Origin of the sequence: Enterobacter cloacae complex sp. ESBL7 (assembly GCF_041679625.1) — a bacterium.
In the GTDB taxonomy this organism is placed as follows: domain Bacteria; phylum Pseudomonadota; class Gammaproteobacteria; order Enterobacterales; family Enterobacteriaceae; genus Enterobacter; species Enterobacter asburiae_B.
In genome coordinates this window covers 1-57,671 of record NZ_JBGORN010000008.1, presented here as the reverse complement: position 1 = coordinate 57,671, position 57,671 = coordinate 1, and the positions used below count along the sequence as shown (strand labels likewise).

The 57,671-nt window shown below is 55.2% G+C and carries 50 protein-coding genes, 1 tRNA gene and 2 rRNA genes (1 of these 53 running past the window's edge); 30 read left to right on the top strand and 23 right to left on the bottom strand.

Going from position 1 to position 57,671, the window contains the following annotated elements; all coding sequences use genetic code 11:
• Together gltB and ACERY3_RS20140 are read left to right on the top strand one after the other, a co-directional pair.
• Window positions 1–3,840, top strand: the 3' portion of a protein-coding gene (gltB, locus tag ACERY3_RS20145) for a glutamate synthase large subunit (RefSeq protein WP_048981173.1). 621 nt of this gene lie to the left of the window's left edge; only the last 3,840 of its 4,461 coding nucleotides appear in the window; its start codon lies off the left edge, out of view; the stop codon is at window positions 3,838–3,840.
• Window positions 3,841–3,849: 9 nt separating this feature from the next.
• Window positions 3,850–5,268, top strand: coding sequence for a glutamate synthase small subunit (locus ACERY3_RS20140; protein WP_373226371.1), 1,419 nt, complete (start codon window positions 3,850–3,852; stop codon window positions 5,266–5,268).
• Window positions 5,269–5,295: 27 nt separating this feature from the next.
• Here ACERY3_RS20140 and sspB read toward each other — a convergent pair whose 3' ends face one another.
• The 5 genes from sspB to zapE all read right to left on the bottom strand — a co-directional run bounded on the left by sspB (window position 5,296) and on the right by zapE (window position 8,999).
• Window positions 5,296–5,793: a ClpXP protease specificity-enhancing factor gene (gene sspB, locus ACERY3_RS20135; protein ID WP_029740078.1), complete on the bottom strand. Its 498-nt coding sequence runs from the start codon at window positions 5,791–5,793 to the stop codon at window positions 5,296–5,298.
• A 5-nt stretch (window positions 5,794–5,798) separates the two neighbouring features.
• Window positions 5,799–6,437, bottom strand: a complete 639-nt coding sequence (gene sspA / locus ACERY3_RS20130; RefSeq protein WP_014885418.1) for a stringent starvation protein SspA — start codon at window positions 6,435–6,437, stop codon at window positions 5,799–5,801.
• Between the two features lie 308 nt (window positions 6,438–6,745).
• The gene (gene rpsI, locus ACERY3_RS20125) at window positions 6,746–7,138 is read right to left on the bottom strand and encodes a 30S ribosomal protein S9 (protein ID WP_003860436.1); all 393 of its coding nucleotides are present in this window, start codon (window positions 7,136–7,138) and stop codon (window positions 6,746–6,748) included.
• A 15-nt stretch (window positions 7,139–7,153) separates the two neighbouring features.
• Window positions 7,154–7,582, bottom strand: coding sequence for a 50S ribosomal protein L13 (gene rplM, locus ACERY3_RS20120; protein WP_006178824.1), 429 nt, complete (start codon window positions 7,580–7,582; stop codon window positions 7,154–7,156).
• A 292-nt stretch (window positions 7,583–7,874) separates the two neighbouring features.
• A complete protein-coding gene (zapE, locus tag ACERY3_RS20115) occupies window positions 7,875–8,999 on the bottom strand; it encodes a cell division protein ZapE (RefSeq protein WP_373226369.1) in 1,125 nt (374 codons plus the stop codon).
• A gap of 189 nt (window positions 9,000–9,188) precedes the next feature.
• On the opposite strand from zapE, the gene zapG reads away from it, so the two are divergent.
• The 3 genes from zapG (at window position 9,189) to degS (ending at window position 12,285) form a co-directional block, all read left to right on the top strand.
• Window positions 9,189–9,587, top strand: coding sequence for a Z-ring associated protein ZapG (zapG, locus tag ACERY3_RS20110; protein ID WP_008502832.1), 399 nt, complete (start codon window positions 9,189–9,191; stop codon window positions 9,585–9,587).
• Between the two features lie 171 nt (window positions 9,588–9,758).
• Window positions 9,759–11,126, top strand: coding sequence for a serine endoprotease DegQ (gene degQ / locus ACERY3_RS20105; protein WP_023309385.1), 1,368 nt, complete (start codon window positions 9,759–9,761; stop codon window positions 11,124–11,126).
• A gap of 91 nt (window positions 11,127–11,217) precedes the next feature.
• Window positions 11,218–12,285 (top strand): outer membrane-stress sensor serine endopeptidase DegS, encoded by a 1,068-nt coding sequence (gene degS, locus ACERY3_RS20100; RefSeq protein ID WP_023309386.1) that lies wholly within the window; start codon window positions 11,218–11,220, stop codon window positions 12,283–12,285.
• A 57-nt stretch (window positions 12,286–12,342) separates the two neighbouring features.
• On the opposite strand, the gene mdh is transcribed toward degS, so the two are convergent.
• Window positions 12,343–13,281, bottom strand: coding sequence for a malate dehydrogenase (gene mdh / locus ACERY3_RS20095; RefSeq protein WP_023309387.1), 939 nt, complete (start codon window positions 13,279–13,281; stop codon window positions 12,343–12,345).
• A gap of 397 nt (window positions 13,282–13,678) precedes the next feature.
• On the opposite strand from mdh, the gene argR reads away from it, so the two are divergent.
• The 3 genes from argR (at window position 13,679) to yhcN (ACERY3_RS20080) (ending at window position 15,165) form a co-directional block, all read left to right on the top strand.
• Window positions 13,679–14,149: a transcriptional regulator ArgR gene (argR, locus tag ACERY3_RS20090; protein WP_023309388.1), complete on the top strand. Its 471-nt coding sequence runs from the start codon at window positions 13,679–13,681 to the stop codon at window positions 14,147–14,149.
• A gap of 375 nt (window positions 14,150–14,524) precedes the next feature.
• Entirely contained in the window at window positions 14,525–14,788 is a 264-nt protein-coding gene (gene yhcN / locus ACERY3_RS20085) for a peroxide/acid stress response protein YhcN (RefSeq protein ID WP_023309389.1), read from the top strand.
• Between the two features lie 110 nt (window positions 14,789–14,898).
• Window positions 14,899–15,165 (top strand): peroxide/acid stress response protein YhcN, encoded by a 267-nt coding sequence (yhcN, locus tag ACERY3_RS20080; protein WP_373226366.1) that lies wholly within the window; start codon window positions 14,899–14,901, stop codon window positions 15,163–15,165.
• A 61-nt stretch (window positions 15,166–15,226) separates the two neighbouring features.
• Here the strand turns inward: yhcN (ACERY3_RS20080) and ACERY3_RS20075 are convergent, their stop codons facing one another.
• The 5 genes from ACERY3_RS20075 to aaeX form a co-directional block, all read right to left on the bottom strand.
• The gene (locus ACERY3_RS20075; RefSeq protein ID WP_023309391.1) at window positions 15,227–15,499 is read right to left on the bottom strand and encodes a barstar family protein; all 273 of its coding nucleotides are present in this window, start codon (window positions 15,497–15,499) and stop codon (window positions 15,227–15,229) included.
• 45 nt (window positions 15,500–15,544) lie between these two features.
• Window positions 15,545–16,999: an NAD-dependent succinate-semialdehyde dehydrogenase gene (locus ACERY3_RS20070; RefSeq protein WP_058841648.1), complete on the bottom strand. Its 1,455-nt coding sequence runs from the start codon at window positions 16,997–16,999 to the stop codon at window positions 15,545–15,547.
• A gap of 90 nt (window positions 17,000–17,089) precedes the next feature.
• The gene (gene aaeB, locus ACERY3_RS20065) at window positions 17,090–19,057 is read right to left on the bottom strand and encodes a p-hydroxybenzoic acid efflux pump subunit AaeB (protein ID WP_033146764.1); all 1,968 of its coding nucleotides are present in this window, start codon (window positions 19,055–19,057) and stop codon (window positions 17,090–17,092) included.
• A gap of 5 nt (window positions 19,058–19,062) precedes the next feature.
• Window positions 19,063–19,995, bottom strand: coding sequence for a p-hydroxybenzoic acid efflux pump subunit AaeA (aaeA, locus tag ACERY3_RS20060; protein WP_023309394.1), 933 nt, complete (start codon window positions 19,993–19,995; stop codon window positions 19,063–19,065).
• A 7-nt stretch (window positions 19,996–20,002) separates the two neighbouring features.
• Window positions 20,003–20,206 (bottom strand): p-hydroxybenzoic acid efflux pump operon protein AaeX, encoded by a 204-nt coding sequence (gene aaeX, locus ACERY3_RS20055; RefSeq protein WP_003860416.1) that lies wholly within the window; start codon window positions 20,204–20,206, stop codon window positions 20,003–20,005.
• A gap of 179 nt (window positions 20,207–20,385) precedes the next feature.
• Between aaeX and aaeR the strand changes: the two genes are divergently transcribed.
• Entirely contained in the window at window positions 20,386–21,312 is a 927-nt protein-coding gene (gene aaeR / locus ACERY3_RS20050) for an HTH-type transcriptional activator AaeR (protein WP_023616809.1), read from the top strand.
• A 77-nt stretch (window positions 21,313–21,389) separates the two neighbouring features.
• Here the strand turns inward: aaeR and tldD are convergent, their stop codons facing one another.
• From tldD to csrD, 8 genes are all read right to left on the bottom strand, one after another.
• Window positions 21,390–22,835, bottom strand: coding sequence for a metalloprotease TldD (gene tldD / locus ACERY3_RS20045; protein WP_029740073.1), 1,446 nt, complete (start codon window positions 22,833–22,835; stop codon window positions 21,390–21,392).
• An 84-nt stretch (window positions 22,836–22,919) separates the two neighbouring features.
• Entirely contained in the window at window positions 22,920–26,723 is a 3,804-nt protein-coding gene (gene yhdP / locus ACERY3_RS20040; RefSeq protein WP_373226364.1) for an AsmA2 domain-containing protein YhdP, read from the bottom strand.
• A 42-nt stretch (window positions 26,724–26,765) separates the two neighbouring features.
• Window positions 26,766–28,235: a ribonuclease G gene (gene rng / locus ACERY3_RS20035; protein ID WP_010436156.1), complete on the bottom strand. Its 1,470-nt coding sequence runs from the start codon at window positions 28,233–28,235 to the stop codon at window positions 26,766–26,768.
• Window positions 28,225–28,818, bottom strand: a complete 594-nt coding sequence (locus ACERY3_RS20030) for a nucleoside triphosphate pyrophosphatase (protein ID WP_023309398.1) — start codon at window positions 28,816–28,818, stop codon at window positions 28,225–28,227. Before ACERY3_RS20030 ends, rng begins: the two co-directional genes overlap by 11 nt.
• 9 nt (window positions 28,819–28,827) lie before the next feature.
• Window positions 28,828–29,316 (bottom strand): rod shape-determining protein MreD, encoded by a 489-nt coding sequence (gene mreD, locus ACERY3_RS20025; protein ID WP_023309399.1) that lies wholly within the window; start codon window positions 29,314–29,316, stop codon window positions 28,828–28,830.
• The gene (mreC, locus tag ACERY3_RS20020; RefSeq protein ID WP_033146767.1) at window positions 29,316–30,332 is read right to left on the bottom strand and encodes a rod shape-determining protein MreC; all 1,017 of its coding nucleotides are present in this window, start codon (window positions 30,330–30,332) and stop codon (window positions 29,316–29,318) included. Before mreC ends, mreD begins: the two co-directional genes overlap by 1 nt.
• A 62-nt stretch (window positions 30,333–30,394) precedes the next feature.
• The gene (mreB, locus tag ACERY3_RS20015) at window positions 30,395–31,438 is read right to left on the bottom strand and encodes a rod shape-determining protein MreB (RefSeq protein ID WP_000913396.1); all 1,044 of its coding nucleotides are present in this window, start codon (window positions 31,436–31,438) and stop codon (window positions 30,395–30,397) included.
• A gap of 282 nt (window positions 31,439–31,720) precedes the next feature.
• A complete protein-coding gene (gene csrD, locus ACERY3_RS20010) occupies window positions 31,721–33,661 on the bottom strand; it encodes an RNase E specificity factor CsrD (RefSeq protein ID WP_373226361.1) in 1,941 nt (646 codons plus the stop codon).
• Window positions 33,662–33,843: 182 nt separating this feature from the next.
• On the opposite strand from csrD, the gene ACERY3_RS20005 reads away from it, so the two are divergent.
• From ACERY3_RS20005 to ACERY3_RS19940, 14 genes are all read left to right on the top strand, one after another.
• The gene (locus ACERY3_RS20005) at window positions 33,844–34,818 is read left to right on the top strand and encodes an MDR family oxidoreductase (RefSeq protein ID WP_032659658.1); all 975 of its coding nucleotides are present in this window, start codon (window positions 33,844–33,846) and stop codon (window positions 34,816–34,818) included.
• A gap of 77 nt (window positions 34,819–34,895) precedes the next feature.
• Entirely contained in the window at window positions 34,896–35,897 is a 1,002-nt protein-coding gene (gene msrP, locus ACERY3_RS20000) for a protein-methionine-sulfoxide reductase catalytic subunit MsrP (RefSeq protein ID WP_032659657.1), read from the top strand.
• The gene (gene msrQ / locus ACERY3_RS19995) at window positions 35,898–36,497 is read left to right on the top strand and encodes a protein-methionine-sulfoxide reductase heme-binding subunit MsrQ (RefSeq protein WP_032659655.1); all 600 of its coding nucleotides are present in this window, start codon (window positions 35,898–35,900) and stop codon (window positions 36,495–36,497) included.
• A gap of 234 nt (window positions 36,498–36,731) precedes the next feature.
• Entirely contained in the window at window positions 36,732–37,184 is a 453-nt protein-coding gene (aroQ, locus tag ACERY3_RS19990; protein ID WP_023309405.1) for a type II 3-dehydroquinate dehydratase, read from the top strand.
• A 21-nt stretch (window positions 37,185–37,205) separates the two neighbouring features.
• Complete coding sequence (gene accB, locus ACERY3_RS19985; RefSeq protein WP_010436174.1) at window positions 37,206–37,667, top strand: acetyl-CoA carboxylase biotin carboxyl carrier protein; 462 nt, start codon at window positions 37,206–37,208, stop codon at window positions 37,665–37,667.
• Between the two features lie 10 nt (window positions 37,668–37,677).
• Window positions 37,678–39,027 (top strand): acetyl-CoA carboxylase biotin carboxylase subunit, encoded by a 1,350-nt coding sequence (accC, locus tag ACERY3_RS19980; RefSeq protein WP_023333644.1) that lies wholly within the window; start codon window positions 37,678–37,680, stop codon window positions 39,025–39,027.
• A 108-nt stretch (window positions 39,028–39,135) separates the two neighbouring features.
• Window positions 39,136–39,378: a YhdT family protein gene (locus tag ACERY3_RS19975; RefSeq protein ID WP_006178860.1), complete on the top strand. Its 243-nt coding sequence runs from the start codon at window positions 39,136–39,138 to the stop codon at window positions 39,376–39,378.
• Window positions 39,368–40,819 (top strand): sodium/pantothenate symporter, encoded by a 1,452-nt coding sequence (gene panF / locus ACERY3_RS19970; protein ID WP_033146770.1) that lies wholly within the window; start codon window positions 39,368–39,370, stop codon window positions 40,817–40,819. The genes ACERY3_RS19975 and panF overlap by 11 nt, the downstream gene beginning before the upstream one ends.
• 11 nt (window positions 40,820–40,830) lie before the next feature.
• Window positions 40,831–41,712, top strand: a complete 882-nt coding sequence (prmA, locus tag ACERY3_RS19965) for a 50S ribosomal protein L11 methyltransferase (protein WP_039260393.1) — start codon at window positions 40,831–40,833, stop codon at window positions 41,710–41,712.
• 128 nt (window positions 41,713–41,840) lie between these two features.
• Complete coding sequence (locus ACERY3_RS19960) at window positions 41,841–42,581, top strand: carbonic anhydrase (protein WP_058841651.1); 741 nt, start codon at window positions 41,841–41,843, stop codon at window positions 42,579–42,581.
• A 330-nt stretch (window positions 42,582–42,911) separates the two neighbouring features.
• A complete protein-coding gene (gene dusB / locus ACERY3_RS19955) occupies window positions 42,912–43,877 on the top strand; it encodes a tRNA dihydrouridine synthase DusB (RefSeq protein ID WP_023309409.1) in 966 nt (321 codons plus the stop codon).
• 23 nt (window positions 43,878–43,900) lie between these two features.
• Entirely contained in the window at window positions 43,901–44,197 is a 297-nt protein-coding gene (fis, locus tag ACERY3_RS19950; RefSeq protein ID WP_000462905.1) for a DNA-binding transcriptional regulator Fis, read from the top strand.
• A 177-nt stretch (window positions 44,198–44,374) separates the two neighbouring features.
• On the top strand, window positions 44,375–44,539 hold the full coding sequence (locus tag ACERY3_RS19945; protein WP_008502862.1) for a DUF2556 family protein: 165 nt from the start codon (window positions 44,375–44,377) through the stop codon (window positions 44,537–44,539).
• 139 nt (window positions 44,540–44,678) lie between these two features.
• A complete protein-coding gene (locus ACERY3_RS19940) occupies window positions 44,679–46,760 on the top strand; it encodes a bifunctional diguanylate cyclase/phosphodiesterase (protein WP_064673384.1) in 2,082 nt (693 codons plus the stop codon).
• On the opposite strand, the gene envR is transcribed toward ACERY3_RS19940, so the two are convergent.
• Window positions 46,676–47,395, bottom strand: a complete 720-nt coding sequence (gene envR / locus ACERY3_RS19935; protein ID WP_373226357.1) for an acrEF/envCD operon transcriptional regulator — start codon at window positions 47,393–47,395, stop codon at window positions 46,676–46,678. The genes ACERY3_RS19940 and envR overlap by 85 nt on opposite strands.
• A gap of 387 nt (window positions 47,396–47,782) precedes the next feature.
• On the opposite strand from envR, the gene ACERY3_RS19930 reads away from it, so the two are divergent.
• The 7 genes from ACERY3_RS19930 to ACERY3_RS19900 all read left to right on the top strand — a co-directional run bounded on the left by ACERY3_RS19930 (window position 47,783) and on the right by ACERY3_RS19900 (window position 57,199).
• Window positions 47,783–48,922 carry an efflux RND transporter periplasmic adaptor subunit gene (locus tag ACERY3_RS19930; RefSeq protein WP_373226355.1) on the top strand — a complete coding sequence of 380 codons (1,140 nt, stop codon included), beginning with the start codon at window positions 47,783–47,785 and terminating at the stop codon, window positions 48,920–48,922.
• Between the two features lie 11 nt (window positions 48,923–48,933).
• Window positions 48,934–52,047 carry an efflux RND transporter permease subunit gene (locus ACERY3_RS19925; RefSeq protein WP_058841653.1) on the top strand — a complete coding sequence of 1,038 codons (3,114 nt, stop codon included), beginning with the start codon at window positions 48,934–48,936 and terminating at the stop codon, window positions 52,045–52,047.
• A 303-nt stretch (window positions 52,048–52,350) separates the two neighbouring features.
• Window positions 52,351–52,572, top strand: coding sequence for a lipoprotein (locus ACERY3_RS19920; protein WP_008502867.1), 222 nt, complete (start codon window positions 52,351–52,353; stop codon window positions 52,570–52,572).
• Window positions 52,573–53,045: 473 nt separating this feature from the next.
• Window positions 53,046–54,071: an amino acid ABC transporter substrate-binding protein gene (locus tag ACERY3_RS19915; RefSeq protein WP_023333654.1), complete on the top strand. Its 1,026-nt coding sequence runs from the start codon at window positions 53,046–53,048 to the stop codon at window positions 54,069–54,071.
• A 67-nt stretch (window positions 54,072–54,138) separates the two neighbouring features.
• On the top strand, window positions 54,139–55,320 hold the full coding sequence (locus tag ACERY3_RS19910; protein ID WP_023309438.1) for an amino acid ABC transporter permease: 1,182 nt from the start codon (window positions 54,139–54,141) through the stop codon (window positions 55,318–55,320).
• Between the two features lie 9 nt (window positions 55,321–55,329).
• The gene (locus ACERY3_RS19905) at window positions 55,330–56,433 is read left to right on the top strand and encodes an amino acid ABC transporter permease (protein ID WP_058841654.1); all 1,104 of its coding nucleotides are present in this window, start codon (window positions 55,330–55,332) and stop codon (window positions 56,431–56,433) included.
• Window positions 56,434–56,440: 7 nt separating this feature from the next.
• Window positions 56,441–57,199, top strand: coding sequence for an amino acid ABC transporter ATP-binding protein (locus ACERY3_RS19900; protein WP_023309440.1), 759 nt, complete (start codon window positions 56,441–56,443; stop codon window positions 57,197–57,199).
• Window positions 57,200–57,302: 103 nt separating this feature from the next.
• On the opposite strand, the gene rrf (ACERY3_RS19895) is transcribed toward ACERY3_RS19900, so the two are convergent.
• The 3 genes from rrf (ACERY3_RS19895) to rrf (ACERY3_RS19885) all read right to left on the bottom strand — a co-directional run bounded on the left by rrf (ACERY3_RS19895) (window position 57,303) and on the right by rrf (ACERY3_RS19885) (window position 57,667).
• Window positions 57,303–57,418, bottom strand: a 5S ribosomal RNA gene (rrf, locus tag ACERY3_RS19895).
• Window positions 57,419–57,461: 43 nt separating this feature from the next.
• Window positions 57,462–57,537 (bottom strand) — tRNA-Thr (locus ACERY3_RS19890).
• A gap of 14 nt (window positions 57,538–57,551) precedes the next feature.
• Window positions 57,552–57,667 (bottom strand): 5S ribosomal RNA (gene rrf, locus ACERY3_RS19885).
• Window positions 57,668–57,671 lie beyond the last annotated feature (4 nt).

Here is a 57,671-nt window from a genome sequence, read left to right as displayed (position 1 = left end):
GAATCGGCCATTTGCCTGTTCCACCAGCGCTTCTCCACCAACACCGTTCCACGCTGGCCGCTGGCTCAGCCGTTCCGCTACCTGGCGCACAACGGCGAGATCAACACCATCACCGGTAACCGCCAGTGGGCCCGCGCCCGTACCTATAAGTTCCAGACGCCGCTGATCCCCGATCTGCACGATGCCGCGCCGTTCGTGAACGAAACCGGCTCTGACTCCAGCTCCATGGATAACATGCTGGAACTGCTGCTGGCGGGCGGGATGGACATCGTGCGCGCCATGCGTCTGCTCGTGCCACCGGCCTGGCAGAACAACCCGGATATGGACCCTGAGCTGCGCGCGTTCTTCGACTTTAACTCCATGCACATGGAGCCGTGGGACGGCCCGGCGGGCATCGTCATGTCCGACGGCCGCTTCGCCGCCTGTAACCTGGACCGTAACGGTCTGCGTCCGGCGCGCTACGTTATCACCAAAGACAAGCTCATCACCTGCGCCTCTGAAGTCGGTATCTGGGATTACCAGCCTGACGAAGTGGTCGAGAAAGGCCGCGTCGGCCCGGGCGAGCTGATGGTGATCGACACCCGCGGCGGGCGCATTCTGCACTCTGCCGAAACCGATCACGATCTTAAAAGCCGCCATCCGTACAAAGAGTGGATGGAGAAGAACGTCCGTCGCCTCGTGCCGTTCGAAGATTTATCGGATGAAGAAGTGGGTCGCCGCGAACTGGACGACGATACGCTTGCAAGCTTCCAGAAACAGTTTAACTACAGCGCGGAAGAGCTGGACTCCGTTATTCGCGTGCTCGGTGAAAACGGCCAGGAAGCGGTCGGCTCCATGGGTGACGATACCCCGTTTGCCGTGCTCTCCAGCCAGCCGCGCATTATTTACGACTACTTCCGTCAGCAGTTTGCGCAGGTGACCAACCCGCCGATCGACCCGCTGCGTGAAGCGCACGTGATGTCGCTGGCCACCAGCATCGGTCGCGAGATGAACGTCTTCTGCGAGGCCGAAGGCCAGGCGCACCGTCTGACCTTTAAATCGCCGATCCTGCTGTACTCCGATTTCAAACAGCTCACCACCATGAAAGAGGAGCACTACCGCGCCGACACGCTCGATATTACCTTCGACGTGACCGAAGCGAGCCTCGAAGAGACGGTGAATGCGCTGTGTGACAAAGCCGAACAGATGGTGCGTAACGGTACCGTTCTGCTGGTGCTGTCCGACCGCAATATTGCGAAAAACCGTCTGCCGGTGCCTGCCCCGATGGCGGTTGGCGCTATCCAGACGCGTCTGGTCGACAAGAGCCTGCGCTGCGACGCCAACATCATTGTTGAAACCGCCAGCGCTCGCGACCCGCACCACTTTGCCGTGCTGTTAGGCTTCGGTGCGACGGCGATCTACCCGTATCTGGCCTACGAAACGCTGGCACGCCTGGTGGATACCCGCGCGATCGACAAAGATTACCGCGCGGTGATGCTGAACTACCGTAACGGCATCAACAAAGGCCTGTACAAGATCATGTCCAAAATGGGCATCTCGACCATTGCCTCCTACCGCTGTTCGAAGCTGTTTGAAGCGGTCGGCCTGCATGACGAGGTCGCCAACCTCTGCTTCCAGGGCGTGGTCAGCCGCATCGGCGGCGCCGGTTTTGCTGACTTCCAGCAGGATCTGGTGAATCTGTCCAAACGCGCCTGGCTGGCACGTAAGCCGCTGGATCAGGGCGGTCTGCTGAAATACGTTCATGGCGGCGAATACCACGCCTATAACCCGGACGTGGTGCGCACGCTGCAGCAGGCGGTTCAGAGCGGTGAATACAGCGATTACCAGCAGTACGCTGAGCTGGTAAACAACCGTCCGGCGGCAACGCTGCGCGACCTCATTGCCCTCAATCCGGGCGATGAAGCGGTCAGCATTGACGACGTTGAGCCTGCATCGGAACTGTTCAAACGCTTCGATACCGCAGCGATGTCCATCGGCGCGCTGAGTCCGGAAGCCCACGAAGCGCTGGCGGAAGCCATGAACAGCATCGGCGGCAACTCCAACTCCGGCGAAGGCGGTGAAGATCCGGCGCGTTACGGCACCAACAAAGTGTCCCGTATCAAGCAGGTGGCATCCGGTCGCTTTGGCGTGACGCCTGCGTACCTGGTCAACGCCGACGTGATCCAGATTAAAGTCGCTCAGGGTGCTAAACCGGGCGAAGGCGGCCAGCTGCCGGGTGATAAAGTTACTCCGTACATCGCCAAACTGCGCTATTCCGTGCCGGGCGTGACGCTGATCTCCCCGCCGCCGCACCACGATATCTACTCTATCGAGGACCTGGCGCAGCTGATTTTCGACCTGAAGCAGGTCAACCCGAAAGCTATGATCTCCGTGAAGCTGGTTTCCGAACCGGGCGTCGGCACCATCGCGACCGGCGTGGCGAAAGCCTATGCGGATCTCATCACCATCGCCGGCTATGACGGCGGCACCGGCGCAAGCCCGCTCTCCTCCGTGAAATATGCGGGCTGCCCGTGGGAGCTTGGCCTGGTGGAAACCCAGCAGGCGCTGGTGGCTAACGGTCTGCGTCACAAGATACGCCTGCAGGTGGACGGCGGCCTGAAAACCGGCCTCGACATCATCAAAGCGGCGATCCTCGGCGCGGAAAGCTTCGGCTTCGGTACCGGCCCAATGGTTGCGCTCGGCTGTAAATACCTGCGTATTTGCCACCTGAACAACTGCGCAACCGGTGTGGCTACCCAGGACGAGAAGCTGCGTAAGAACCACTATCACGGTCTGCCGTTCAAAGTGACCAACTACTTTGAGTTCATCGCCCGCGAAACCCGCGAACTGATGGCGCAGCTGGGCGTGAAGCGCCTGGTGGACCTGATTGGCCGCACTGACCTGCTGAAAGAGCTGGAAGGCTTCACCGCGAAGCAGCAGAAGCTGGAGCTGAGCAAGCTGCTGGAAACCGCGCAGCCTCACCCTGGCAAAGCGGTCTACTGCACCGAGAACAACCCGCCGTTCGATAACGGCGTGCTGAACGCGCAGCTGCTGCAGCAGGCGAAACCGTACGTGGACGACAAGCAGAGCAAAACGTTCTGGTTTGATATCCGCAACACCGACCGCTCCGTGGGCGCCTCCCTTTCCGGCTACATCGCGCAGACGCACGGTGACCAGGGGCTGGCAGCGGATCCGATCACCGCGCACTTCAGCGGTACCGCGGGTCAGAGCTTCGGCGTATGGAACGCAGGCGGCGTTGAGCTGTACCTGACTGGCGATGCCAACGACTACGTCGGTAAAGGCATGGCGGGCGGTCTGCTGGCGGTGCGTCCTCCGGTCGGCTCAGCCTTCCGCAGCCATGAAGCCAGCATCATCGGTAACACCTGCCTGTACGGCGCGACCGGCGGTCGTCTGTTTGCAGCAGGCCGTGCGGGCGAACGTTTTGCGGTGCGTAACTCCGGTGCTATCACCGTGGTGGAAGGTATTGGCGATAACGGCTGTGAATACATGACGGGCGGGATTGTTTGCGTTCTGGGTAAAACCGGCGTGAACTTCGGCGCGGGCATGACGGGTGGTTTTGCGTACGTCCTGGATGAAGACGGTGAGTTCCGCAAACGCGTGAACCCGGAGCTGGTGGAAGTGCTGGACGTTGATACGCTGGCTATCCATGAAGAACACCTGCGCGGTTTGATTACCGAACACGTGCAGCATACCGGTTCTTCGCGCGGCGAAGAGATCCTGGCGAACTGGCCGGCGTTCTCTGCGAAATTCGCGCTGGTTAAGCCGAAGTCCAGCGATGTTAAAGCCCTGTTGGGTCACCGTAGTCGTAGCGCAGCAGAGCTGCGCGTGCAGGCGCAGTAAGGAATTCAGATGAGCCAGAACGTATACCAGTTTATCGACCTGCAGCGTGTTGATCCGCCAAAGAAACCGCTGAAGATCCGCAAAATTGAATTTGTTGAAATCTACGAGCCGTTTTCAGAAGGCCAGGCCAAGGCACAGGCAGACCGTTGCCTGTCCTGCGGTAACCCTTACTGCGAATGGAAATGTCCGGTACACAACTACATCCCGAACTGGCTGAAGCTTGCCAACGAAGGACGTATTTTTGAAGCCGCCGAGCTGTCTCACCAGACCAACACCCTGCCGGAAGTGTGCGGCCGCGTGTGCCCTCAGGACCGTCTGTGCGAAGGTTCCTGTACGCTGAACGACGAGTTCGGCGCGGTGACCATCGGCAACATCGAGCGCTATATCAACGATAAAGCGTTCGAGATGGGCTGGCGTCCGGATATGACCGGCGTGAAGCAAACCGACAAGCGCGTGGCAATCATCGGCGCGGGCCCGGCGGGCCTGGCCTGTGCGGACGTGCTGACCCGCAACGGCGTGAAGGCGGTGGTCTTTGACCGCCATCCGGAAATCGGCGGTCTGCTGACCTTCGGTATCCCTGCCTTCAAGCTGGAAAAAGAGGTCATGACCCGTCGCCGTGAAATCTTCACCGGCATGGGCATTGAGTTCAAACTGAACGTGGAAGTGGGCCGCGACGTGCAGCTCGACGACCTGCTGAAGGATTACGACGCCGTGTTCCTTGGCGTGGGCACCTATCAGTCCATGCGCGGCGGTCTGGAGAACGAAGACGCGCCGGGCGTGTACGACGCGCTGCCGTTCCTGATTGCCAACACCAAGCAGATCATGGGCTACGGTGAAACCGCCGATGAGCCGTTCGTCAGCATGGAAGGCAAACTCGTGGTTGTGCTGGGCGGCGGTGATACCGCGATGGACTGCGTGCGTACCTCCATTCGTCAGAATGCGGCACACGTGATCTGCGCCTACCGTCGTGACGAAGAGAACATGCCGGGCTCTAAACGCGAAGTGAAAAACGCGCGTGAAGAGGGCGTGGAGTTCCAGTTCAACATCCAGCCTCTGGGTATTGAAGTGAATGCCAACGGTAAAGTGAGCGGTGTGAAGATGGCGCGCACTGAGATGGGCGCACCGGATGCGAAAGGCCGTCGTCGCGCCGAGATCGTCGCCGGTTCTGAGCACGTGATCCCGGCCGATGCCGTGGTGATGGCGTTCGGCTTCCGTCCTCACAGCATGGACTGGCTGGCGAAGCACAGCGTTGAGCTGGATTCGCAGGGCCGCGTGATTGCGCCAGAAGGCAGCGACAACGCATTCCAGACCAGCAACCCGAAAATCTTCGCCGGTGGCGATATCGTTCGCGGTTCTGACCTGGTGGTAACGGCGATTGCCGAAGGCCGTAAAGCGGCTGACGGGATCCTGAACTACCTGGAAGTGTAAAAAAAACAGGCCCGATTGGGCCTGTTTTTATTTCACGACGCGAAGAGCCGGACGACCACCGCGCGGAGGCGGATCGTCATCAGGGTCATTGTCGTCGTGACGATCGGGTTTATCACCATCGATAAGTGACATCACCGTGTCGCTTTCGCGCTCATCGGATGCGTTGTCATCATTCAGGCTGGCAACATCTTCATCATACGCCGCTTCCGGCTCGAACATGGTACCCGCACCGTTTTCACGCGCGTAGATAGCCAGCACGGCTGCCAGAGGTACGGAAACCTGACGCGGCACGCCGCCGAAACGCGCGTTGAAGCGCACTTCATCGTTTGCCAGCTCCAGGTTACCCACCGCACGCGGCGCAATGTTCAGTACGATCTGCCCGTCACGCGCATATTCCATAGGAACCAGCACGCCCGGCAACGTCACATCCACAACCAGGTGCGGCGTGAGCTGGTTATCCAGCAGCCATTCATAGAAGGCGCGCAGCAGATAAGGACGGCGTGGGGTAAGTTGTGACATTTCCACAGTCATTAGCCTCGGCCGAGACGCATTTCACGTTCCGGTTCAGTTAAGGATGCCAGGAAAGAGTCGCGTTCAAATACGCGAGTCATATAGCCCTTCAGCTCTTTCGCGCCAGGACCGCTGAACTCTACGCCCAGGGTTGGCAGACGCCACAGCAGTGGTGCCAGGTAGCAATCCACCAGGCTGAACTCATCGCTCAGGAAGAATGGTTTCTGACCAAACACAGGAGCGATCGCCAGCAGCTCTTCACGCAGTTGTTTACGTGCAGCGTCAGCTTCAGAAGCAGAACCGCTGGTAATCACGTTCATCAGCGAGTACCAGTCTTTTTCGATACGCTGCATGTACAGGCGGCTTTCACCACGCGCGACAGGGTAAACAGGCATCAGTGGCGGATGCGGGAAACGCTCATCCAGATATTCCATAATGATACGGGATTCCCACAGGGTCAGCTCGCGATCCACCAGCGTCGGTACGCTTTGGCTCGGGTTGAGATCGATCAGATCCTGAGGCGGGTTATCCTTTTCCACATGCTCGATCTCAAAACTGACACCCTTCTCGGCCAGCACGATACGAACCTGATGGCTATAAATGTCAGTAGGACCAGAAAACAGCGTCATTACCGAACGTTTGTTGGCAGCGACAGCCATGAAAACCTCCAGGTATATTCAGAATTTTTACTGCTACCAGCCCAACAGGGGCCAGCCAGATGTTGTATCGCCCATCCCAGAGAAAACACATTGTTCAAGAAACGAACAAAAATCGAGTATTCACCGATATTTGGGCAGAAAATTGGATGATAGTTTACCAGATTTTGATGGCTTTGTGGTGAGGGGATTCTGGAAATGTGGAAAAAGAGAAGATATATGCATGGATATTGTGGATAACCTGCGCATTATCCATAAAAAAACCCGCCGAAGCGGGTTTTTCGCCAATCGTTCTGCGCAAGCAGAATGGATTAACGTTTGGAGAACTGTGGACGACGACGTGCTTTACGCAGACCCACTTTCTTACGTTCAACCTGACGCGCGTCACGAGTAACGAAGCCAGCTTTACGCAGTTCAGAACGCAGGGATTCGTCGTACTCCATCAGAGCGCGGGTGATACCGTGACGGATCGCACCTGCCTGACCGGAGATACCACCACCTTTAACGGTGATGTACAGATCCAGTTTTTCTACCATATCAACCAGTTCCAGCGGCTGGCGAACTACCATGCGGGCAGTTTCGCGACCGAAGTATTGTTCCAGAGAACGCTGGTTGATTACGATTTTACCACTGCCCGGTTTGATGAAAACGCGAGCTGCGGAACTTTTGCGGCGACCAGTGCCGTAGTATTGATTTTCAGCCATTGCCTATAATCCCGATTAGATGTCAAGAACTTGCGGTTGCTGTGCCGCGTGGTTGTGCTCGTTGCCTGCGTAAACTTTCAGTTTACGGAACATAGCACGACCCAGCGGGCCTTTTGGCAGCATGCCTTTAACCGCGATTTCAATCACACGCTCAGGACGGCGGGCAATCATCTCTTCAAAGGTCGCTTCTTTGATACCACCGATGTGGCCGGTGTGGTGATAGTACACTTTGTCAGTACGCTTGTTGCCGGTTACAGCAACTTTATCAGCGTTCAGAACGATGATGTAATCACCGGTATCAACGTGCGGAGTGTATTCCGCTTTATGCTTACCGCGCAGGCGACGAGCCAGTTCAGTAGCCAGACGGCCCAGAGTTTTACCGGTCGCGTCAACAACATACCAGTCGCGCTGTACGGTTTCTGGTTTAGCTGTAAAAGTTTTCATTAAAAGCTTACCCAAATAAATAAGTTACACGTTGGTGAACACCCAAACGTTTAGTCAGTTGAGGCTCACACGACAAAGTCCGGCAAACCTACCCCTTCGAATAGCACATGCCGACACATAGAAAGTTTTGGGAAAAAAACCTTCTCGTAACGTGGGGTCGCAAGATTATAGAGAAGTTGAGGTCAAAGATCGACCCTTAAATGCGTTTTGGAATGGGTTTTTCGAGGGTGGGTATTGTGCGGTCTGGTGCCCTCACCCCCAGCCCCTCTCCCACGGGAGAGGGGGGCATTTGTTACGGCATATGCTCCAGCTTCAGGTATTCTTCGCTCTGCATCTCCTGCAGGCGCGACAGGCAGCGCTGGAACTCAAACTTCAGCCGCTCGCCCTGGTAAATCTCATATAAAGGTGCCTCGGCGCTGACCACCAGCTTGACGTGGCGCTCATAAAACTCGTCCACCAGCGCAATAAAGCGCCGTGCTTCGCTCTCCATCAGCCGCGTCATCACCGGCACGTCCAGCACCATCACGGTGTGGAACAGACGCGAAAGCGCAATGTAGTCGTGCTGGCTTCGGGCATCCACGCAGAGCGTCGTAAAGGAGACCGCCAGCGTTTGGTTTTCGACGCCAAGGGTGGGCAGCGGTCGATGGTTAATCTCGAGCTCCGGGGCGTGCTCGCGTTTTGCTCCCGCCAGCGCCAGCCAGAGTGTATCCATCTCGCGGGTGGTCTCTGCATTTAACGGCGAAAGCCACAGATGCGCCTGGGTCAGCGTGCGCAGACGATAATCGACACCGGCATCGACGTTCATGATATCGCAGTGCTGCTTGATGGCATCGATGGCGGGCAGGAAGCGTGCGCGCTGCAGGCCGTTACGATAGAGTTCATCCGGCGGGATATTCGACGTAGCCACCAGCGTGATCCCGCGGGCAAATAGCGCCTTCATCAGGCCGCCTAGCAGCATGGCATCGGTGATGTCAGACACAAAAAATTCATCGAAGCAGAGCACGTCCGTTTCCGCCTTGAACCTGTCGGCCACAATCTCCAGCGGATCGCTTTTGCCCTGCAGTACGGTCAACTCTTCATGCACCCGCAGCATAAAACGATGGAAGTGCAGACGCTGTTTACGTGCGCCAGGCAGCCTCAGATAGAACATGTCCATCAGCCAGGTTTTTCCGCGACCGACCCCGCCCCACATATATAGACCGCGCACCGGCGCGTGAGCCTGTGGCGCTTTTTTACCGAGCAACCGCCCAAACGCCGCCTTTAGCCCACCGTTCTGTTCGACTTCAGCGGGTTTTGCCGTGAGCTCCTGATAAATCATCTCCAGACGGTTTACCGCCTCACGTTGAACCTCATCAGGCTGATGAGTGCCCTCGTTAAGGGCCAGTTGATATCGCGATGCAGGGGACAGGTTTTGCATAATCTTATTGTTATTCCTTCAATTAACGCTCACCAGCAGACGTGACTGATGAAAAAAAGGCCGTTCTACACTACGCGATGATACGTCAGGATTCCACTTCTGCAGAAATAGCGGTTATAGTGGCATTATCAGGCACAGGCAGGAGCCGAGCCAACACCCTACGGAACAACAAGACAACGGGAGAAGTTCATGACCTGGGAATATGCGCTAATCGGTTTAGTCGTCGGCATCGTCATCGGTGCTGTGGCCATGCGTTTCGGTAATCGCAAATTGCGTCAGCAGCAGTCACTGCAGTACGAACTGGAAAAGAACAAAGCCGAGCTGGAAGAGTATCGTGAAGAGCTGGTCAGCCACTTTGCCCGTAGCGCCGAGCTGCTGGACAACATGGCAACCGACTATCGTCAGCTTTATCAACATATGGCAAAAAGCTCCAGCAGCCTGCTGCCGGAAATGACCGCGGAAACCAACCCGTTCCGTAACCGTCTGGCTGACTCTGAAGCCGGTAACGATCAGGCGCCCGTTCAGATGCCTCGCGACTATTCCGATGGCGCGTCCGGCCTGCTGCGCGGCGGTGTAAAACGCGATTAATCGCACAACCTGAATATATTTTACGGGCGCAGCGATTGCGCCCGTCCTTTCCTGATGACCCCAGCTATCATTTAGTTAAACACCTCATTGTTCAGCGGTTTAAAATTCAATAACATCAACGTGTTTTTAGGGCCGTTTTTCCTTTATTCCAGGTTACGAGAGTCAACATCGATGAAGAAAAAAAACCAGCTGTTGAGCGCTATCGCGTTAAGTGTCGGGTTATCTCTCTCGGCGTCCGTCCCTGTATTTGCCGCCATTCCCTCCCAGGTGCCTGGCCAGGCGGCCATTCCAAGCCTCGCGCCTATGCTGGAAAAAGTGTTGCCGGCGGTCGTCAGCGTTCAGGTTGAGGGCACCGCAGTACAAAGCCAACGCGTCCCTGAAGAACTGAAAAAATATTTTGGCGATGAGTCTCCCGACCAGCAGGCTCAGCCTTTTGAAGGCCTGGGTTCTGGCGTCATTATTGATGCGGCAAAAGGCTATATCCTGACCAACAACCACGTCATCAGCCAGGCCGATAAGATCAGCGTCCAGCTGAACGATGGCCGCGAATTTGATGCCAAACTGATCGGCGGCGATGACCAGAGCGACATCGCGCTGCTGCAGGTGCAAAACCCAAGCAACCTGACCCAGATTGCCATCGCGGATTCCGACAAACTGCGCGTCGGCGATTTTGCCGTCGCCGTGGGCAACCCCTTTGGTTTAGGGCAGACCGCCACCTCCGGGATCGTCTCGGCGCTCGGGCGCAGCGGCCTCAATCTGGAAGGGCTGGAAAACTTTATCCAGACCGATGCCTCAATCAACCGTGGTAACTCCGGCGGAGCATTGCTCAACCTTAACGGCGAGCTGATTGGGATTAACACGGCGATTCTGGCCCCGGGCGGCGGCAGCATCGGGATCGGTTTTGCTATCCCCAGCAATATGGCCAAAACCCTGGCGCAGCAGCTGATCCAGTTCGGTGAAATCAAACGCGGGCTGCTGGGTATTAAAGGTATGGAGATGAGCGCGGATATCGCAAAAGCGTTCAATATCAACGTACAGCGCGGGGCGTTTGTCAGTGAAGTGCTGCCAAACTCCGGCTCGGCAAAAGCGGGCGTGAAATCGGGAGATGTGATCGTCAGCCTGAACGACAAACCGCTGAATAGCTTTGCAGAACTGCGTTCGCGGATTGCCACAACGGAACCAGGCGCCAAAGTGAAGCTGGGCCTGATACGTGACGGTAAGCCGCTTGACGTTGAAGTGACGCTGGATAAGAGCACCTCTTCCTCGGCCAGCGCGGAGCTTATCGCCCCGGCGCTACAGGGGGCTACGTTGAGCGACGGGCAGCTGAAGGACGGTACGAAAGGTATTAGCATCGACACCGTCGAGAAGAGCAGCCCTGCCGCACAGGCCGGATTGCATCAGGATGACGTGATTATCGGTGTAAACCGCAACCGCGTGCAGTCTATTGCCGAACTGCGCAAGGTGCTGGAAAGCAAACCAGCGGTTATTGCCCTGCAGGTCATGCGTGGCAATGAGTCCATCTATATTCTGTTGCGCTAAGCATTTGCGACCCGGACATCACCGCTGCGTGTGATGTCCGGATAACTCATGTTATGCTGCAAATCGTTCCTTTTTTAACGACACGCGCATCATGCTTTTAAAGCTCTTACGTTCTACTGTCATCGGTTTGATTGTCGCTGGCCTGCTGCTGCTGGCGCTGCCGTCTTTACGTCAGTTCAATAAACTGTCGGCTCCCCAGTTCGATAGCACGGATGAAACGCCGGCCACCTATAACCAGGCCGTCCGCCGTGCCGCACCTGCCGTGGTTAACGTCTATAACCGTGGTCTGAATACCTCAGCCCATAACCAGCTGGAGATCCGTACCCTCGGCTCCGGCGTGATCATGGACGAGCGCGGCTACATTATTACCAACAAGCACGTGATTAACGATGCCGACCAGATCATCGTCGCCCTGCAGGATGGCCGCGTGTTTGAGGCGTTACTCGTTGGGTCTGACAGTCTGACCGACCTGGCCGTTCTGAAAATTAATGCCACGGGCGGTTTGCCGGTCATCCCGATCAACCGTAAACGTACCCCGCATATTGGTGACGTCGTACTGGCTATCGGTAACCCTTACAACCTGGGCCAGACCATCACCCAGGGGATTATCAGCGCGACCGGTCGTATCGGTTTGAACCCCTCCGGGCGGCAGAACTTCCTGCAAACCGATGCCTCCATCAACCACGGTAACTCCGGCGGGGCGCTGGTCAACTCGCTGGGCGAGCTGATGGGTATAAATACCCTCTCGTTCGATAAAAGTAACGACGGTGAGACGCCGGAAGGAATCGGCTTTGCCATTCCGTTCCAGCTGGCGACCAAAATTATGGATAAACTGATCCGCGACGGACGCGTGATCCGCGGCTATATCGGTATCGGCGGGCGCGAAATTGCGCCGATGCATACCCAGGGCGGCGGTATCGATCAGATTCAGGGCATCGTGGTTAACGAGGTGGCACCGGGTGGTCCGGCGGCTAACGCGGGAATTCAGGTAAACGATGTCATTGTGTCGGTCAACGGCACGCCAGCGGTCTCTGCGCTGGAGACGATGGATCAGGTTGCAGAAATTCGCCCGGGTTCTATCATCCCTGTTGAGGTCATGCGCAACGATAAGAAACTGACGCTGCACGTGACGATTCAGGAATACCCGGCCACTAACTGACAGGCATAAAAAAACGGAGCGATAAGCTCCGTTTTTTTTACCGGGAGACGGTTCGTTTTACTTGTTAACGAACTCTTCGCCCAGGGTGATATCTTTCTTCAGCGTATCCAGCATGCCTTCCATCGCGTGTTGTTCAAACGCGCTCAGCGTACCAATGGATTTACGCTCTTCGATACCGTTTTTACCCAGCAGCAGCGGCTGAGAGAAGAAGCGAGCGTGTTCGCCATCGCCTTCAACGTAAGCGCATTCAACAACGCCTTTCTCGCCCTGCAGAGCGCGAACCAGTGACAGACCAAAACGCGCAGCCGCCTGGCCCATAGACAGGGTTGCAGAACCGCCACCCGCCTTCGCTTCCACCACTTCGGTGCCGGCGTTCTGGATGCGTTTAGTCAGGTCAGCCACTTCCTGCTCGGTGAAGCTCACGCCTGGGATCTGCGACAGCAGAGGCAGGATGGTGACGCCAGAGTGACCGCCGATTACCGGTACTTCCACTTCTGTAGGCTGCTTGCCTTTCAGCTCAGCAACAAAGGTGTTGGAACGGATGATATCCAGCGTGGTTACGCCGAACAGTTTGTTTTTGTCGTAAACACCCGCTTTCTTCAGCACTTCTGCCGCGATAGCCACGGTGGTGTTCACCGGGTTAGTGATGATCCCGATGCATGCTTTCGGGCAGATTTCTGCAATCTGCTGCACCAGGTTTTTCACGATGCCCGCGTTGACGTTGAACAGGTCTGAACGATCCATGCCTGGCTTACGCGCCACGCCTGCAGAAATCAGCACCACGTCGGCACCCTGCAGCGCAGGACGTGCATCTTCACCGGAGAAGCCTTTGATTTTTACAGCAGTCGGGATGTGGCTCAGGTCAACCGCCACACCTGGGGTTACCGGAGCAATATCGTACAGGGAGAGTTCTGAGCCTGAAGGCAGTTGGGTTTTCAGTAGTAGGGCAAGCGCCTGGCCGATACCACCAGCAGCGCCGAGGACTGCGACTTTCATCCTAAACTCCTTATTATGGTTAACTTAAGTATCTGTAAATCCGTTGCGGCGACCATAATTCAGCAAGTAAATAATTACAATTTTCGTAGCTAAAGAATTTGAGGTCACGCGACTTTATCTCTCACCAGAAGACTATCTGACGACAGAGGGCAACGCATTAAGAGGTGGTTACAATACACCCTGCCCCGCCACCAAAACAACATCATTTTGATAACATTTAATTTACTTTTAAGCTTATTTGCGCGGCGTGACCCAGGCATGTTTTCTGATAACGAAATCTGATAAAATCACTCCCTTTCATAACATTATTTCAGCCTGGCGCTGAGTAGATAATTTGCATAAAAATTCATCCACATGCATAATAATGTTGTTTCTATCGTCATATTCCGGGTGACTTATGCGAAGCTCGTCTAAGCAAGAAGAATTAGTAAAGGCGTTTAAGGCGCTACTCAAAGAAGAGAAATTCAGTTCTCAGGGAGAAATTGTTCAGGCGCTGCAGGAACAAGGCTTCGATAACATCAACCAGTCGAAAGTCTCCCGCATGTTAACGAAATTTGGCGCGGTGCGTACGCGTAACGCCAAGATGGAGATGGTGTATTGCCTGCCGGCAGAACTTGGCGTGCCGACCACCTCCAGCCCGCTCAAAAACCTGGTTCTGGATATCGATCATAACGACGCCGTCGTGGTGATCCACACAAGCCCGGGTGCCGCGCAGCTGATTGCCCGCATGCTGGACTCGCTGGGTAAAACGGAAGGTATCCTCGGGACTATCGCCGGTGATGACACCATCTTTACCACACCGGCTAGCGGTTTCTCTGTGAAAGATCTCCACGAAGCCATTCTGGTACTGTTCGAACAGGAACTCTAATCCCCTCTCCCCGTAGCGCCGCTGCGGGGATCGTTCTGCTTCCGCTGCGTTCTCCCCTCTTTTCTACTGCCCTTCACTTTGACAAATAGTGCTTTTTACCACCTATTAACATTCATCTGGTGAATGCTAAATCAAAAAATCGCACAAAAAATCAAAAGCTGATATCCATATGATTTTATTAGATATAACCAACTAAAATGAACAAAGAACGCCCAATATTATGCGATTTGGTTATAAAAAACAGACTGGTTAACACGTAATAACAATAGAAACCATTAGTCTGGTATTAATTTTTACCGTTATTAGTGTATACTTGATTTTGTGATGAGGGTCACGAAACAAGACCCCACTAAAAAATTCGACGAGGTAAAAATCATGAAAATCAAATCAACTGTAGCGGCGCTCAGCGTCCTGTCCGTCCTGTCATTCGGTGCTTTCGCAGCTGACTCTATCAATGCTGACCAGGCGCAATCCCGTCAGGCCATCGGTACGGTTTCTGTCGGCGCGGTCGGCACATCGCCAATGGACATGCATGAGATGCTGAACAAAAAAGCGGAAGAACAGGGTGCGTCATCCTATCGCATCATCGAAGCGCGTTCCGGTGACCACTGGCACGCCACCGCTGAGCTGTACAAATAAGTTTTAGTAATAACTGAAGACGTAAATCTCCACTCAACGGCACCAGGCATAAAAATAGCGGTTCAACCCTTCTCGCCGTTGAGTAAAAACCCTATTCAGGAGTAAAGACTATGAAAACCAAATTGATCATCGCAACCCTCGGTCTGGCATCCGTTCTCACTTTCGGCGCGAGCGCAGCCGTACAGCAGGTAAATGCCGACCAGGCACAAAATCTACAGCGTATGGGCAGCGTCTCCGTAACGTCTGTCACCGGCTCACCGATGGATATTCGTCACGAACTTGCCGCCAAAGCTGAAAAAGCAGGCGCCAGCAGCTATCGCGTCACCGAACTGAATCAGGGTGACCACTGGCATGCAACGGCAGAACTGTATAAATAAACCCTCGTCGTATCTCATCATACGACTTGCCCCTGGCCTTATGGTCAGGGGCTTTTTTCATTCAATGCCGCGCGTTAAAGCGCAGCTGCCCTTCAAGCTCTTCTTCCGCTTCATCGAACAGCAATATCAGTGCGCCAAAACGTCTTCGCAGCTTATCGGGCAAATGGATGAACTCAATTTCCAGCGGTAGCGGCAACTGACTGCCGGTGACCACGTCCCACAGCGTATCCAGATTCGTCACGCTTTCCCGTTCAAGATCAAACGCCCGGATAAATTCACGGTAGAAGTCTTCCTGACTGTCGATCTCGTCAAAATCAAACGTATAGGTTTTCATTGCCAGCCACCCAGTCCAGGCGAGCGGCAGATGCCGCCCTGTCTTTTATAATCCCCCAATATGCAGGGTTTTAACTTCCAGATACTCTTCCAGCCCCAGCACGGAGCCCTCTCGTCCAAGGCCTGACTCTTTTACGCCGCCAAAGGGCCCAAGCTCCGTGGAGACGGCGCACTCGTTGATGCCGATCATCCCGCTCTCGATGGCCTGTGAAACGCGGAAGACCCGGGAAAGATTCTGGGTATAGAAGTAAGCCGCCAGCCCATAGGGCGTGTTGTTGGCGCGCTGGATGACTTCATCTTCCGAGGTGAAACGGAAGCACGCCGCCACCGGGCCAAACGTCTCTTCTTCTGCCAGCTTCATGCCTTCATGGCAGTCGCCCAGCACGGTTGGCATCCAGAAATTTCCGCCAAGCGGATGGGGCTTACCCCCAGCCAGTACGGTTGCGCCCCGGGCAACGGCGTCGTCGACATGCTCACGCACCTTGTTGACCGCCGAAGGTTCAATCAGCGGCCCGACGACCACCCCCTCTTCGAGACCATTACCCACCTTCAGCGCCTTCACCGCATCGGCAAGTTTATTCACAAATTTGTCGTAGACGGTTTCCTGAATATAAAAACGGTTCACGCTGACGCAGACCTGCCCGGCATTGCGGAACTTGTTGGCGATCGCGCCCTTAACCGCTGCGTCGATGTCCGCATCCTCAAAAACGATATACGGGGCATTTCCCCCCAGCTCCATCGAGACTTTTTTCATGGTTTCTGCGGCGTTACGCACCAGCGTTTTGCCGACGGAGGTTGAGCCGGTAAAGGAGATTTTACGCACGTCGCGGCTTGCCATAATCGCATCGCTGATTTCATGCGTATTCCCGGCTACGGCGTTGAGAACACCGTCGGGCACTCCGGCCTGTTTCGCCAGCGTAAGCAGCGCAAAGGCGCTGAGCGGCGTGTTATTGGCCGGTTTAATGACCCCGGTGCATCCTGCTGCCAGCGCCGGGCCTAACTTGCGGGTGAGCATGGCCATCGGGAAGTTCCACGGCGTAATCGCCGCGACCACACCAATAGGCTCACGGGTCGCCAGAATGCGTGAGCCGGGTTTTATCGGCGGAATAATTTCACCGTTCGCGCGTTTGGCCTCCTCGGCAAACCACTGGATAAAGCTGGCGGCGTACTCGACTTCTCCCTCCGCTTCTTTCAGGGGTTTGCCCTGTTCGGTGGTCATCAACCGCCCGAGCCAGCTTTTATTCTCAATAATCAGTTCGTACCAGCGGTAGAGAACCGCCGAGCGCTCTTTCGCGGTTTTGGCACGCCATGCCGGGAAGGCCTGGGTAGCCGCTGCAATAGCGTCTTCGGTCTGTGCTTTACCCGCTTTAGCGACTTTAGCAATGACCTCGCCGGTCGCGGGATTCAGCACATCAAAGGTTGTATCCAGCGTTTTCCAGATTCCGTTGACCAGATAACCGGTCTGAAAAAGGATGTGGTCCTGAAGCGCCTGGGTCGTCATGTGTTCTCCCTTTCTGAAATGTAAGAACGTGCTGGAATAAGTATAGCCACAAAAAAACCGACGCTTTTGGCGTCGGTTTTTTTACTTCAGTCAGTTATCCGTGAGGGCATTCTGGTAGCGATGCAGCATAAACACCAGCCGTCCTACCGGCTCGGTCACCTGAGGCGGCGCCTCCCAGTGCTTGAGCTTTTCCTGATAGGTATCGAGCTCTTCAAGCAGCTGCGTAAAGTAGCGACGCCGTTTGTCATCGCTGCTGGCAGAAAGCACGTGATCGGCGGTACGACGCAGCTGGCGGTGGTATGCCGACAAATCGTCGTTGATCGGCACGGGCGCGTTACGCAAACGCTGGTGCGCAATGATCATGGTTAACGCCAGGCGGAACTTCGCGATATCGCCCGGGAACTTGTTCAGCAGCAAAAACAGCTGCTGGTAGAGCGCGGGCAGGTGGTTCTCTTTACGGCGCGCGGTATTGGTTGTCAAAGATGACACGGCAGCCGACACGAACTGGTTCAGCAGCACGCGGCCCGTTCTTGCCTGCGAGTTATCCCGCACCAGCAGTATCACCATCATGGCCAGGAAGCAGCCCACCAGCTGGCCTAACGCGCTGTCGAGGAACTGGCTGAAATGGAAGGTCATCGGGTTATCGAGAACGATGATGTTAATCGTACTCGCCAGCGCCCCCAGCGATCCCAGACGCCGCTTTTGCACTTCAATGCCGATAAAGAACGCCATTACCGCCAGGCTAATACAGAGCAGCAGCATACTCTGTTGCGTCGACGGGATGATGACCAGGAAATAGAGCGCGCCTATCGGCAACGCGGCAATCGTGCCGTAAAGGAAATCAATGGCGACCATACGCGGATTAGGCAGACGCATCGCCAGTGCGGTCACAACGGCAATCATCACCATCGCGCCGCTGCCGGACGTCCAGCCCGTCCACAGCCAGAACAGCGTGCCGAGCATGCAGGCAAGCGTCGTACGCCAGAAATTGACCATGGCGTGATGGCGCTCGGCGGATTCCGCCTTGATCACCACTTCCCCCTGCAGCACCTCTTCTTCCGCCGCGCTGATTTTGGTGTTACCGATCACGCCGCGCTTCAGAAGCAGATAGCGCGTCGCGGCGCCGACCCAGGTGTAGATGGTTACCGGCGTGTCGCGCTCCCCGGTCCAGGCAATCACCCGGCGCATGCGCTTAAGCTGCTTATGCACGTCCTGTACGGTTTCCACCGGCTCGGCAAACAGTTCGCGGAACGTATCGGTGACCGCTTCCGGCCGGGTGTTCTGAATCAGATAGGTTTCACAGGCCTGGGTAATCAGCGTCAGAGAGACGGTGTTGAGGGCTTTCAGGCGTCGATTCGCGCGGGCCCAGCGCGACGACTCCATATTAAGGTTGCTGCGCATTCCTTCCAGCGCCTGCGTACGACGTACCAGCCCGCTCCAGGCTTTATCCACCTCTTCGCTATCGCCATGCTTAATGCACAGCTGCATCAGCTGATACTGGGCAACAATCAGCGCGTCGAGCTCACGGTCGACTTCCTGCTTGATGGAGCGCGGAGAGAAAAGCAGGTCAGCGACGATCGCGCTGACAATGCCAATCACAATCTCGCTGCAGCGCTCAACCGCAAACTGCGGGGCGAGCAGCGGTTCGCTTTGGATAGTGATGACAATAATCAGCGCAGTATAGCCCGCCAGTCCCCAGGCGTAGGAGTTCTCCACTTTCACCAGAGACGAGATCCAGGTGCAGAAACCGGCCCAGATACAGCACACCATCAGCATCAGCAGCGGGGTGCGGATCATCAAAATAATAATGGTCAGCGCCGCGAAACAGCCGATAAACGTCCCGATGATACGCAGCATCCCGCGATAGCGGATCGCGCCAGAATAGGGCTCACCGCCCGCGGCAAAGGCAGGACCCGCCGCGACAATCGCAGCCGTCAGCACTGCCCAGCGAGGGGTTTCAAGCTGGAAGTGAAAGCCAACAAACAGCGCCAGCACGATGGCGCACGCCAGCTTCACGGCGAAGCGAATGTGCTGGCTGGCGATGGAAAAGATACCCATGGCGATTAACCAAACTCGCGCAGGCGGTGGGCAATTTTACGGAAGAACGAGTCCTGGCTGGCATCCCGGTCCTTTTCACCGGTGATCACCACCGTCGCCGTGGTACCCGCAGGCCACAGATTTCCCTGCTGTTCATCCAGATGAATACGTACCGGCACGCGCTGGGCCAGACGCACCCACTCCAGGTTGGAATCGACCGTCGCCATCCCTTTGGCATCGTTAGAGCTGCTGGAGTTAGTCACCCCTGCGGCAACGCTGTCGACGGTGCCTTTAAAGACGCGGTTGCTGCCGAGCGGCGTGATTTCCGCCCGGTAACCCGGACGCACACCTTCCAGCTTGGTCTCTTCCATATAGGCGAGCACGTAGAAGGAGTTCTGTTTAACCAGCGCCACGGCAGTTGAGCCACGGGTAATGAATTCCCCGGCATAGACGTTGAGGTTGGTCACCCAGCCATCGGACGGCGCGCGGATCACGGTGCGCTCGAGATCGAGCTTCGCCAGATCGCGCGTTGCCTGCGCTTTCGCCAGCTGGTGCAGCACGGTTTGCAGCACGTTGTTGGACTGGTCAATCTCTTCACGGGACATTGCCTGAACGCCCAGCTGATTACGACGGCCTGCCTCGCGGCGTTTCTCCGCAGCCAGCGCCTGGTAATAGGCCACGTCCGCTTCCGCCTCTTCCAGCGCTTTCTGGTAACGAGGCTGGTCGATGGTGAACAGGACCTGATCTTTCTTCACCAGCTGGTTATCGTGGACGTTGACCGCCGTGATAAGGCCGGCCACGTCAGGGGCTATTGCCACCACATCGGCGCTGAAGCGTGCATCACGAGTCCACGGTGATTCGGTGTAATAAACCCAGGCGCGGAAAATAGCGATGAAGGCGAGGATAACCAGCGCCATTGTGATGGCAGTGCGGGAGATTTTTCTTGTTAGCGTTTTCACATCAACCTCAGACAAACATGCGCGATATCAGATAAAACAGGCAGCAATACAGCGCGGTATTGAACAATGCAGGGTGCCAGACGAAATCGTAGATCCCGGTAGGGACCAGCACCTTGCGCACCAGCCAGAAGATCGCCAGTGATAAAAGAAGCTCGAAAAATATCGGTGGGAACGACAGACCGAACACCACGATAACGGGAAACAGACTCATGTTGACCTTGATAAGAGAGAGTGCAGGCTTCAGAATTTTTTAGCGCACGCCACCGCAGGAGAGCAAGAAACGCCGGGCGAGAATGGCGCAGCCGTTATGTAATTAATAATATATTAACGTAACTGTTATGCTGTTATCTATAATATGTGATCTAAATCACTTTTAAGCCAGAGTGAACAATGGAACGTTTAAAACGCATGTCGGTCTTCGCCAAAGTGGTTGAGCTGGGCTCTTTTACCGCCGCTGCACGCCAGCTTCAGATGAGCGTCTCATCCATCAGCCAGACGGTGTCCAAACTGGAAGATGAGCTTCAGGTCAAGCTGCTCAACCGCAGTACCCGCAGCATTGGGCTGACCGAAGCGGGTAAAATTTACTATCAGGGCTGTCGCCGCATGCTGCTTGAAGTGCAGGATGTTCACGAACAGCTGTATGCCTTCAACAACACCCCCATCGGCACGCTGCGCATCGGGTGTTCTTCAACTATGGCACAAAATGTTCTCGCTGCCATGACCGCGGATATGCTGAAAGAGTACCCCGGTCTTACGGTCAATCTGGTGACGGGTATCCCGGCGCCGGATCTGATTGCCGACGGGCTGGACGTGGTGATCCGCGTCGGCGCGTTGCAGGATTCCAGCCTGTTCTCGCGTAGGCTGGGCAGCATGCCGATGGTGGTCTGCGCCTCGAAAAGCTATCTGGCGCAGTACGGCGTTCCGGAGAAACCCGCCGATCTCACCAACCACTCGTGGCTGGAGTACAGCGTGCGGCCCGATAATGAATTTGAGCTGATTGCCCCGGAAGGGATTTCTACCAAACTGCTGCCGGAAGGACGGTTTGTCACCAACGATCCGATGACGATTTCACGCTGGCTGGTGGCCGGCGCCGGGATCGCCTACGTGCCGTTAATGTGGGTGATCAACGAGATCAACAGCGGCGTGCTGGAGATCCTCTTCCCGCGCTACCAGTCCGATCCGCGACCGGTGTACGCCCTGTATACCGAAAAAGACAAACTCCCGCTCAAGGTTCAGGTGTGTATTAACTATCTGACCGAATATTTTGTGGACGTGGCGGAGCTGTTTCAGGGGATGCGGGGGAGAAGGAAAGAGTAGGCCTTTTTCCATAAGGACGAGGGAGAAAAGACAGCGTGGAGCAGTCCCCTCTCCCCTTTGGGGAGAGGGTCAGGAAATTACGCCGTGCCGCCCACCGTCAGGTTGTCCACCTTCAGCGTTGGCTGGCCCACGCCAACCGGCAGGCTCTGGCCCTCTTTACCGCAGACGCCCACGCCGTTATCCAGCTTCAGATCGTTACCGACCATAGAGATCTGCTGCATGGCTTCAATACCGGAGCCAATCAGCGTCGCCCCCTTCACCGCTTTGGTCACTTTGCCTTTCTCGATCAGATACGCTTCTGACGTGGAGAAAACAAACTTACCGGAGGTGATGTCCACCTGGCCGCCGCCAAAGTTTGGCGCAAAGATACCGTAATCAACGGATTCGATAATCTCCTGCGGCGTGGATTTGCCCGGCAGCATGTACGTGTTGGTCATGCGCGGCATCGGCAGGTGCGCGTAAGATTCACGGCGTCCGTTGCCCGTCGGCGCGACGCCCATCAGGCGCGCGTTGAGTTTGTCCTGCATGTAGCCTTTCAGCACGCCGTTTTCGATCAGCACGTTGTACTGGCCTGGCGTACCTTCATCGTCGATAGCCACCGAGCCGCGACGATCGCGCATGGTGCCGTCATCCACCACGGTGCACAGCTCAGAGGAGACAAGCTGCCCGATTTGACCGCTGAACACGGACGTCCCGCGACGGTTAAAGTCGCCTTCCAGGCCGTGGCCTACGGCTTCGTGTAACAGTACGCCCGGCCAGCCGGCGCCCAGCACCACCGGGAATGAGCCCGCCGGCGCCGCGACGGCATTCAGATTCACCAGCGCCATGCGCACGGCTTCTTTCGCCCAGGCGTCGGCGCGTGCTTCACCGTCAACGTCGCCCAGGAACCAGTCATAGCCGAAACGACCGCCGCCGCCGCTTGAGCCGCGCTCGCGTTTGCCGTCGTCATCGACCTGCACGCTGATGGAGAGACGCACCAGCGGGCGAACGTCTGCCGCAAGGGTACCATCCGTTGCCGCAACCAGAATCAACTCATACACGCCGCTCAGGCTGGCAGAAACTTCCTGCACGCGTTTATCCGCCGCGCGGGCGACTTTGTCCACGCGACGCAGGATATCCAGCTTCTCTTCACGGCTCATGCTCTGCAGCGGATCGATGCTGGTATAGAGTGCAGAGTGCTGCACTTCTCCCAGGGTTTTCACGCGGCCATCGCCGGTATCACGCACAATGGTACGCGCGGCCTGCGCGCTCTGCTCAAGTGCGGTGAGGCTAATCTGATCGGCATAGGCAAAACCGGTTTTCTCGCCGCTGACGGCACGGACGCCGACGCCCTGGTCAATGTTGTAGGAGCCATCTTTGATGATGCTGTCTTCTAAAACCCAGGATTCGTGATAGCTCGACTGGAAATAAAGGTCGCCGTAGTCGAGACGGCGTTCGGTCAGTTGACCAAGAATGGAGAACAGGTCCTGATGGCTCAGGCCGTTCGCTGCGAGCAAATGTTCACTTACCAGGTTCAGACTCATCGTATTGCTACTCGTTCGTTGCCGCCCGTGGCGGTATAAAGATCGTATTTATTGAGAGTGAGGCAATTACCTGCCCACGTCAAATCATTGCTGTGCATCTTTGCGCGGCTGGCGCAGCACCTCGTTAATCTGCGGTTTATCGACCGGACCGGTAATGCGGTAGCGCAGAATGGAGACCTTGCTCCACAGCGGACCCAGCACTTTGCTGGCGGCAAACACCGCCGCACCGACAATCGGGTTCACCACAAAGGCCGCCGCCACGCCCACGCTCGCGGAAATTTCCGGTGCCACCACGGCTTCCATATCCAGCTCGCGTCGCACGAGGTTAACGGAGCCTTTCATAGCGATATCCGCTTCCAGGCCATCCACCAGCGTGTCGTCCGTATGCAGAACACCGTCCTTGATCCACGCCGTGCTGCGGATGGAATCGTAGTAGAAACCTTCGCTGAAGGTATCGCTGAAATCGAAGCGCAGCTTGCGCAGCAGCGCATCAAAACTCAGCAGGCGCAGGATCTGCCCGGCGCGCCCCGTGCTCACGTCGGCAATTTCACCTTTGCCGAAGCGGGTTTTCAGAATGCCGTTCAGCGAGGCCTCATCCGGCTTCCACGGGGCGTCACGCCAGTGAAGATCGTAATCGACGTCAAACGACGAGCCGCGCAGCGGCGTGCTGATTCCAAAGAAATTGGCTGCCGCATCCAGCTTGTTGCCTTTAATGTCGCCCTTCAGGGACGTTCGCTGCTCGCCCGGGTTATTCACCCATTCCCCTGCGGCCGTCATGCGGCCAAAACCGGTATCAACCAGGCCACCGGAGAGCGTAAGCGTGTTGGCCTGAATAGTGAAATCACCGTCGATACGGCCATATTTCTGCCCCCACAGCCAGCACTCCGCGCAGCGCAGCTGGAGATCGGGCCAGCCGCTAAAATCGACGCGGGAGACATTGCTCAGCGGCGACGCTTCTGCCGGTTTATCTTTCCCGCTCGCGGCGCTTGCCGGGTTGTAGTAGAGGTAGCGGATCGCCGCCTGCCACGGCGCGTGATTGCGCATGGTCAGCGTGCCGTTGATCTCCCTTCCCTGGGCCTCCACCTTCGTGCCGTTAGCGCCAGGCTGCGAGACAATGCTCAGGTTGTTCCACTGCTGCCCGCCCAGCATCAGCGACGGCGTACGTACGGTAATAGCTTGCGGGAACTGGGCGGTTTCATCAACGTTTTGCCCAACGCCTTTCTGGAACAGCGCCAGCCACTCTGCACCGTCCATCGGCGGGAGATTCAGCTCAATGCCCGACTGCTCCGGCAGAGGCGGCGTGGAGCGGCTATCCGTTGTCCAGATGGCTTTGTCGAGGGTGAGCTTGCGGTTAAGCAGCCAGCGGCTGTTGAAGTGGTTTGTCCCGCCCGCGCTTCCGGTCAGCGCGAAGCTGTTCAGGTTGCCATCGACGTTCAGCTTTACCGGCAGCGGCTGTCCGGCCTGTTTATCCAGCGGCGCAGGCAGCTGGCTCTGAAGGTTTTTCAGATCGCCCGTGATGTCGACCTTATACTGGGCGCCCGCGTGATAAGGCAGATCGATTGCCACTTTACCCTGCCAGGCGACTGCGCCCTGCACTGACGCCTCAATGGGCTTCGGCAGGACGTCCATGCGCGCTGGCTGCCAGTTACCGTCGAGATTGACGGCCACCTGATAAGCCTTTTCACCCTCGGTGGTCGTGAAGTCGATATTAACGGGCTGATTAAACCAGCTGGCCGTAAGCGGCTCGCTCTTCAGGTTTCCGTTGTCAAAGCTGAACTGCCCGCTGAGATTTTTCAGCGTGCTCTCAAGGGGTTTGATGAACAGGCTGTTGTTCTTCAGGCGGACGTCACCTTTGGCGGTGGTCATCTCGCCGTCCAGCGGGATATCAAGATGTAAGCGAGCATTCACATCGCCATCGAGCTGTAGCTGCTGGAGCGTCGCCGCCAGCGACTCTTTCAGCGGCGTCTCCTCAAAGTACGGCCCCACCGCTTTGCCCGGGCCATTGATGTCGGCATCAATCAGCAGCTTCTCTTTTGAGTAGTCCGGGATGTTGGCCGTCAGGTTGCTGGCCGTCACGCCGCCCAGCGCCACGCTGTCGGACTTCATCCATAGCCCGTCATTGAGGAAGTTGAGCTCGATATCCAGGTCTTTTAGCGCAGGCCAGCCGGGCTGGAACGCAAAGGTCGCGTTATGTAACGGCACCAGCACCTGGAACTGGCCTTCATTGTGTTTGTACGGGAAAAGATGCGGATTACCGCCGTACACCAGCGTGGCATTGTCCGCCTGACCGCCCTGAATCGCGCCGCTGAGATAGTCCACCAGGGCTTTTCCCATCAGGTTTTCCGGGAAGTAGCGCCAGGCCTGAGAGCCGTCATCGGTGCTGATCCCGGCCAGAATCCCCAGCCACGGCTCGTCACCTACAGGCTGCAGATAGCGGAAATCGCCGCGCGCGTGAACGGCTTTGGCTTTCACGTCGATATGGCGGCCATCAAGCTGGAAGCCCTTTTCGTTACGGAGCCAGTTAAGCACCGCGCTGCCCTGTTCGATTTCCAGCGGCGCGCGGAAGACCGTCTCGTAAGGCATTTTGGCGTCGTGCATATCAACCGTCAGCCTGCCGTTTTCCACGCTGCCTTCCAGCTTGCCGCTAAAGTGCTCCGCCCCCGGCAGCAGCTTCCACTGCTTCCAGGCAAGATCTTTCCACGTTGCCTGGAAGCGGGTTTTTTCCGTCGCCTGGAGCGGGATGTCCAGCCCCAGCGCATCGATCGTCCCGCTCGGCTGGGTTGCCAGCCAGATCTCGCCCAGGTCCGGAGAGAGTTTTGCCGCCATCGAGCGCAGGCCCTCAATGGCCGCCAAATCGAGGTTGCTGGCGCGGATGCGCAGCTCGTCGCTGCGTTTACTGGCCGTGCCGCCGACGTCCTGCTCCGGCATCCAGGCCAGCGTCAGCGCACCGCGCGGCCACGGCTTGCCGTCCATGGTGATGCGCGTATCCGGAATGGCAAACTGCCAGCCCTCTTTTTCCTGCGTCACGTGCGCGGTGAGGTTATCGACGGAAAGCTGGTGCTGCTGTTTTTCGCCTTTCCAGCTGGCGCCCCCCTGCTTGAGCCAGATATCGCCGCTGGCAAATTCACCTTTGGTCAGGGTCAGCCAGCCTTCAAGGCTGAAACGGGCAGTCTCCAGCTGCATATTTTGCTGGAGCCAGTCGCCCAGCCACGGCTTTACGTCAACATCGTCGGCCTGCAGCCAGACTTTGCCGTTGTTTAACAGGCCGTCATCGTCCCGCAGATCCATGCGCACCTGCATCACGCCGTGCTGGCCGTTCAGGCTTGAGAGATTGACCTGCCCCTCAGCGCGGTGACGTTCTTTACCGTTGAGCCAGGTCAGCTGAGGGATCGCCAGTTCGGCGCGCTGGCCGGAAAGGGTAATGAAGCTCACTTCACTGTCGCGCAGATCGAAGTGATCGAACTGACGGAGGAAAAGATCGCTGAAGCGGTTGGCTTCCAGACCCTGACCGCTATCGCCGCCGGACAGAGGCGTATTGGTCAGGAACTGGAGTTGATAAAAGGTGAGATCGCGAAACTGCCAGCGCAGATGCAGCAGGCTTTGCCAGACGTCCAGCGCCAGGGTCACGCGTTTGATTTTCAGGTGGCCGCCATCTTTGAGGCTGGCGTTGATATCCCGGACATCGAGCGTCGGGCCAAAATTCTGCCAGTTAGCGCTAATCTGGCTTACGTTCACCGGCACGCCGGTGGTGGATTCAATTTTAGCCAGCAGTTGCGGACGCCAGCTGTCCAGATGCGGTAATACGAGGCGTAGCCCGCTCACGAGCAACGCGACAATCACGACCAGCGTTGCCCCTGTAAGCAATAAAATCCCCGGCAATCGCCTCACGCATCTCTCCTTGTCAGCTTTCGTCACGCAGCGTACTGCGTCTTACATCATCACGACGTCAAACTGCTCCTGGTTATAGAGCGGTTCAATTTGTACTTTTACCTGTTTGCCGACAAAGATTTCCACTTCCGCCAGCGCGTGTGACTCTTCGCCTTTCAGCGCTTCAGCCACCGCAGGGGAAGCATAGACCAGAAAACGATCGGAGTCGTAGGCATGATGAACACGGACGATTTCGCGCATAATTTCATAGCAGACGGTCTCAACCGTCTTTACCGTTCCGCGCCCATGGCAGGTTGGGCATTCATTACACAGCACATGCTCAACGCTCTCGCGGGTACGCTTACGCGTCATTTCCACCAGCCCCAGCTGCGAGAAGCCGTTGATGCTGGTTTTCACGCGGTCTTTGCTCAGCGCCTGCTCAAGCGAGTGCAGCACGCGGCGACGATGGTCTTCATTACTCATATCGATAAAATCGATGATGATAATGCCGCCCAGATTGCGCAGACGAAGCTGGCGCGCAATCGCCTGCGTGGCTTCGATGTTGGTGTTGAAGATGGTGTCATCGAGGTTGCGATGGCCGACGAACGCGCCGGTGTTGATATCGACGGTGGTCATCGCTTCGGTCTGATCGATGATCAGATAGCCGCCTGACTTCAACTCAACCTTACGCTCCAGCGCGCGCTGGATCTCGTTTTCGACATCATAGAGATCGAAGATCGGCTGACGCCCTGAATAATGCTCCAGCAGGCCGGGCATCTCCGGGATATATTCGGCGGTAAATTCCAGCAGCGCCTCATAGGTCAGGCGCGAGTCCACGCGAATGCGGTCGAGCTGGGCATCGGCAAAGTCGCGCAGAACGCGCTGTGCAAGCGCCAGTTCACCGTAGAGCTGGTAGCGGGTCTGGTTGCGTTTTTTACGCTCCATCACCTTGGTCCAGACGCGCTTCAGGTAAGCCGCATCCGACGCCAGGTCTTCTTCGCTGATCCCTTCCGCAGCGGTACGGATGATAAACCCGCCCTGTTCATCGCAGTAGGCGCTGACCACTTTCTTCAGACGCTCGCGCTCGGTTTCGCTCTCAATACGCTGTGAAACGCCCACGTGCGACGCGCCGGGCATAAAGACCAGATAGCGGGAAGGTAAGGTGATGTCGGTGGTCAGACGGGCGCCTTTGGTACCAAGGGGGTCTTTCACCACCTGCACCATCAGATCCTGTCCCTGACGCACCAGTTCAGAAATATCGCGCACGGCAAACTGCTTTTGCTCTTCGCCCGCGACGCACTCGGTGTGCGGCATGATATCGGAGGCATGTAAAAACGCCGCCTTATCCAGTCCAATATCTACAAAAGCCGCCTGCATACCCGGTAGTACACGACTGACACGACCTTTGTAGATATTGCCTACTATTCCGCGCCGCGCTTCACGCTCAATATGAATTTCCTGAAGAATGCCACCATCAATATAGGCCACACGGGTTTCCGATGGCGTTACGTTTACCAACAATTCAGCCGTCATAATTATCCCTTCCCTCACGCAGTGAGTTAAAATTGCTCAGCAACTCATACGTTTCCACCAGCGGTAAGCCGACTACGGCGTGATAGCTGCCATTAATCTTCCTGACAAAACAGCCACCCAGCCCCTGAATACCGTATGCACCTGCTTTATCCATTGGTTCACCGCTGGCAATATAAGCGGCGATGTCGTCGTCGGTAAGTACTCTGAACGTCACTTCGGTCACTACCAGGCAATCCAGCACGTGCTGGCGGTCAGCCAGGGCGACGGCCGTCATCACCTGATGCGTTTGTCCGGACATTTTGTGCAGCATGCGCGCCGCATGATCGGCGTCGCGCGGTTTCTCAAGCACTTCACCGTTCAGAATAACGATGGTATCTGCTCCCAGCACGGGAAGATCGCGTGGCACACTGGCCACGCCCGCCTGCGCTTTCTCGCGCGCCAGGCGAGACACGTACTGTTGAGCGCTTTCGCCCTCAGCACGTTTTTCTTCAATGCCGGTAACGATGCGTTCAAAAGAGACGCCTAGCTGCGTCAGGAGTTCCTGACGGCGCGGGGAGCCGGAAGCGAGATACAAAGACGTCATAGAAACCTTTTATTGCACAGCAAACTGCTGGCGAACCTTACGCATCAGCAGGAATAACCATGGCCAGAGCACACCGTTTACTACACTACTCCAGAACACTTCCGGTCGGAAAGAGACGTTGATCACTAAAAACTCTGCCCAGAAAACAACGATATCCGCAGCGAGCGACAATAGCATCACTACCAGGGCCTGTTGCCAGAGCGCAAGGTTACGAAAGAGCTGGAATTTGAGTGCGACGAGGTACGCAATAATGCTCATGGACAAGGCGCGCACGCCAAGCGTAGAGCCGCTAATGAGATCCAGTATGGCACCCATCACGAAACCTGTGCCGACATTTACGCGATGCGGCAGGGCAAGGATCCAGTAGAGTAAAATGAGCAATACCCAGTTTGGCCGGAAAACGAGAATGTCATCCGGCCAGGGCATCACTTGCAGTAACAGTGCAATGAGAAACGAGAGCCAGATGACCCAGCGTCCCTGGCTACGATAGCTTGCCACTACTGCCCTCCCGAAGAGAGTTTAGGCGGTGGCGGCGCATCCGGCAGCGGCTGCGTTAACCCGGTTGCCGGCGCCGGTACTGGCGCAGGCGGCCCCATGGAATCCGCAGGTGGGAGAACCTGCGGCATCATCTGCATCAGGCGCTCGTTCGCCACGCGATGCACCTCTTCAGGCGTCATCGGATTAGAACCGTTACGATCGGCGCCCCACAGCAGCAGCAGATAGCGCAGACGCTGCAAACCGGCGGTTGGGCGGGCCTGAATTACGGTATAGGCACGCTGGGTGTCCAGCTTGACCGAAGAGACCACCGCAACCGGATAGCCTTCAGGGAAGCGTCCACCCAGGCCGGACGTCACCAGCACGTCGCCCACGCGGATATCCGTGTTAGCCGGCAGGTGTTCCAGCTGCAGGTCGTCCGTACAGCCGTTACCGGCCGCAATCACGCGGATGTCGTTGCGCAGAACCTGGATCGGCAGCGCATGCGTGGCATCGCAAATCAGCAGCACGCGGCTGGTCAGTTTAGCCACGGCAACAACCTGGCCCACAACGCCTTTATCGCTGATAACAGGCTGACCTTCATACACCCCGTTCACGCTCCCTTTGTCGATCACAACCTGATCGCTGTAGGGGTCGTTCACGGTGGAAATCACCTGCGTGACCATTTTCTGCTCATCCTGACGCAGCGGCGAGCCGAGCAGTTCACGCAGACGCGCGTTCTCCTGCTTGTATTGCCCCAGCATCAGCAGTTCGCTGTTTTTCAGCAGCAGTTCCTGACGTAATGCCCGGTTTTCGAGTTCGAGTTGGTCGCGCGAAGACAGCGTTTGAGAAACGGAGTCGAGCAGTTCACGGGGACCATTTGAAACAAAGTAGAAAGGACTGACGGCGGTATCCATGTACGTTCTGATCTGGCTGAACGTACCGAGGCGGCTATCGGCAATAATGACCCCAAGCGCAACCAGAACCGCCAGAATAAGGCGAAACTGTAGCGATGGGCCACGGCTAAAAATTGGCTTCATAGGCTATGCGTATTCTCGCGTCAGAGAGAAAGGGTAGCAAATTGCTACCCTCTCAAACTCGACTACTCTTCGCTGAACAAATCGCCGCCGTGCATGTCGATCATTTCCAGCGCCTTGCCACCACCACGGGCGACGCAAGTCAGTGGATCTTCTGCAACTACGACAGGAATACCTGTCTCTTCCATTAACAGGCGGTCGAGGTTACGCAGCAGCGCACCACCACCGGTCAGAACCATACCGCGCTCGGAGATATCGGATGCCAGCTCTGGTGGACACTGTTCCAGCGCAACCATTACCGCGCTCACGATGCCCGTCAGTGGTTCCTGCAGAGCTTCCAGAATTTCGTTGGAGTTCAGGGTGAAACCGCGTGGAACACCTTCAGCCAGGTTACGGCCACGCACTTCGATCTCACGCACTTCATCGCCCGGATACGCAGAGCCGATTTCGTGTTTGATACGCTCTGCGGTGGCTTCACCAATCAGAGAGCCGTAGTTACGGCGCACATAATTAATGATGGCTTCATCGAAGCGGTCACCACCGATACGTACGGAAGAGGAGTACACCACGCCGTTCAGAGAGATAACGGCCACTTCAGTGGTACCACCACCGATATCCACCACCATAGAACCGGTAGCTTCGGAAACAGGCAGGCCCGCACCGATGGCCGCAGCCATTGGCTCTTCAATCAGGAACACTTCACGTGCACCTGCACCCTGGGCAGATTCACGGATTGCGCGACGCTCTACCTGGGTTGCGCCAACCGGCACACACACCAGAACACGCGGGCTTGGACGCATGAAGCTGTTGCTGTGAACCTGCTTGATGAAGTGCTGAAGCATTTTTTCAGTCACGAAGAAGTCGGCGATAACGCCGTCTTTCATTGGGCGAATGGCGGCGATGTTGCCAGGGGTACGACCCAGCATCTGCTTCGCGTCATGACCCACTGCGGCCACGCTTTTCGGCGAGCCTGCACGATCCTGACGAATGGCCACAACGGAAGGCTCATTCAATACGATGCCTTGTCCTTTTACATAAATAAGGGTATTCGCGGTACCCAGGTCAATGGACAGGTCATTGGAAAACATGCCACGAAATTTTTTCAACATACTAAGGGATAATCCTGAAAGCTGGGGCGGAAAACAAAATCCGCTTACTTTACCAACCACACGCAGCAGCGACAAGGCGCAAAAATCATCTGCAACGGTGAAAATTTGTGCAGTACGTTTCCTGATGTTACAAAATCATCCCCTGATTCCCTCAGGGCTGAGTAAACAGTAGCGTTCCCCACTGACGTTTGTAACCCGTTACAGGTCGTTCACTGGCTTTTTGCTCGACATACTCAAAGCTACAGGCGCGATATTCTACGTGAAAACAGCGTAAACGGCAGGTCAAACAGAGTATCTTTGCAAATATTTTTTCACGTTGGTGTCAAGCGGTTGAGAGGCAGCAAAAAAATCCCCCTGACCGCCCATCACGCCGCGCGCTGTTAACATCTGCCATTCGCTTCTGGAGCGCACGCCCGTGGCAAATACTTGTGTTCGCGTACCCTTGCACGCTTCTACCAGACTCTGTACCAGCAGCTGGTTTTCCGTACGCTTCTCAATATTCCTTACCAGCCCCGGATGTAGCTTTAATAACTCCACATCCAGTTCCTTGATCCAGTTGGTGCTGACCAGCGTTAAACCTGCCTGCGTCACAGCGATACGTGCACCGAGCGCATTGATCAAACGTACCACCGGACGTAACCGGCTGATGTGTTGACCTACATCGGCCTCAGCAAGTTCAAAAATAATGTGTTTACGTTGCGATTTTTCGCATTGCATTAGCGTATCACGTAGCCAGCGCTGAAAACGTGGGCGTATTAACGACTCCACGGTGACCTGTAACGCCAGGTTTTCTTCAGGCCAGAAGGATAAAAACGGAATCAGCCGGGTAATTTGCTGGCGGTCATACTCTTCGGACAGGCCAAATTGCAGCACCATCGGCAGATATTCCGCAGAGATGACCTCTTCGGTACCGTCAAAAATACGACACATCAGTTCACGGTGATGAACGTTGCCGTTTTTCATGACCGCGGGTTTTTGATAAATACGTGGCCCGCCGCGGCTGAGCATTTGCTCAATCAGCGTGCGCCAGCGCACGTTGCCGCGCCCTTTTTCCGGCAGCGAGTCATCGTAAACCGCCCATCCGTTGGCCCCCTGTAACACGGCGTTGCGGGTAGCGGCTTCCGCGTGCTCCATCACCTGTTCAGTCGATTGTCCGCCACGCCAGGCGCAGATCCCCATGTGGACCATATCGTCCCTGTCGAGCATTTTGCTCTGCGGCAGCGCATCTACCACCTTCAGCAGCTGGCTGGCGATGCTTTCGGATTCCTTCAGCGTACGGTGAGGCAACAGCACGGCAAAGTCGCTGCGGTGATAGCGGGCCAGCAGCGCGCCCGGGTAGCGCATAATAAAGGTGGAGAGCAGGTTGATCAGCGTAAAGAGGTTTTCTTCCGCGACCCGCTGTCCCCAGGTGTCGCGCAGGAGATCGAAATCGGGCAGGCGAATCATCATCACCACCCCGTGTGTCCCCACTTTTTCTGAATCGTCGAGCAGCGTGGCGAGCTGATTATCAAAGAAAAGACGGTTGTTAAGGCCAGTTTTATTATCCTGCGCCGCATAAGAGCGGATCAGCGTATCCATACGGCTGCGCTGATCGCTGGCAAACTGGATTTCGGAGAGCAGGGTATCGAGCGCGCTGCTGGCGCGTGACGGCCACTCGTGAACAGAGCCACGCACCTGCGGGCCGCGTTCACCGTTCAGGATACGTACGGATCGCATCTCCAGCAGCTCCTGACCAGAGAGCTGGCGGCGCAGCCAGCGGACCGCGAGAAAGATCAGCAGGACGATAAACGCAACGGCGATGGTGAGCGGCGCGGTGGTCATCATGGAACGGAAATAGCTGGCCATCGGATCGAGGTAGACCATGTGTATGGTCATCCCCGGATTTTTAAGGGAATGCACCGTCACTTCCCGATACTGGCTTACCACGCCCGCGGGGCGATAGCTTCCCGGTCGTTCATGGCTTAAAACACGATGCTTTCCCTGCAGAATGTCGATCTGAACGATATCAACAGGTACCATCAACTCATCAAGCTCACGGGAGAGCGCCGGTAGGGGCGTCGTCAGCAGACGCGTATCAATCACCGAGGCAACAGACTGTACCCGGTTGACCAGCTTGTCCTGAATGGCGGTGTAAAAACTCAGGGAACAGCCCAGAAGCGTGACAAAAATGGTAAGCCCCGTCAGCAAGGTGATAAAAGCTGAGAACTTCGTCGTTAATCGCATCCTTGAGATTACTCCGTGGGTTGATGGGGTAGCGAGTAAGCGCTAACTTGCATTTCAAATGCGGCATACTACCAAATCGGGCGTATCTGGCAATTTATTGCGTTAAATCGGCACTGCGTTTCCCTGAGCGAGTATAGTCTTCAGAAATTATTTTCCAATCATCTGAGTCGTGAGGACCCCGTATGCAGGCTTTGATCTTAGAACAGCAGGACGGCAAAACGCTTGCCTCAGTGCAGGCGGTTGAAGAGAGTCGCCTGCCGGAAGGCGACGTAACCGTCGACATCGACTGGTCCAGTTTAAATTATAAAGATGCGCTGGCTATTACCGGTAAGGGTAAAATCATCCGAAATTTCCCTATGGTGCCGGGGATCGATTTCGCTGGGCGGGTTCATACCAGCGAGGATCCGCGCTTCCATCCGGGCCAGCATGTGCTGCTCACCGGCTGGGGCGTGGGTGAAAATCACTGGGGCGGGCTGGCAACGCAGGCGCGCGTGAAGGGCGACTGGCTGGTGCCTGTGCCGAAAGGCATGGATGGCCGCAAGGCGATGATCGTCGGCACGGCAGGCTTTACCGCCATGCTGTGCGTGATGGCGCTGGAAGATGCGGGTATTCGCCCTGAGTCAGGGGAAATTGTCGTCACCGGCGCCAGCGGTGGCGTGGGCAGCACGGCAGTCACGCTGCTCCACAAGCTGGGCTATCAGGTCGCTGCGGTTTCCGGCCGAGAAAGCACCCATGACTATCTGCGCCAGCTCGGTGCAAGCCGCATTCTCAGCCGCGACGAATTTGCAGAAACCCGTCCGCTGGAAAAACAGGTTTGGGCTGGGGCGGTGGATACCGTCGGTGATAAGGTGCTGGCAAAAGTCCTGGCGCAGATGAACTACGGCGGCTGCGTGGCAGCCTGCGGTCTGGCGGGCGGATTTGCCCTGCCAACCACCGTGATGCCATTTATTCTGCGTAACGTACGCCTGCAGGGTGTGGATTCCGTGATGACCCCGCCGGCCCGTCGTCATGAAGCCTGGGAACGGCTGGTGCGCGATCTGCCGGAATCTTTCTATACCCAGAGCGCAACGGAGATAACCCTCAGCCAGGCGCCGGAATACGCCAGTAAGATCATGGACAACCAATTCCACGGCCGCGCGCTGGTGAAAATCGCCTAATCTTCAAATTTTCGTGACATATTCGCGCGAATCCCTCTCCTCCGTCATGCTTAGAAAAACGCATGACGGAGGATGCCATGAAAAACCGAAAACTGACGGAAGCTGACGTAACGTCTGAGTCTGTCTTTATGTTACAGCGCCGCCAGATCCTGAAAATGCTTGGCATCAGCGCCACAGCCCTGACGCTCTCTCCCGCGGCACACGCCGACCTGCTCGACTGGTTTAAAGGCAACGATCGGCCAAAGGCCCCATCCGGCGCCCCGCTCACCTTTACGAAACCGGCCGAATGGCAAAACAAGCTGACGCTCACGCCGGAAGATAAAGTTACCGGCTACAACAACTTCTACGAATTTGGTCTCGATAAGGCCGATCCTGCCGCCAACGCGGGGAGCCTCAAAACCGATCCGTGGACGCTGAAAATTGATGGCGAAGTGGCGAAACCCCTGACGCTGGATCACCACGATCTTACTACCCGTTTCCCGCTCGAAGAGCGTATCTATCGCATGCGCTGCGTGGAAGCCTGGTCGATGGTGGTGCCCTGGGTCGGCTTCCCGCTGCATAAGCTGCTGGCGATGGTTGAACCCACCAGCAATGCAAAATATGTCGCTTTCCAGACGCGCTATGCGCCGGACGAGATGCCCGGGCAGAAAGATCGGTTCATCGGCGGCGGGCTTGAATATCCATATGTGGAAGGGCTACGTCTCGACGAAGCTATGCACCCCCTCACCCTGCTGACCGTTGGCGTTTATGGCAAAGCGCTTCCGCCGCAGAACGGTGCCCCCATCCGTTTAACCGTACCGTGGAAATATGGCTTCAAAGGGATTAAGTCTATCGTCAGCATTAAGCTTACCCGCGAACGTCCGCCAACCACCTGGAATCTGGCGGCCCCGGACGAATACGGTTTCTTCGCCAACGTGAACCCGCACGTGGATCATCCGCGCTGGTCGCAGGCAACCGAGCGGTTTATCGGTTCCGGCGGTGCGCTGGACGTGAAGCGCCAGCCGACGCTGCTGTTTAACGGCTATGCGGATGAAGTGGCCTCGCTTTACCGTGGCCTCAACTTACGGGAGAACTTCTGAGTGCGTTTAACGGCAAAACAGATTACCTGGCTGAAAGTGCTGCTGCACCTGGCCGGGCTGCTTCCTTTTATATGGCTGTTCTGGGCCGCAAGCCAGGGGCTCTTTAGCGCAGACCCGGCGAAGGATATCCAGCATTTTACCGGTCGGATGGCTCTGAAATTTTTGCTGGCCACCTTGCTCGTCTCGCCGCTGGCGCGCTACGCTAAACAGCCCTTATTGATACGCACCCGTCGCCTGTTAGGGCTCTGGTGTTTTGCCTGGGCGACGCTGCACCTCACCAGCTACGCCCTGCTGGAACTGGGAATTAACAATCTGGCGCTGCTTGGCCGCGAACTGGTGACACGTCCTTATCTGACGCTGGGTATCGTGAGCTGGGTGGTTTTACTGGCGTTAGCGCTGACATCCACGCAATATGCGCAGCGAAAACTGGGCAGGCGCTGGCAGCTTCTGCATAACTTCGTCTATCTTGTCGCGATCCTCGCTCCCATTCATTACCTGTGGTCGGTGAAGATCCTCTCGCCGCAGCCAATCCTTTATGCACTGGCGGCCGTGGCGCTTTTGGCATGGCGTTACAAGAAGTTCCGCCAGTGGTTGCGATAGTTCGCGAAACTGTGCGTTTTCCCGCAGATTACCCGTCAACCGCAAATCTTTTTCGGATAGCGGTTGATAATCTTCCCTGATAAGACCAGTATTTAGCTGCTAAATGCTACGAAATCGTTATAATGTGCGACCTTGGTTCGCCTGACAGCGGTTTTAAGCCTCTGAAAAGGTGACATTTGCGTTTCGAAGGTATATTTTGTTTTTTACCCGAAAATCGCAGGAGATAGCGGCATAATGACTGATAAATTCCATATCTTAGTTTTGAACGGACCGAACCTGAACATGCTCGGCACCCGTGAGCCAGAGAAGTACGGCACGCTAACATTGAGTGAAATTGTTAACCGTCTGGGAACGGAAGCAGCGTCACTGAATGTGGATTTGGATCATTTTCAGTCGAATGCGGAGTACGCACTCATCGACCGTATTCATCAGGCTAAAGACAATGTGGACTATATCCTGATCAATCCGGCCGCGTTTACGCACACCAGTGTTGCTATCCGCGACGCACTGCTTGCGGTGAGTATCCCGTTTATCGAGATCCACCTGAGTAATGTGCACGCCCGAGAGCCGTTCCGTCACCATTCGTATCTGTCGGATATCGCTGCTGGCGTTATCTGTGGACTGGGCGCAGACGGCTATTCATACGCTTTACAGACAGCGGTAAAACGCTTGTCACAATCACACTAAACAAGAGTACGGAACCCACTCATGGATATTCGTAAGATTAAAAAACTGATCGAGCTGGTTGAAGAATCAGGCATCTCCGAACTGGAAATTTCTGAAGGCGAAGAGTCTGTACGCATCAGCCGTGCAGCCCCAGCCGCTAGCTTCCCGGTAATGCAGCAAGCTTATGCTGCGCCAGTGCAGCAGCCTGCGCTCTCCGCAGCCGTTGCGCCAGCAGCTGAAGCCGCACCTGCCGCTGCAGCAGAAATCAGTGGTCACATCGTACGTTCCCCAATGGTTGGTACTTTCTACCGCACCCCGAGCCCGGACGCGAAGGCGTTCATCGAAGTGGGTCAGAAAGTCAACGTAGGCGATACCCTGTGCATCGTTGAAGCGATGAAAATGATGAACCAGATCGAAGCAGACAAATCAGGTACTGTGAAAGCGATTCTGGTCGAAAGTGGTCAGCCGGTTGAATTTGACGAGCCGCTGGTCGTCATCGAGTAACGAGGCGTACATGCTGGATAAAATTGTTATCGCCAACCGCGGCGAGATCGCACTGCGTATTCTTCGTGCCTGTAAAGAACTGGGCATCAAGACCGTCGCTGTGCACTCAAGCGCGGATCGCGATTTAAAACACGTATTGCTGGCGGATGAGACGGTCTGTATTGGCCCGGCTCCGTCCGTAAAAAGCTATCTGAACATCCCGGCTATCATCAGCGCCGCTGAAATCACCGGCGCGGTGGCAATTCATCCGGGTTACGGCTTCCTCTCTGAGAACGCCAACTTTGCTGAGCAGGTTGAACGCTCTGGCTTCATCTTCATCGGCCCGAAAGCCGACACCATCCGCCTGATGGGCGACAAAGTGTCTGCAATCACCGCGATGAAAAAAGCCGGTGTTCCAACCGTACCAGGCTCTGACGGCCCTCTGACCGACGACATGGATGCTAACCGTGCTCATGCTAAACGCATTGGCTATCCGGTTATCATCAAGGCGTCCGGCGGCGGCGGCGGTCGCGGTATGCGCGTTGTGCGTAGCGATGCTGAACTGGCGCAGTCCATCTCCATGACCAAAGCAGAAGCGAAAGCCGCTTTCAGCAATGACATGGTGTACATGGAAAAATACCTGGAAAACCCACGCCACATCGAAATTCAGGTGCTGGCTGACGGTCAGGGTAACGCGATCTATCTGGCAGAACGTGACTGCTCCATGCAGCGTCGTCACCAGAAAGTGGTCGAAGAAGCACCAGCACCGGGCATTACACCGGAACTGCGTCGCTACATCGGCGAGCGTTGCTCCAAAGCGTGTGTCGATATCGGCTATCGCGGTGCAGGTACCTTTGAGTTCCTGTTCGAGAACGGCGAGTTCTATTTCATCGAAATGAACACCCGTATTCAGGTTGAACACCCGGTTACCGAAATGATCACCGGCGTTGACCTGATCAAAGAACAGCTGCGTATCGCTGCAGGCCAGCCGCTGTCCATCAAGCAGGAAGAAGTTGTGGTGAAAGGCCATGCGGTAGAGTGCCGTATCAACGCCGAAGACCCGAACACCTTCCTGCCAAGCCCGGGTAAAATCACGCGTTTCCACGCGCCGGGTGGCTTTGGCGTGCGCTGGGAGTCTCATATCTACGCCGGTTACACCGTACCGCCGTACTATGACTCAATGATCGGCAAGCTTATCTGCTACGGCGAAAACCGTGACGTGGCGATTGCCCGCATGAAAAACGCCCTGCAGGAGCTGATCATCGACGGTATCAAAACCAACGTAGATCTGCAGATGCGTATCATGAGCGACGAGCACTTCCAGAATGGTGGAACTAACATCCACTATCTGGAGAAAAAACTCGGTCTGAACGAGAAGTAAGAGACCTGTGTTGCTAAAAGGCCGGATTATCCGGCCTTTTTTATTTCTGGGGCCTGGAAAGCCTCATCATGTACAATCCCCGCTTTCTTCATCCACAAGGGACAAAAAATGGACAAACGTTTTGTTCAGGCCCATAAAGAAGCGCGCTGGGCGCTGTGGCTGACCCTTCTCTATCTCGCAGCATGGTTAGTAACTGCTTACTTACCTGACTCCGCTATTGGCATCACCGGTCTGCCGCACTGGTTCGAAATGGCGTGTCTGCTGGTACCGCTGGTCTTCATCCTGCTGTGCTGGGCAATGGTGAAATTCATCTATCGCGATATTCCGCTGGAGGACGATGATGCAGCTTGAAGTCATTCTGCCGCTTATCGCTTACTTGTTAGTGGTGTTTGGTTTATCCGTTTACGCCATGCGTAAAAGAACGACGGGCACCTTCCTGAACGAGTATTTTCTGGGCAGCCGCTCGATGGGTGGCGTCGTGCTGGCCATGACGCTGACCGCGACCTACATCAGCGCCAGTTCGTTTATCGGCGGACCCGGCGCAGCCTATAAATACGGGTTAGGCTGGGTGCTGCTGGCGATGATCCAGCTTCCTGCCGTCTGGCTCTCGCTGGGCATACTGGGTAAAAAATTTGCCATTCTGGCGCGCCGTTATAATGCCGTGACGCTCAACGATATGCTGTTTGCCCGCTATCAGAGCCGTTTACTGGTGTGGCTGGCCAGCTTAAGCCTGCTGGTGGCCTTTATTGGCGCAATGACGGTGCAGTTTATCGGCGGGGCACGCCTGCTGGAAACTGCAGCGGGTATTCCCTACGAGACAGGCTTGATCATCTTTGGAGTCAGCATTGCGCTGTATACCGCGTTTGGCGGATTCCGCGCCAGCGTGCTGAACGATACGATGCAGGGCATGGTTATGCTTATCGGCACTATTGTCCTGCTGGTCGGCATCGTCCACGCCGCGGGCGGCCTAAGCCATGCGGTTGAAACGCTCGAGGCGATCGATCCAAAACTGGTTTCGCCGCAGGGCGCGGATGACATCCTTTCGCCAACCTTTATGACCTCGTTCTGGGTGTTGGTGTGCTTTGGGGTGATTGGCCTGCCGCATACCGCCGTGCGCTGTATCTCTTACAAAGACAGCAAAGCCGTGCACAGAGGTATCATTATCGGCACTATCGTTGTCGCAATCCTGATGTTTGGTATGCACCTGGCGGGCGCGTTAGGTCGGGCTGTTATTCCTGACCTTACCGTACCCGATCTGGTTATCCCAACCCTGATGGTTAAAGTGCTGCCGCCATTTGCCGCCGGGATCTTCCTCGCCGCACCTATGGCCGCCATTATGTCGACCATCAACGCTCAGCTGCTGCAAAGTTCCGCTACGATCATAAAAGATCTCTATCTGAACCTGCGTCCTGAGCAGGCAGAGAATGAACGGCGCCTGAAGCGCATGTCGGCCGTTATTACTCTGGCGTTAGGGGCATTGCTGCTGTTAGCCGCGTGGCGCCCGCCGGAGATGATCATCTGGCTGAACCTGCTGGCATTTGGTGGGCTTGAAGCCGTATTCCTGTGGCCGCTGGTGTTAGGGCTCTACTGGGAGCGCGCGAATGCCGCCGGTGCGCTGAGCGCGATGATTGTCGGCGGCGTGCTTTACGCCGTCCTCGCAACGTTTAAGATTCAGTACCTGGGCTTCCATCCGATTGTGCCTTCGTTACTGCTAAGTTTACTGGCGTTTGTGGTGGGGAACCGTTTCGGTCAACCCGTCCCACAGCCCGCTATGATTTCTACTGATAAATAAAGAGTTTTGCCATGCCGTGGATCCAACTAAAACTGAACACAACCGGCGCTAACGCCGAAGAGCTGAGCGATGCGCTGATGGAGGCCGGGTCGGTCTCTATCACCTTCCAGGACACGCATGACACGCCGGTCTTTGAGCCGCTGCCGGGCGAAACCCGCCTGTGGGGTGATACCGACGTTATTGGCCTGTTTGATGCCGAAACCGATATGAAAGAGGTTGTCGCGATTCTGGAGAATCATCCTCTGCTGGGCGCGGGTTTCGTGCATAAAATCGAACAGCTGGAAGACAAAGACTGGGAACGCGAGTGGATGGATAACTTCCACCCGATGCAGTTCGGCAAACGTCTTTGGATCTGCCCGAGCTGGCGCGATGTCCCTGATGAAAGCGCAGTCAACGTGATGCTCGACCCGGGTCTGGCGTTTGGTACCGGTACTCACCCAACCACGTCTCTGTGCCTGCAGTGGCTGGATGGTCTGGATCTGGACGGTAAGACAGTGATCGACTTCGGCTGTGGATCCGGGATCCTCGCGATTGCGGCCCTGAAGCTGGGCGCGGCAAAAGCCATCGGGATCGATATCGATCCGCAGGCGATTCAGGCCAGCCGCGATAATGCCGAGCGTAACGGCGTCTCCGATCGTCTGGAGCTGTATCTGCCGGATGCTCAGCCAGAAGCCATGAAAGCCGATGTGGTGGTCGCTAACATTCTGGCGGGCCCACTGCGCGAACTGGCTCCGTTAATCAGCGTGCTGCCCGTTGAGGGCGGTCTGCTGGGGCTTTCCGGTATCCTGGCAAGCCAGGCCGACAGCGTGTGTGAAGCCTACGCCGATCTCTTTGCCCTCGACCCGGTGGTGGAAAAAGAAGAGTGGTGCCGCATCACCGGCCGTAAAAAATAAGAATCTGGCGTGGTCATCTGACCACGCCTCTTACCCTCTGATAATCCTCTCTCCCCCGGTCATTCTTCGGTAAAATAACCCTACAAATCATGTTGATTTGTATTACAAAAATTCACCGGAAGAATATGATGACACACGTTACAGGCAAGGCAGCGCTGCTGGCGCTGAGCATGATTTCGGCTTCAGCATTTGCATCACACTGGAGCTATGAAGGGGAAGGTTCACCGCAACACTGGGGCGAGATGGACGAGGCATACAAGACCTGTCAAAGCGGAATGAACCAGTCTCCTGTTAATATTGATTCGACCACTAACGCCCATCTCTCCCCGCTACAAACCCACTACGTTGACGGCCCTGTTACGCTGACGAACAATGGCCATACCATTCAGGCAGGTGAACAGGCGAACACCCGCGATACCCTTACTCTCGATAAGCAAACCTGGACGTTACAACAGTTCCATTTCCACGCGCCGAGCGAAAACACCGTGCATGGCAAGAGATACGCGATGGAAATGCATCTGGTTCATAAAAATGCCAGTGGGGAACTGACGGTGGTGGCGGTCATGTTTGATAAAGGGGCCGCAAACCCGGAGCTTGAAAAACTGTGGCGCGTTATGCCTCAGCAGGCCGAGCAGAACGTCTCCATCAAACAGGATCTCAACCTGAACAAACTGCTGCCAAAAAATAAAACGTACTGGCGCTTTAGCGGTTCACTGACCACCCCACCATGTACAGAAGGCGTCACCTGGATTGTGCTTAAGCAGCCCCTGACGGTTTCTGCAGAACAACTTGCCAGATTCACCCAGACGATGCATCACGATAATAACCGTCCGGTACAGTCGCTGCATGGGCGCGTCGTGGTCGAATAACACGCATTTTTCGCATGACGATCATGTTCTAAAATGCGACGCAGATCGCAAAGAAGAAGGGAAATCTGCTGCTAAAAACAGCAGATTATCCCGCTTCAGCAACGCATTTATTCAGAAATGATGAGAAGTTACGGGAAATTGTAAGCGTCCATAAAATAACCATCATCATATAACTTAATGATTTAAATAATGAATAATTTTGAACGAAAAGATTGGGCGGCGATTCCTTGATCTACAACAGTGGATTGTTCAAAGTTTGGCCTTTCATCTCGTGCAAAAAATGCGTAATATACGCCGCCTTGCAGTCACAGTATGGTCATTTCTTAACTCATGCGCATCGGACACCACCAGCTTAGAAATCGCCTGATCGCAGCCCCAATGGCAGGTATTACAGACCGGCCGTTCAGGACGCTGTGCTACGAGATGGGAGCCGGTTTAACCGTATCCGAGATGATGTCGTCTAACCCGCAGGTTTGGGAAAGCGATAAATCCCGCCTTCGGATGGTGCACGTTGATGAACCAGGTATCCGCACCGTGCAAATTGCCGGAAGCGTGCCTGAAGAGATGGCAGATGCCGCGCGGATTAACGTGGAAAGTGGTGCCCAGATTATTGATATCAATATGGGGTGCCCGGCCAAAAAGGTGAATCGCAAGCTTGCAGGTTCAGCCCTTCTGCAATACCCCGACCAGGTGAAAGCTATCCTGACGGCGGTTGTCAGCGCGGTGGACGTTCCTGTTACGTTGAAGATTCGCACGGGTTGGTCGCCGGAACACCGTAACTGTGTAGAGATTGCCCAACTGGCCGAAGACTGTGGCATTCAGGCCCTGACCATCCATGGACGCACTCGCGCCTGTTTGTTCAACGGTGAAGCTGAATACGACAGCATTCGGGCAGTTAAGCAGAAAGTTTCCATTCCGATTATCGCGAATGGCGACATAACTGACCCGCTTAAAGCCAGGGCTGTACTCGACTATACGGGAGCTGATGCTCTGATGATAGGACGTGCAGCTCAGGGAAGACCCTGGATCTTCCGGGAAATCCAGCATTATCTGGACACTGGGGAGCTGCTTGCCCCGCTGCCTTTGGCAGAGGTTAAGCGCTTGCTTTGTTCGCATGTTCGGGAACTGCATGACCACTACGGTCAGGCAAAAGGGTACCGAATTGCGCGTAAACACGTCTCCTGGTATCTCCAGGAGCACGCTCCAGATGACCAGTTTCGGCGCACATTCAACGCCATAGAGGATGCCAGCGTACAGCTGGAGGCGTTGGAGGCATACTTCGAAAATCTTGCGTAATGAAATAAAGAGCTGACAGAACTATGTTCGAACAACGCGTAAATTCTGACGTACTGACCGTTTCTACCGTTAACTCTCAGGACCAGGTAACTCAAAAGCCCCTGCGTGACTCGGTTAAACAGGCACTGAAGAACTATTTTGCTCAACTGAATGGTCAGGATGTTAATGATCTGTATGAGCTGGTACTGGCTGAAGTTGAACAGCCACTGTTGGACATGGTGATGCAATACACCCGCGGTAACCAAACCCGCGCTGCGCTGATGATGGGTATCAACCGTGGTACTCTGCGTAAGAAACTGAAAAAATACGGCATGAACTGATACTAATCAGTTAAATGCTTGTTTAAAAAGGCGCTCTTCGGCATGGGGAAGCGCCTTTTTTATTACCTGCGCTTCTCCGTCAACGCATTGTAAACCTTCGCCTCTCCTGCTTTTCAACCCCGATTTTTCGTGTATATTTCCCCCACCTTACTGGCGCTCTTCCCGCGGAATGACACAATGATTCGTAAATACTGGTGGCTGGTTGTCTTTGCAATCTCCGTTCTCATTTTCGATGCACTCCTGATGCAGTGGATTGAACTGATGAGCACCGAAACCGATAAGTGTCGCAATATGAACTCCGTCAATCCGCTGAAACTCGTGAACTGCTCAGAGCTCGACTAAACGCCCGATTGCGCAAATCACCCCGTTATTACCCACTAAAAACGGGGATTTAAATCCCTTTGAGCCATTACCTGACGGTGATAATGTCTCGCCCTTCTCAACCGCTCTAGCGTAACCCCACACTCGAGTAGAACCGTCCATGCTGGTCAGCCAATACAACCATATCCTTGTCGTCCTCTCCTTTGTTGTTGCCATTCTTGCTGCGTATACCGCGCTGAACATGGCTGCACGCGTCGCCGGGAGTGAGGGCGTCGCTGCCCGCGTCTGGCTGGCTGGCGGCGGTATTGCTATGGGGATTGGCGTCTGGGCCATGCATTTTATCGGCATGCTGGCGATGGACCTCTCCATGAGCATGAGCTACAACGCCACCCTGACGGTGCTATCCATGGTCATCGCCGTGGGTTCGTCGCTGTTTGCGCTATGGCTTGTGAGCTGCGAGCAACTACGCCTGCGCCGACTGCTGCCCGGCGCGCTGGTGATGGGGAGCGGTATTGTGGCCATGCATTACACCGGCATGGCGGCGCTGGAGGTGATGCCCGGGATAATCTGGGACAAGGTCTGGGTGGCCATTTCGGTCGTGATTGCGCTTGCCGCTTCACTCGCGGCATTATGGCTGACCTTCCGCCTGCGTCGCGAAGCCGCGCAGGTCGTGCTGATGCGCATGGGTGCCGCCATCACGATGGGAATTGCGATTGCCGGCATGCACTATGCCGGGATGAAAGCGGCGCAGTTTCCGATGTCCACAATGGTTCACCATGAGGGGATTAACGGGAGCTGGCTGGCGGTGCTGGTCAGCGTCGTCGCGCTCTCTATTCTTGGGATCACCCTGCTGGTGTCGATGCTGGATGCCCGCCTTCAGGCTCGCACCGCCCTTCTGGCCTCGTCGCTGGCAGAAGCTAACCGGGAACTCGCTCAGCTGGCGCTACACGATACCCTGACGCGTCTGCCCAACCGTATCCTGCTGGAAGACAGGCTCGATCAGGCCATCAGCAAAGCCGATCGTGAAGGGAATCACTTTGCCCTGATGTTCATGGATCTTGACGGCTTTAAAGCTATCAATGATGCCTACGGCCATGATGTCGGTGACAGGCTGCTGGTCGCCGTTACGCAGCGTCTGCTGCTTCTCCTGAAAGGCCAGTTCACCCTTGCACGCATCGGCGGTGATGAATTTGTTCTGCTGGCAGAGGGAGAAGGTCCGGACGACGCGGCATCGCTGGCGAATTCGCTGGTGCGCGCGATCGATAGCCCCTTCAATCTCAGCCCCTATGAACTGGTGGTGACCCTCAGCATTGGTATCGCGCTGTACCCTCACGACGGCAAAACCGAGCGTGAGCTGATGTTTAACGCCGACGCGGCGATGTATCACACGAAGCATATGGGCCGTAACGGTTACCACTTTTTCCAGCCCTCCATGAACACCCTGGCGCAGACCCATCTCCAGTTAATGAACGATCTGTGGATGGCGATCGATCGCAATGAGCTGCGCCTGCTGTATCAGCCAAAATTTCACGCCCCGGCGGGCCCGGTCCTCGGATTCGAGGCGCTGTTGCGCTGGCAGCATCCTAAGCAGGGGTTACTGACGCCGGACCTTTTTCTGCCGCTGGCGGAAAAAACGGGGCTGATCGTCCCGATTGGCAACTGGGTGATTAATGAAGCCTGTCGCCAGCTGCGGGAATGGCATCTCCAGGGACATCAAAGCTGGTCAATGGCGGTAAACCTGTCGACACTGCAGTTTGAACAACCTTCGCTGGTTAAAACGGTTCTCGACTGCCTGGCACTTCATCAGGTGCCACCGGAAATGTTGATCCTCGAAGTGACGGAAACCACGGCGATGAGCAACCCGGATGAGAGCGTACGCGTGCTGACAGAGCTGACGAATGCGGGGGTAAAGGCCTCCATTGATGACTTTGGCACCGGATATTCGAGCCTGCTGTACCTCAAGCGCTTACCGGCCTGTGAATTGAAAATCGACAGGGCGTTTGTGCAAGAGCTCAGCGGCGAGAGCGAGGATGCCACTATTGTCTCTGCGATTGTGGCTCTCGCTAAAACACTTAACCTGAAAGTTGTGGCTGAAGGTGTGGAAACCGAAGCGCAGCAAGCCTTTTTAACCGAGCTGGGCTGTAACACCCTTCAGGGTTATCTGTTAGGTAAACCCGTCAGCGCGCAGACCATAGAAGCACTTTGTGCCCGAGGGGAAATGTTACCCGGCGCTGAGCAATAAGCACCCTCATCTGGCGACACGCGAATAACCGGGAGTGTCGCCAGTATGCTATCGACCAGAGCGGGAGCCTGCTGATAAAGATTAAAACTGTCGTTATTCATTAACCAGTTTTTAATTATTCCGCTAAAAAAACCGTGGAATACAATCAAGGTGAGATCAACATTCACCTGTGGCGAAATGATGTTTCGCGAAATACAGGTCTCCAGCGTGGCGCGTAGCGTGTCATCGTTGAATCCGATACGCTTTCTGATTTCGCGCTCAGAAATCATATCACTGCTAAATTCACACTTATGATACAGAATTTGTAAAAGCGCACATTGCCGGGGTTGATGGGCAATATACTGCAGAGCAGTAATAAATTGCTCACGAAGTTTTAACAATGGATCGTCACTATCGGAAAAGGAAAGCCTGTCGTGAATAATCTCGCGAAGCGGTAATTGCTGTTCCCAGATGGCATTAAATATTTCAGATTTACTGGTGAAGTGCCAGTAGATTGCGCCGCGCGTCACCTTAGCAGCATCAGCGATATCCGTCAGCGTCGTGCTGGCTACGCCCCGCGTCGCAAACTGTTCGATAGCCGCCTCAATCAGCTGCTGCCGGGTTTGTTGAGCCTCTTCTTTCTTTTTACGCGCCATAGGCAACTACTCGTTACTCACAAGGTTTAAAGGTCATATTGCGTTCATGCAAATGTAAGTATTCACTAAAATCCGTTTTAATTTTGCACAAAAAAAGTCACCCCTCTTGATTTATAATTAATACAAATACATCCAATCAATTAAATTGACGAAATGAATAATTATAAAATATTAAACTCATTTACCTGATTAACATGCCTGAACTATATCCCAGAATGAAGCCGGTCTGATTCTGATTTTCTTCTATAAGCATGGTCATTCGCACTTATAAATTAAAAAACATTAAACACCCTCATTATTATACGCAGCTACATTTTATTTTTATCCCTCTGCCCCTGCTACCGATTCGCGGCATATATCGGTTAATGGGTATTTAAAGGAACAGTAATGACGAATCATTTCAGACTCTTGCCTTTATCCGGTTTCATTGTCTGCACGGTACTGCTCACTGGATGCGATGGTCAGGAAAATCAACAACAGCATCTGCAGGCGCCTCAGGTCAGCGTGCATATTGTGAAAAGCGCGCCTCTGGCCGTCACCACTGAACTCCCGGGCAGAACAGATGCATTTCGCGTTGCGGAGGTTCGTCCTCAGGTTAGCGGCATTATCCTGCGCCGTAACTTCGCGGAGGGTAGCGATGTAAAAGCGGGCGAGTCACTCTACCAGATCGATCCTGCGACCTATCAGGCAGCCTATGACAGCGCGAAAGGCGAACTGGCGAAGGCTCAGGCGGCGGCCAATATTGCACACCTGACGGTGAAACGTTATCTCCCGCTGGTAGGCACCCAGTATGTCAGTAAGCAGGAGTATGACCAGGCCGTGGCGACGGCTCAGCAGGCAGATGCCAGCGTGGTTGCCGCAAAAGCGGGCGTTGAAAGCGCACGTATCAACCTTGCCTACACCAAAGTGACCTCTCCGGTTGATGGTCGTATCGGAAAATCCAGCGTGACCGAAGGGGCGCTGGTGACGAACGGGCAAGCCGCAGCGCTGGCAACGGTCCAGCTGCTCGATCCGATTTATGTTGATGTCACCCAGTCCAGTAATGATTTTATGCGCCTGAAACAGACGAGCCTGCAAAAAGGAGATATCGCCAGCAACGTTGAGCTGCTGATGGAGAACGGGCAGCCCTACCCGCTAAAAGGCACATTGCAGTTCTCTGACGTCACGGTCGATGAAAGTACCGGCTCGATCACCCTGCGCGCCATTTTCCGGAACCCTCAGCATCTGTTGTTACCCGGCATGTTTGTTCGCGCCCGCATTGATGAAGGCACCCAGCCGGATGCGATTCTGGTACCACAGCAAGGCGTGACCCGTACACCGCGAGGCGATGCAACCGTGCTGGTGGTGAACGATAAAAACCAGGTTGAGCCGCGAACCGTCGTGGCCCCTCAGGCAATTGGCGATCGCTGGCTGGTGACGGAAGGGCTGAAAAACGGTGACCGCGTGATAGTCAGCGGGCTACAGAAAGTCAGACCCGGGGTAACCGTCGTCGCCACGCCTGATATCACCACGACGCCAGCCGGTTAAGGGACGACGACATGGCTAATTTCTTTATTCAGAGACCGGTTTTCGCCTGGGTACTTGCCATCATTTTGATGATTGCAGGCGGGCTGGCCATTCTCAAACTTCCCGTCGCACAGTATCCGACCATTGCTCCTCCCGCCGTGGCGATATCCGCGACTTACCCGGGAGCGGACGCTCAAACGGTGCAGGATACCGTGACCCAGGTTATCGAACAGAACATGAACGGTATCGATAAGCTGATGTATATGTCCTCCACCAGCGATTCGGCGGGTAACGTCACCATCACCCTGACCTTCGAGTCAGGAACCGATCCGGACATCGCCCAGGTACAGGTGCAGAACAAGCTGCAGCTCGCCATGCCGCTGCTGCCGCAAGAGGTTCAGCAGCAAGGGATTGGCGTGGAGAAATCCAGCAGCAGCTTCCTGCTGGTCGCTGGCTTTGTTTCAGACAACAAAAATCTCACGCAGAATGACATCTCTGACTATGTCGCTTCGAACGTCAAAGATGCCATCAGCCGAACGTCTGGCGTCGGTGACGTTCAGCTGTTTGGCGCCCAGTATGCGATGCGCATCTGGCTCGACAGCAACGCGATGAACAAATACCAGCTGACGCCGCAGGATATTATCAACCAGCTGAAAACGCAGAACGACCAGATAGCAGCAGGCCAGCTGGGCGGAACGCCGTCCATTCCCGGGCAGCAGCTGAATGCCTCGATCATCGCGCAAACTCGCCTGAAATCACCGGAAGAGTTTGGCCGCGTGACGCTCAAGGTGAATCAGGACGGCTCGATGGTTCATCTGAAGGACGTGGCTCGTATTGAGCTGGGTGGCGAAAACTACAACATGGTCACTAAAATCAACGGGCAGGCGGCAACCGGCCTGGGGATTAAGCTGGCAACCGGGGCAAATGCGCTGGACACCGCGGCAGCCATTAAGAGCAAGCTGGCGCAACTGCAGCAGTTCTTCCCGCAGGGGCTGAAAGTTGTCTATCCCTATGACACCACCCCTTTTGTGAAAATCTCCATTCACGAAGTGGTGAAGACCCTGTTTGAAGCAATCATTCTCGTCTTCCTGGTCATGTACCTGTTCCTGCAAAACCTGCGGGCGACGCTCATCCCGACTATCGCGGTGCCGGTCGTTCTGCTGGGTACCTTTGCGGTTCTGGCGGCATTCGGTTTCTCCATCAACACCCTGACGATGTTCGGTATGGTGCTGGCGATAGGTCTGCTGGTCGATGACGCTATCGTGGTCGTTGAGAACGTTGAACGCGTCATGGTCGAAGACAAACTGCCGCCGAAAGAGGCCACGCAGAAGTCGATGGAGCAGATCCAGGGGGCACTGGTGGGGATCGCCATGGTGCTCTCGGCGGTCTTTATTCCGATGGCCTTTTTTGGCGGCTCGACGGGGGCGATCTATCGCCAGTTCTCGCTGACTATCGTTTCCGCTATGGCGTTGTCCGTACTGGTTGCGCTAATCCTTACGCCCGCACTCTGCGCAACGTTGCTTAAGCCCGTATCCGGCGACCATCATGAGAAGAAAGGTGGCTTCTTCGGCTGGTTTAATGCGCTCTTTGATAAAAGCGTGGAGCACTACAGCAACAGCGTGAGCGGTATTTTGCGTAAGACAGGGCGCTATCTGGCGGTGTACGTCATTATCGTCGGTGGGATGGCGGTGCTCTTCCTGCGCTTGCCTACCTCCTTCCTGCCCGAAGAGGATCAGGGGGTGTTTATGACGATGGTTCAACTCCCGGCGGGTGCAACCCAGACGCGTACTCAGCAGGTCCTCGATCAGGTTCAGGACTACTATCTGAACAACGAAAAGGCGAACGTGGAATCCGTCTTTACCGTAAACGGCTTTAGCTTTAGCGGCCAGGGTCAGAACGCCGGTATCGCCTTCGTCAGCCTGAAGCCCTGGGAGGAGCGCCCGGGGGCGGAAAACGGCGTTGAAGCCATTGTAGGTCGCGCGACGAAAGCATTCAGTCAAATTAAAGACGGCCTCGTGTTCCCGTTTAACCTGCCAGCAATTATCGAACTGGGTACCGCCACGGGCTTCGACTTTGAATTGATCGATCAGGCTAATCTGGGACATACCCAGCTGACGCAGGCGCGTAACCAACTGCTCAGCATGGTGCATGAGCACCCTGACCTGCTGGTTCGCGTGCGCCCTAACGGTCTTGAAGATACGCCTCAGTTCAAGCTGGATGTCGATCAGGAGAAAGCGCAGGCGCTGGGCGTCAGCCTTTCTGACGTCAACCAGACGATTTCGACGGCCTTAGGTGGCACCTATGTGAACGACTTTATCGATCATGGGCGCGTGAAAAAGGTCTACGTCCAGGCCGACGCAAAATTCCGTATGTTGCCGGGAGATATTAATAACCTTTACGTGCGCAGCGCGAATGGGGAAATGGTCTCGTTCTCAGCCTTCAGCAACGCTCGCTGGGTGTATGGTTCACCTCGTCTGGAACGCTATAACGGGATGCCCTCTATGGAGATACTGGGTGAATCAGCCCCGGGTAAAAGTACCGGTGAGGCCATGGCTATGATGGAAAGTCTCGCGGCAAAACTGCCTTCCGGCATCGGTTATGACTGGACGGGGATGTCTTATCAGGAGCGGCTCTCGGGTAACCAGGCGCCTGCACTGTACGCCATTTCACTGATCGTGGTGTTCCTGTGCCTGGCTGCGCTGTATGAAAGCTGGTCCATTCCGTTCTCCGTCATGCTGGTTGTGCCGCTGGGGGTCATTGGGGCTCTTCTCGCAGCGTCGCTGCGCGGGTTAAACAACGACGTCTATTTCCAGGTCGGCCTGCTGACGACGATTGGTTTATCGGCGAAAAACGCCATTCTGATCGTCGAATTTGCTAAAGACCTGATGGATAAAGAAGGCAAAGGCATTATTGAGGCCACGCTGGAAGCCTCCAGAATGCGCCTTCGACCGATCCTGATGACGTCCCTGGCCTTTATTCTTGGCGTCATGCCGCTGGTGATCAGCACCGGGGCCGGGAGCGGCGCGCAAAACGCCGTCGGTACGGGCGTTATGGGGGGAATGCTTTCCGCAACGCTTCTGGCAATTTTCTTCGTGCCCGTCTTCTTTGTGGTTGTTCGACGACGGTTTACTCACCATAAAGAGTAATGTTTCCCTGAAAAGGCACCTCTGGTGCCTTTTTATTTGTAACATAAACAACGAATTAGATTTTACATAAAGGCAGCATTAAGAATATGATGATTTGCATTAAGTAAAAACAGTCTCTTGTAACTCCATAATGTCTCCATTAATTCCTCCTGAAACCGACTTTTCTCCACGATTTTTACAAACTACATAATTTGAGATTATTCCTCGTGTAACGAGGACTTACCCCGGTGGTAAAATAACCTCCAGTTCGTTAATCGCCCTCCTGGCTTTATAGCGGATGAGAAATAATACTGAGGTAACATCATGAAAAGATTCATTTCCGTTGCACTTCTCGCTGCGCTGCTTGCTGGTTGCGCGCACGACTCTCCATGTGTACCGGTTTACGACGACCAGGGCCGACTGGTTCATACCAATACCTGTATGAAAGGCACCACCCAGGATAACTGGGAGACTGCGGGTGCTATCGCCGGCGGTGCTGCCGCAGTAGCGGGTCTGACGCTGGGTATTGTTGCCCTGACCAAGTAACATCTGTTAAGAAAGCGCGGCTCTGGCCGCGCTTTTGCTTTTAATGAGTGCAGTATTTTCAAATAAGTAAAAAAATAGCCCTGTATATATTCGCTAAATTAATCTAAGCCTGAAGTCAGTCACAACTTTTTCGCATACTCATTCAAATTACTTATTCTATCGTGATGATTTTCACACATTAATATTATTGAATACCCTGCCAATATTCACGCTGAAAACTATCTCTTCTTTTTGCTGACCCGACTCAAAACTTTTGCTCCGATTTGTGGCACAGGTTGTAATTTCGCACCGTTTCGGGGCGCTCGTTTTATTTAAGCCTGTCTACACTCAGCATTAAGCGTTCACTTGTCTCTTATTTTGTCGAACGCAAAACTGGCATTACGTTTGCTTTATAAACGTTGGCCAAAGCCACAGACAGGTAAAGCGTTTAAAAACGCCTCTATAACGATAAATTTCGCCACACAGGATGCATTATGAAAAAGACGATGATAGCCAGCCTGGCCGCTGCAGGCATGTTGTTTGCCGTAGCCGGTCAAGCCCATGCGGGAACGACACTGGATGCCGTTAAAAAGAAAGGTTTTGTTCAATGTGGTATCAGTGACGGTTTGCCTGGCTTCTCTTATGCCGATGCGAACGGCAAATTTACCGGTATTGATGTGGATGTCTGCCGTGGCGTTGCAGCCGCCGTTTTTGGCGATGACAGCAAAGTAAAATATACCCCGCTGACGGCGAAAGAACGCTTTACGGCGCTGCAGTCCGGCGAGGTCGACATGCTCTCCCGTAACACCACCTGGACCTCCTCCCGTGATGCAGGCATGGGGATGTCATTTACGGGCGTGACCTATTATGACGGCATCGGCTTCCTGACCCACAATAAAGCCGGCCTGAAAAGTGCTAAGGAACTGGATGGCGCCACCGTTTGTATCCAGGCAGGCACCGATACCGAGCTGAACGTCGCGGATTATTTCAAAGCAAACAACATGAAATATACCCCGGTGACATTCGACCGCTCGGATGAATCGGCCAAAGCGCTGGAATCCGGCCGTTGCGACACGCTGGCCTCTGACCAGTCACAGCTGTATGCCTTACGCATTAAGCTGAGCAACCCGGCAGAGTGGATTGTCCTGCCTGAAGTGATCTCCAAAGAGCCTCTCGGCCCCGTCGTTCGTCGCGGTGATGAAGACTGGTTCTCCATCGTTCGCTGGACGCTGTTTGCCATGCTGAACGCAGAAGAGATGGGCATCAACTCTAAAAACGTTGATGAGAAAGCCGCTAAGCCATCCAACCCTGATATGGCACACCTGCTCGGTAAAGAAGGTGATTTCGGCAAGGACCTGAAGCTGGATAACAAGTGGGCTTACAACATCATCAAACAGGTGGGCAACTACTCTGAGATCTTTGAGCGCAACGTGGGATCGGAAAGCCCGCTGAAGATCAAACGCGGCCAGAACAATCTCTGGAACAACGGCGGTATTCAGTACGCACCACCAGTACGTTAAGTCATAGCTGTAACGGGCACTGCTCCGGCAGTGCCCACTCCAGAGTCATGGTTACTGAGGTTTCTTTATGTCCCATCGCCGCTCAGCCGTAAAAGGATCGCTATCCTTTTCTCATCCCGCGGTCCGCGCCTGGCTATTCCAGATTATTGCTATTGTTGCGGTTGTTCTCATCGCCGTGTATCTCATCCATAACACCATCACCAACCTGAATAACCGCGGCATTACTTCCGGTTTCGCGTTTTTAGATCGCAGCGCGGGGTTTGGTATTGTTCAGCACCTTATTGATTACCAGGAAGGTGACACGTACGGACGCGTGTTCGTGGTCGGTTTACTGAATACGCTGTTGGTATCGGCGCTTTGTATCGTCTTCGCGTCGATACTGGGCTTCTTTATTGGCCTGGCGCGTCTTTCTGAAAACTGGCTTCTGCGGAAACTGTCGACCGTTTATATCGAGACGTTCCGCAATATCCCCCCGCTCCTGCAGATCTTCTTCTGGTATTTCGCCGTACTGCGTAACCTTCCCGGTCCCCGCCAGGCCGTCGACGCGTTTGAGCTGTTTTTCCTGAGTAACCGTGGGTTGTCCATTCCTTCTCCTCAGCCGGGTGAAGGGCTGTACGCTTTTATCGGCGCGATTGTGATAGCGCTTGCGCTCTCTGCGGGGGTATTCCGTTTTAACCGCAAGCATCAGATCAAAACCGGTCAGCTTCGTAGAACCTGGCCCACGGCAGCTGTCCTGATCGTTAGCCTGCCGCTAATAGCACACTGGCTGTTTGGGGCAGCGCTGCACTGGGATATTCCACATCTGCGGGGCTTTAACTTTCAGGGCGGGATGGTATTAATTCCCGAACTGGCAGCCCTGACGCTGGCGCTGTCGATTTATACGTCCGCCTTTATCGCAGAGATTATCCGTGCAGGGATCCAGGCCGTTCCTTATGGGCAGCACGAGGCGGCACGCTCGCTGGGATTACCCCATACCGTGACGCTTCGTCAGGTCATTATTCCGCAGGCTTTACGGGTCATCATTCCCCCCCTGACCAGCCAGTATCTCAATATTGTCAAAAACTCGTCGCTGGCCGCTGCGATTGGTTACCCGGATATGGTGTCACTCTTCGCCGGAACCGTGCTTAACCAGACCGGACAAGCCATTGAAACCATCGCCATCACGATGTCTGTCTATCTGATCATCAGCCTGGTGATTTCCCTGCTGATGAACCTTTATAACCGCCGTATAGCACTGGTCGAGCGCTAAGGATCTATGATGACAAAAGCGATACTGTCGCACTCCTCGCGCCCTGCCAACTCGACAGGTGGACGTTTCATTCTCTGGGCGCGTAAGAATCTGTTCTCCAGCTGGAGTAACAGCCTGCTGACGATTGTCTGCCTGTGGCTCATGTGGGAATTGATTCCTCCCCTGCTGAACTGGGCGTTTTTACAGGCCAACTGGGTCGGTTCAACCCGAGCTGACTGCACAAAAGCCGGCGCCTGCTGGGTGTTTATTCATGAACGTTTCGGTCAGTTCATGTATGGATTGTATCCCCACGAACAGCGCTGGCGGATTAATCTGGCGCTGGTTATCGGCCTGCTCTCCGTCGCGGCCATGTTCTGGAAAAAGCTGCCACATCGTGGACGCTATATTGCTGCCTGGGCCGTAGTTTATCCGATTATTGTCTGGGTACTGTTGTATGGCGGTTTCCTGGGACTGGAACGCGTTGAAACACGCCAGTGGGGCGGGCTGACGCTGACGCTGATTATCGCTTCAGTGGGGATAGCCGGTGCTTTACCGTGGGGGATTTTACTGGCCCTGGGGCGGCGTTCAAAAATGCCGATCGTCCGCGTGCTCTCCGTTATCTTCATTGAGTTCTGGCGCGGCGTACCGCTTATCACCGTTCTGTTTATGTCATCGGTCATGCTGCCGCTGTTTATGGCAGAGGGAACAACCATCGACAAGCTGATCCGTGCCCTGGTGGGGGTGATTCTCTTCCAGTCCGCCTATGTCGCTGAAGTTGTACGTGGTGGTCTGCAAGCGTTGCCTAAAGGTCAGTACGAAGCGGCGGAATCACTGGCTCTCGGTTACTGGAAAACGCAGGGACTGGTCATTCTCCCACAAGCACTCAAGCTGGTCATTCCGGGTCTGGTCAACACGATCATTGCCCTCTTCAAGGATACCAGCCTGGTGATCATCATCGGATTGTTCGATCTCTTTAGCAGCGTGCAACAGGCAACCGTTGACCCTGTCTGGCTGGGTATGTCCACCGAAGGATATGTCTTTGCTGCCCTGATCTACTGGATCTTTTGTTTTAGCATGTCGCGCTACAGCCAGCATCTGGAAAAGCGCTTTAACACCGGGCGTACACCGCACTGAGGAAATTATGAGCCAAATAACTATGACACCCGCCGACGCGATGATTACGCTGGAAAATGTGAATAAATGGTACGGACAATTTCATGTCCTGAGGGACATTAATCTCAAGGTAAAGCAGGGAGAACGCATCGTCCTTTGCGGCCCTTCGGGCTCCGGAAAATCCACAACCATTCGCTGTATTAATCATCTTGAAGAACATCAGCAAGGACGCATTGTGGTTGATGGTATCGAGCTGAATGAAGATATCCGCAATATCGAACGCGTACGTCAGGAAGTAGGAATGGTATTTCAGCACTTTAATCTGTTTCCGCACCTGACCGTTCTGCAGAACTGTACGCTTGCACCGATTTGGGTACGAAAGATGCCGAAAAAGGAAGCGGAGGCATTGGCAATGCACTACCTTGAACGCGTACGTATCGCAGAGCATGCCAATAAGTTCCCTGGCCAGATATCGGGTGGCCAACAGCAGCGTGTGGCTATCGCCCGTTCGCTGTGTATGAAGCCGAAAATTATGCTGTTTGATGAACCGACATCTGCCCTCGATCCGGAAATGGTGAAAGAGGTTCTGGACACCATGATTGGGCTGGCACAATCCGGTATGACCATGCTCTGTGTGACGCATGAGATGGGGTTTGCGCGAACCGTGGCCGACCGGGTGATCTTTATGGACCGCGGCGAGATTGTTGAACAGGCGCCGCCGGATGAGTTCTTTGCCCATCCGAAGTCAGAACGTACGCGAGCATTCCTGTCACAGGTAATTCATTAGGTGTTTGCTCTGCCGGGTGGAGGCTCGCCTTACCCGGCCTACCTTTTTTCGCCCATAAACGCAAAAAGGCCATCCTTTCGGATGGCCTTTTCACTTATTTGATGTCTGGCAGTTCCCTACTCTCACATGGGGAGACCCCACACTACCATCGGCGCTACGGCGTTTCACTTCTGAGTTCGGCATGGGGTCAGGTGGGACCACCGCGCTAAAGCCGCCAGACAAATTCTTTTACTTCTTGCCGAACTTTAACCTAAGTATAAAGTGGTGCTGATACCCAGAGTCGAACTGGGGACCTCACCCTTACCAAGGGTGCGCTCTACCAACTGAGCCATATCAGCACGCTAAATTTGATGCCTGGCAGTTCCCTACTCTCACATGGGGAGACCCCACACTACCATCGGCGCTACGGCGTTTCACTTCTGAGTTCGGCATGGGGTCAGGTGGGACCACCGCGCTAAAGCCGCCAGGCAAA

Excerpts from the sequence above, each read along its gene's own strand:
- ACERY3_RS20140 (WP_373226371.1), top strand. The coding sequence starts at position 3,850 with ATGAGCCAGAACGTATACCAGTTTATCGACCTGCAGCGTGTTGATCCG.
- sspA (WP_014885418.1), bottom strand. The coding sequence starts at position 6,437 with ATGGCTGTCGCTGCCAACAAACGTTCGGTAATGACGCTGTTTTCTGGT.
- rpsI (WP_003860436.1), bottom strand. The coding sequence starts at position 7,138 with ATGGCTGAAAATCAATACTACGGCACTGGTCGCCGCAAAAGTTCCGCA.
- rplM (WP_006178824.1), bottom strand. The coding sequence starts at position 7,582 with ATGAAAACTTTTACAGCTAAACCAGAAACCGTACAGCGCGACTGGTAT.
- zapE (WP_373226369.1), bottom strand. The coding sequence starts at position 8,999 with ATGCAAAACCTGTCCCCTGCATCGCGATATCAACTGGCCCTTAACGAG.
- zapG (WP_008502832.1), top strand. The coding sequence starts at position 9,189 with ATGACCTGGGAATATGCGCTAATCGGTTTAGTCGTCGGCATCGTCATC.
- degQ (WP_023309385.1), top strand. The coding sequence starts at position 9,759 with ATGAAGAAAAAAAACCAGCTGTTGAGCGCTATCGCGTTAAGTGTCGGG.
- degS (WP_023309386.1), top strand. The coding sequence starts at position 11,218 with ATGCTTTTAAAGCTCTTACGTTCTACTGTCATCGGTTTGATTGTCGCT.
- mdh (WP_023309387.1), bottom strand. The coding sequence starts at position 13,281 with ATGAAAGTCGCAGTCCTCGGCGCTGCTGGTGGTATCGGCCAGGCGCTT.
- argR (WP_023309388.1), top strand. The coding sequence starts at position 13,679 with ATGCGAAGCTCGTCTAAGCAAGAAGAATTAGTAAAGGCGTTTAAGGCG.
- yhcN (WP_023309389.1), top strand. The coding sequence starts at position 14,525 with ATGAAAATCAAATCAACTGTAGCGGCGCTCAGCGTCCTGTCCGTCCTG.
- yhcN (WP_373226366.1), top strand. The coding sequence starts at position 14,899 with ATGAAAACCAAATTGATCATCGCAACCCTCGGTCTGGCATCCGTTCTC.
- ACERY3_RS20075 (WP_023309391.1), bottom strand. The coding sequence starts at position 15,499 with ATGAAAACCTATACGTTTGATTTTGACGAGATCGACAGTCAGGAAGAC.
- ACERY3_RS20070 (WP_058841648.1), bottom strand. The coding sequence starts at position 16,999 with ATGACGACCCAGGCGCTTCAGGACCACATCCTTTTTCAGACCGGTTAT.
- aaeB (WP_033146764.1), bottom strand. The coding sequence starts at position 19,057 with ATGGGTATCTTTTCCATCGCCAGCCAGCACATTCGCTTCGCCGTGAAG.
- aaeX (WP_003860416.1), bottom strand. The coding sequence starts at position 20,206 with ATGAGTCTGTTTCCCGTTATCGTGGTGTTCGGTCTGTCGTTCCCACCG.
- aaeR (WP_023616809.1), top strand. The coding sequence starts at position 20,386 with ATGGAACGTTTAAAACGCATGTCGGTCTTCGCCAAAGTGGTTGAGCTG.
- tldD (WP_029740073.1), bottom strand. The coding sequence starts at position 22,835 with ATGAGTCTGAACCTGGTAAGTGAACATTTGCTCGCAGCGAACGGCCTG.
- rng (WP_010436156.1), bottom strand. The coding sequence starts at position 28,235 with ATGACGGCTGAATTGTTGGTAAACGTAACGCCATCGGAAACCCGTGTG.
- ACERY3_RS20030 (WP_023309398.1), bottom strand. The coding sequence starts at position 28,818 with ATGACGTCTTTGTATCTCGCTTCCGGCTCCCCGCGCCGTCAGGAACTC.
- mreC (WP_033146767.1), bottom strand. The coding sequence starts at position 30,332 with ATGAAGCCAATTTTTAGCCGTGGCCCATCGCTACAGTTTCGCCTTATT.
- mreB (WP_000913396.1), bottom strand. The coding sequence starts at position 31,438 with ATGTTGAAAAAATTTCGTGGCATGTTTTCCAATGACCTGTCCATTGAC.
- csrD (WP_373226361.1), bottom strand. The coding sequence starts at position 33,661 with ATGCGATTAACGACGAAGTTCTCAGCTTTTATCACCTTGCTGACGGGG.
- ACERY3_RS20005 (WP_032659658.1), top strand. The coding sequence starts at position 33,844 with ATGCAGGCTTTGATCTTAGAACAGCAGGACGGCAAAACGCTTGCCTCA.
- msrP (WP_032659657.1), top strand. The coding sequence starts at position 34,896 with ATGAAAAACCGAAAACTGACGGAAGCTGACGTAACGTCTGAGTCTGTC.
- aroQ (WP_023309405.1), top strand. The coding sequence starts at position 36,732 with ATGACTGATAAATTCCATATCTTAGTTTTGAACGGACCGAACCTGAAC.
- accB (WP_010436174.1), top strand. The coding sequence starts at position 37,206 with ATGGATATTCGTAAGATTAAAAAACTGATCGAGCTGGTTGAAGAATCA.
- accC (WP_023333644.1), top strand. The coding sequence starts at position 37,678 with ATGCTGGATAAAATTGTTATCGCCAACCGCGGCGAGATCGCACTGCGT.
- ACERY3_RS19975 (WP_006178860.1), top strand. The coding sequence starts at position 39,136 with ATGGACAAACGTTTTGTTCAGGCCCATAAAGAAGCGCGCTGGGCGCTG.
- panF (WP_033146770.1), top strand. The coding sequence starts at position 39,368 with ATGCAGCTTGAAGTCATTCTGCCGCTTATCGCTTACTTGTTAGTGGTG.
- prmA (WP_039260393.1), top strand. The coding sequence starts at position 40,831 with ATGCCGTGGATCCAACTAAAACTGAACACAACCGGCGCTAACGCCGAA.
- ACERY3_RS19960 (WP_058841651.1), top strand. The coding sequence starts at position 41,841 with ATGACACACGTTACAGGCAAGGCAGCGCTGCTGGCGCTGAGCATGATT.
- dusB (WP_023309409.1), top strand. The coding sequence starts at position 42,912 with ATGCGCATCGGACACCACCAGCTTAGAAATCGCCTGATCGCAGCCCCA.
- fis (WP_000462905.1), top strand. The coding sequence starts at position 43,901 with ATGTTCGAACAACGCGTAAATTCTGACGTACTGACCGTTTCTACCGTT.
- ACERY3_RS19945 (WP_008502862.1), top strand. The coding sequence starts at position 44,375 with ATGATTCGTAAATACTGGTGGCTGGTTGTCTTTGCAATCTCCGTTCTC.
- ACERY3_RS19940 (WP_064673384.1), top strand. The coding sequence starts at position 44,679 with ATGCTGGTCAGCCAATACAACCATATCCTTGTCGTCCTCTCCTTTGTT.
- envR (WP_373226357.1), bottom strand. The coding sequence starts at position 47,395 with ATGGCGCGTAAAAAGAAAGAAGAGGCTCAACAAACCCGGCAGCAGCTG.
- ACERY3_RS19930 (WP_373226355.1), top strand. The coding sequence starts at position 47,783 with ATGACGAATCATTTCAGACTCTTGCCTTTATCCGGTTTCATTGTCTGC.
- ACERY3_RS19925 (WP_058841653.1), top strand. The coding sequence starts at position 48,934 with ATGGCTAATTTCTTTATTCAGAGACCGGTTTTCGCCTGGGTACTTGCC.
- ACERY3_RS19920 (WP_008502867.1), top strand. The coding sequence starts at position 52,351 with ATGAAAAGATTCATTTCCGTTGCACTTCTCGCTGCGCTGCTTGCTGGT.
- ACERY3_RS19915 (WP_023333654.1), top strand. The coding sequence starts at position 53,046 with ATGAAAAAGACGATGATAGCCAGCCTGGCCGCTGCAGGCATGTTGTTT.
- ACERY3_RS19910 (WP_023309438.1), top strand. The coding sequence starts at position 54,139 with ATGTCCCATCGCCGCTCAGCCGTAAAAGGATCGCTATCCTTTTCTCAT.
- ACERY3_RS19905 (WP_058841654.1), top strand. The coding sequence starts at position 55,330 with ATGACAAAAGCGATACTGTCGCACTCCTCGCGCCCTGCCAACTCGACA.
- ACERY3_RS19900 (WP_023309440.1), top strand. The coding sequence starts at position 56,441 with ATGAGCCAAATAACTATGACACCCGCCGACGCGATGATTACGCTGGAA.